This window comes from Klebsiella sp. 141203, from assembly GCF_032601985.1.
Lineage (GTDB): Bacteria > Pseudomonadota > Gammaproteobacteria > Enterobacterales > Enterobacteriaceae > Klebsiella > Klebsiella aerogenes.
This window is the reverse complement of the sequence record NZ_JAQIRL010000003.1, coordinates 169,679-227,349: the sequence shown is the minus strand read 5'-3', so window position 1 is coordinate 227,349 and position 57,671 is coordinate 169,679. Positions and strand designations below refer to the sequence as shown.

45 protein-coding genes and 1 tRNA gene (1 of these 46 cut by a window edge) are annotated in these 57,671 nt (G+C 55.8%); 29 read left to right on the top strand and 17 right to left on the bottom strand.

The features are described from left to right. The first annotated feature begins 71 nt into the window (after positions 1 to 71). Entirely contained in the window at positions 72 to 1,916 is a 1,845-nt protein-coding gene (gene rpoD, locus PGR29_RS13650) for an RNA polymerase sigma factor RpoD (RefSeq protein ID WP_087859835.1), read from the top strand. Between the two features lie 69 nt (positions 1,917 to 1,985). Here the strand turns inward: rpoD and mug are convergent, their stop codons facing one another. Beyond that, positions 1,986 to 2,492: a G/U mismatch-specific DNA glycosylase gene (mug, locus tag PGR29_RS13645; protein WP_047065600.1), complete on the bottom strand. Its 507-nt coding sequence runs from the start codon at positions 2,490 to 2,492 to the stop codon at positions 1,986 to 1,988. Positions 2,493 to 2,617: 125 nt separating this feature from the next. Here mug and PGR29_RS13640 point away from each other — a divergent pair. Next, positions 2,618 to 2,693 (top strand) — tRNA-Ile (locus PGR29_RS13640). Between the two features lie 117 nt (positions 2,694 to 2,810). On the opposite strand, the gene PGR29_RS13635 is transcribed toward PGR29_RS13640, so the two are convergent. The 4 genes from PGR29_RS13635 to PGR29_RS13620 form a co-directional block, all read right to left on the bottom strand. Continuing rightward, entirely contained in the window at positions 2,811 to 3,110 is a 300-nt protein-coding gene (locus PGR29_RS13635; RefSeq protein ID WP_015369626.1) for a DUF1889 family protein, read from the bottom strand. 361 nt (positions 3,111 to 3,471) lie between these two features. Beyond that, positions 3,472 to 4,761, bottom strand: a complete 1,290-nt coding sequence (locus tag PGR29_RS13630; RefSeq protein WP_316424704.1) for an anaerobic C4-dicarboxylate transporter family protein — start codon at positions 4,759 to 4,761, stop codon at positions 3,472 to 3,474. Positions 4,762 to 4,946: 185 nt separating this feature from the next. After that, positions 4,947 to 5,876, bottom strand: coding sequence for a dihydrodipicolinate synthase family protein (locus tag PGR29_RS13625; RefSeq protein ID WP_032709182.1), 930 nt, complete (start codon positions 5,874 to 5,876; stop codon positions 4,947 to 4,949). Between the two features lie 253 nt (positions 5,877 to 6,129). Then, on the bottom strand, positions 6,130 to 7,158 hold the full coding sequence (locus PGR29_RS13620) for a LacI family DNA-binding transcriptional regulator (RefSeq protein ID WP_316424913.1): 1,029 nt from the start codon (positions 7,156 to 7,158) through the stop codon (positions 6,130 to 6,132). 437 nt (positions 7,159 to 7,595) lie between these two features. Here PGR29_RS13620 and PGR29_RS13615 point away from each other — a divergent pair, with 437 nt between their 5' ends. The 5 genes from PGR29_RS13615 to PGR29_RS13595 all read left to right on the top strand — a co-directional run bounded on the left by PGR29_RS13615 (position 7,596) and on the right by PGR29_RS13595 (position 15,808). Further along, on the top strand, positions 7,596 to 8,993 hold the full coding sequence (locus tag PGR29_RS13615; protein ID WP_113373085.1) for an MFS transporter: 1,398 nt from the start codon (positions 7,596 to 7,598) through the stop codon (positions 8,991 to 8,993). 122 nt (positions 8,994 to 9,115) lie between these two features. Then, positions 9,116 to 10,456 carry a carbohydrate porin gene (locus PGR29_RS13610; protein WP_316424703.1) on the top strand — a complete coding sequence of 447 codons (1,341 nt, stop codon included), beginning with the start codon at positions 9,116 to 9,118 and terminating at the stop codon, positions 10,454 to 10,456. 369 nt (positions 10,457 to 10,825) lie between these two features. Next, positions 10,826 to 11,908 carry a glycoside hydrolase family 88/105 protein gene (locus tag PGR29_RS13605; RefSeq protein WP_316424702.1) on the top strand — a complete coding sequence of 361 codons (1,083 nt, stop codon included), beginning with the start codon at positions 10,826 to 10,828 and terminating at the stop codon, positions 11,906 to 11,908. A 33-nt stretch (positions 11,909 to 11,941) separates the two neighbouring features. After that, the gene (locus PGR29_RS13600) at positions 11,942 to 14,425 is read left to right on the top strand and encodes a hypothetical protein (protein ID WP_316424701.1); all 2,484 of its coding nucleotides are present in this window, start codon (positions 11,942 to 11,944) and stop codon (positions 14,423 to 14,425) included. A 36-nt stretch (positions 14,426 to 14,461) separates the two neighbouring features. After that, on the top strand, positions 14,462 to 15,808 hold the full coding sequence (locus PGR29_RS13595; protein WP_316424700.1) for an MFS transporter: 1,347 nt from the start codon (positions 14,462 to 14,464) through the stop codon (positions 15,806 to 15,808). Between the two features lie 26 nt (positions 15,809 to 15,834). Here PGR29_RS13595 and PGR29_RS13590 read toward each other — a convergent pair whose 3' ends face one another. The 4 genes from PGR29_RS13590 to PGR29_RS13575 form a co-directional block, all read right to left on the bottom strand. Next, entirely contained in the window at positions 15,835 to 16,875 is a 1,041-nt protein-coding gene (locus PGR29_RS13590) for a LacI family DNA-binding transcriptional regulator (RefSeq protein WP_316424699.1), read from the bottom strand. 387 nt (positions 16,876 to 17,262) lie between these two features. Then, complete coding sequence (locus PGR29_RS13585; RefSeq protein WP_087859854.1) at positions 17,263 to 17,559, bottom strand: hypothetical protein; 297 nt, start codon at positions 17,557 to 17,559, stop codon at positions 17,263 to 17,265. A gap of 229 nt (positions 17,560 to 17,788) precedes the next feature. After that, positions 17,789 to 18,157 carry a hypothetical protein gene (locus PGR29_RS13580; protein ID WP_316424698.1) on the bottom strand — a complete coding sequence of 123 codons (369 nt, stop codon included), beginning with the start codon at positions 18,155 to 18,157 and terminating at the stop codon, positions 17,789 to 17,791. A 333-nt stretch (positions 18,158 to 18,490) separates the two neighbouring features. After that, positions 18,491 to 19,183, bottom strand: a complete 693-nt coding sequence (locus tag PGR29_RS13575) for a helix-turn-helix domain-containing protein (protein ID WP_113373092.1) — start codon at positions 19,181 to 19,183, stop codon at positions 18,491 to 18,493. Between the two features lie 318 nt (positions 19,184 to 19,501). Between PGR29_RS13575 and PGR29_RS13570 the strand changes: the two genes are divergently transcribed. From PGR29_RS13570 to PGR29_RS13535, 8 genes are all read left to right on the top strand, one after another. After that, positions 19,502 to 21,076 carry an arylsulfatase gene (locus PGR29_RS13570; protein ID WP_113373093.1) on the top strand — a complete coding sequence of 525 codons (1,575 nt, stop codon included), beginning with the start codon at positions 19,502 to 19,504 and terminating at the stop codon, positions 21,074 to 21,076. An 82-nt stretch (positions 21,077 to 21,158) separates the two neighbouring features. Next, entirely contained in the window at positions 21,159 to 22,454 is a 1,296-nt protein-coding gene (locus tag PGR29_RS13565; RefSeq protein WP_316424697.1) for an anaerobic sulfatase maturase, read from the top strand. Continuing rightward, positions 22,451 to 23,449 (top strand): AAA family ATPase, encoded by a 999-nt coding sequence (locus tag PGR29_RS13560; protein ID WP_316424696.1) that lies wholly within the window; start codon positions 22,451 to 22,453, stop codon positions 23,447 to 23,449. The genes PGR29_RS13565 and PGR29_RS13560 overlap by 4 nt, the downstream gene beginning before the upstream one ends. Further along, a complete protein-coding gene (locus tag PGR29_RS13555; protein ID WP_316424695.1) occupies positions 23,449 to 24,351 on the top strand; it encodes a DUF58 domain-containing protein in 903 nt (300 codons plus the stop codon). Before PGR29_RS13560 ends, PGR29_RS13555 begins: the two co-directional genes overlap by 1 nt. Next, positions 24,352 to 24,792: a DUF4381 family protein gene (locus tag PGR29_RS13550; protein WP_316424694.1), complete on the top strand. Its 441-nt coding sequence runs from the start codon at positions 24,352 to 24,354 to the stop codon at positions 24,790 to 24,792. It begins immediately after the preceding gene. Continuing rightward, positions 24,785 to 25,762: a VWA domain-containing protein gene (locus PGR29_RS13545; RefSeq protein ID WP_316424693.1), complete on the top strand. Its 978-nt coding sequence runs from the start codon at positions 24,785 to 24,787 to the stop codon at positions 25,760 to 25,762. Before PGR29_RS13550 ends, PGR29_RS13545 begins: the two co-directional genes overlap by 8 nt. Next, positions 25,759 to 27,282 (top strand): VWA domain-containing protein, encoded by a 1,524-nt coding sequence (locus PGR29_RS13540; protein ID WP_213793631.1) that lies wholly within the window; start codon positions 25,759 to 25,761, stop codon positions 27,280 to 27,282. Before PGR29_RS13545 ends, PGR29_RS13540 begins: the two co-directional genes overlap by 4 nt. Beyond that, entirely contained in the window at positions 27,279 to 28,277 is a 999-nt protein-coding gene (locus tag PGR29_RS13535) for an oxygen tolerance domain protein (RefSeq protein WP_316424692.1), read from the top strand. The genes PGR29_RS13540 and PGR29_RS13535 overlap by 4 nt, the downstream gene beginning before the upstream one ends. A 112-nt stretch (positions 28,278 to 28,389) precedes the next feature. Here the strand turns inward: PGR29_RS13535 and PGR29_RS13530 are convergent, their stop codons facing one another. From PGR29_RS13530 to PGR29_RS13520, 3 genes are all read right to left on the bottom strand, one after another. Then, positions 28,390 to 29,385, bottom strand: coding sequence for an HAD family hydrolase (locus PGR29_RS13530; protein ID WP_087859865.1), 996 nt, complete (start codon positions 29,383 to 29,385; stop codon positions 28,390 to 28,392). A 36-nt stretch (positions 29,386 to 29,421) separates the two neighbouring features. Further along, on the bottom strand, positions 29,422 to 30,684 hold the full coding sequence (locus tag PGR29_RS13525) for an anaerobic sulfatase maturase (protein WP_316424691.1): 1,263 nt from the start codon (positions 30,682 to 30,684) through the stop codon (positions 29,422 to 29,424). A gap of 71 nt (positions 30,685 to 30,755) precedes the next feature. Then, positions 30,756 to 32,444 (bottom strand): arylsulfatase, encoded by a 1,689-nt coding sequence (locus PGR29_RS13520; RefSeq protein ID WP_308958057.1) that lies wholly within the window; start codon positions 32,442 to 32,444, stop codon positions 30,756 to 30,758. Positions 32,445 to 32,960: 516 nt separating this feature from the next. Between PGR29_RS13520 and PGR29_RS13515 the strand changes: the two genes are divergently transcribed. Next, complete coding sequence (locus tag PGR29_RS13515) at positions 32,961 to 33,656, top strand: helix-turn-helix domain-containing protein (protein WP_316424690.1); 696 nt, start codon at positions 32,961 to 32,963, stop codon at positions 33,654 to 33,656. 10 nt (positions 33,657 to 33,666) lie between these two features. Here PGR29_RS13515 and dhaR read toward each other — a convergent pair whose 3' ends face one another. Both dhaR and PGR29_RS13505 read right to left on the bottom strand, forming a co-directional pair. Then, complete coding sequence (dhaR, locus tag PGR29_RS13510) at positions 33,667 to 35,598, bottom strand: dihydroxyacetone kinase operon transcriptional regulator DhaR (RefSeq protein WP_087859867.1); 1,932 nt, start codon at positions 35,596 to 35,598, stop codon at positions 33,667 to 33,669. Between the two features lie 116 nt (positions 35,599 to 35,714). After that, positions 35,715 to 36,812, bottom strand: a complete 1,098-nt coding sequence (locus tag PGR29_RS13505) for a glycerol dehydrogenase (RefSeq protein WP_007372182.1) — start codon at positions 36,810 to 36,812, stop codon at positions 35,715 to 35,717. Positions 36,813 to 37,368: 556 nt separating this feature from the next. On the opposite strand from PGR29_RS13505, the gene dhaK reads away from it, so the two are divergent. The 4 genes from dhaK (at position 37,369) to PGR29_RS13485 (ending at position 42,235) form a co-directional block, all read left to right on the top strand. Continuing rightward, a complete protein-coding gene (gene dhaK, locus PGR29_RS13500) occupies positions 37,369 to 38,439 on the top strand; it encodes a dihydroxyacetone kinase subunit DhaK (protein WP_113373104.1) in 1,071 nt (356 codons plus the stop codon). Between the two features lie 10 nt (positions 38,440 to 38,449). After that, positions 38,450 to 39,082, top strand: a complete 633-nt coding sequence (dhaL, locus tag PGR29_RS13495) for a dihydroxyacetone kinase subunit DhaL (protein WP_007372179.1) — start codon at positions 38,450 to 38,452, stop codon at positions 39,080 to 39,082. 10 nt (positions 39,083 to 39,092) lie between these two features. Further along, a complete protein-coding gene (dhaM, locus tag PGR29_RS13490) occupies positions 39,093 to 40,511 on the top strand; it encodes a dihydroxyacetone kinase phosphoryl donor subunit DhaM (RefSeq protein WP_316424689.1) in 1,419 nt (472 codons plus the stop codon). A gap of 74 nt (positions 40,512 to 40,585) precedes the next feature. After that, complete coding sequence (locus PGR29_RS13485) at positions 40,586 to 42,235, top strand: glycerone kinase (RefSeq protein ID WP_316424688.1); 1,650 nt, start codon at positions 40,586 to 40,588, stop codon at positions 42,233 to 42,235. Positions 42,236 to 42,338: 103 nt separating this feature from the next. Here PGR29_RS13485 and PGR29_RS13480 read toward each other — a convergent pair whose 3' ends face one another. Then, positions 42,339 to 43,112, bottom strand: a complete 774-nt coding sequence (locus PGR29_RS13480; RefSeq protein WP_316424687.1) for a siderophore-interacting protein — start codon at positions 43,110 to 43,112, stop codon at positions 42,339 to 42,341. Between the two features lie 229 nt (positions 43,113 to 43,341). On the opposite strand from PGR29_RS13480, the gene PGR29_RS13475 reads away from it, so the two are divergent. Both PGR29_RS13475 and ygjG read left to right on the top strand, forming a co-directional pair. After that, entirely contained in the window at positions 43,342 to 43,860 is a 519-nt protein-coding gene (locus PGR29_RS13475; protein WP_087859873.1) for a PadR family transcriptional regulator, read from the top strand. A gap of 264 nt (positions 43,861 to 44,124) precedes the next feature. Further along, positions 44,125 to 45,504 carry a putrescine aminotransferase gene (gene ygjG, locus PGR29_RS13470; RefSeq protein WP_113373108.1) on the top strand — a complete coding sequence of 460 codons (1,380 nt, stop codon included), beginning with the start codon at positions 44,125 to 44,127 and terminating at the stop codon, positions 45,502 to 45,504. Between the two features lie 42 nt (positions 45,505 to 45,546). Here the strand turns inward: ygjG and PGR29_RS13465 are convergent, their stop codons facing one another. Continuing rightward, positions 45,547 to 45,879, bottom strand: coding sequence for a tRNA-binding protein (locus tag PGR29_RS13465; protein WP_015369597.1), 333 nt, complete (start codon positions 45,877 to 45,879; stop codon positions 45,547 to 45,549). 207 nt (positions 45,880 to 46,086) lie between these two features. Here PGR29_RS13465 and ebgR point away from each other — a divergent pair, with 207 nt between their 5' ends. The 7 genes from ebgR (at position 46,087) to ygjK (ending at position 57,563) form a co-directional block, all read left to right on the top strand. Next, the gene (gene ebgR, locus PGR29_RS13460; protein WP_009485173.1) at positions 46,087 to 47,070 is read left to right on the top strand and encodes a transcriptional regulator EbgR; all 984 of its coding nucleotides are present in this window, start codon (positions 46,087 to 46,089) and stop codon (positions 47,068 to 47,070) included. A gap of 322 nt (positions 47,071 to 47,392) precedes the next feature. Further along, the gene (ebgA, locus tag PGR29_RS13455) at positions 47,393 to 50,485 is read left to right on the top strand and encodes a beta-galactosidase subunit alpha (protein ID WP_316424686.1); all 3,093 of its coding nucleotides are present in this window, start codon (positions 47,393 to 47,395) and stop codon (positions 50,483 to 50,485) included. Next, positions 50,482 to 50,931, top strand: coding sequence for a beta-galactosidase subunit beta (locus tag PGR29_RS13450; RefSeq protein ID WP_004900777.1), 450 nt, complete (start codon positions 50,482 to 50,484; stop codon positions 50,929 to 50,931). Before ebgA ends, PGR29_RS13450 begins: the two co-directional genes overlap by 4 nt. 94 nt (positions 50,932 to 51,025) lie before the next feature. After that, entirely contained in the window at positions 51,026 to 52,459 is a 1,434-nt protein-coding gene (locus tag PGR29_RS13445; RefSeq protein ID WP_087859875.1) for an amino acid permease, read from the top strand. 229 nt (positions 52,460 to 52,688) lie between these two features. Next, positions 52,689 to 54,122 (top strand): amino acid permease, encoded by a 1,434-nt coding sequence (locus PGR29_RS13440; protein WP_087859876.1) that lies wholly within the window; start codon positions 52,689 to 52,691, stop codon positions 54,120 to 54,122. A gap of 13 nt (positions 54,123 to 54,135) precedes the next feature. Further along, on the top strand, positions 54,136 to 55,194 hold the full coding sequence (gene ygjJ, locus PGR29_RS13435) for a protein YgjJ (protein ID WP_113373112.1): 1,059 nt from the start codon (positions 54,136 to 54,138) through the stop codon (positions 55,192 to 55,194). A 17-nt stretch (positions 55,195 to 55,211) separates the two neighbouring features. Beyond that, positions 55,212 to 57,563, top strand: coding sequence for an alpha-glucosidase (gene ygjK, locus PGR29_RS13430; RefSeq protein ID WP_316424683.1), 2,352 nt, complete (start codon positions 55,212 to 55,214; stop codon positions 57,561 to 57,563). A 44-nt stretch (positions 57,564 to 57,607) separates the two neighbouring features. Here ygjK and lsrG read toward each other — a convergent pair whose 3' ends face one another. Beyond that, on the bottom strand, positions 57,608 to 57,671 hold the final stretch of the coding sequence (gene lsrG, locus PGR29_RS13425; protein WP_004181386.1) for a (4S)-4-hydroxy-5-phosphonooxypentane-2,3-dione isomerase. It continues 233 nt past the right edge of the window; 64 of the gene's 297 nt are visible here — the last part of the coding sequence; the start codon falls outside the window, past its right edge; its stop codon occupies positions 57,608 to 57,610.

The window sequence follows — 57,671 nt, the reverse complement described above, 5'->3', positions numbered from 1 at the left end:
CGCCCTCGCTTTAAATGTTGGCAGTTCGTCTGCCTGCACCAATCAAACGAATTAAGTGTGGATACCGTCTTATGGAGCAAAACCCGCAGTCACAGCTGAAGCTTCTTGTCCAACGTGGTAAGGAGCAAGGCTATCTGACCTATGCCGAGGTCAATGACCATCTGCCGGAAGATATCGTCGACTCCGATCAGATCGAAGACATCATCCAAATGATCAACGACATGGGTATTCAGGTGATGGAAGAAGCACCGGATGCCGATGATCTGCTGCTTGCTGAAACCTCCAATAATACCGATGAAGACGCAGAAGAAGCGGCGGCCCAGGTGCTGTCGAGCGTTGAATCTGAAATTGGCCGTACGACCGACCCGGTGCGCATGTACATGCGCGAAATGGGTACCGTTGAACTGCTGACCCGCGAAGGCGAAATCGACATCGCTAAACGCATCGAAGACGGGATCAACCAGGTCCAGTGCTCCGTTGCGGAATATCCGGAAGCCATCACCTATCTGCTGGAGCAGTACGACCGCGTTGAAGCTGAAGAAGCTCGCCTGTCTGACCTGATCACCGGCTTCGTCGATCCGAACGCTGAAGAAGATATGGCGCCGACCGCCACTCACGTCGGTTCCGAGCTGTCTCAGGAAGAGATGGACGACGACGAAGATGAAGAAGAAGATGACGACGATGACAGCAGCGATGATGACAACAGCATCGACCCGGAGCTGGCCCGCGAGAAATTCGCCGAGCTGCGCACCCAGTATGAGCTGACTCGCGACACCATCAAAGCGAAAGGTCGCAGCCACGCCGCCGCGCAGGAAGAGATCCTCAAGCTGTCCGAGGTCTTCAAACAGTTCCGCCTGGTACCGAAACAGTTCGATTACCTGGTCAACAGCATGCGCAGCATGATGGATCGCGTTCGTACTCAAGAACGTATCATCATGAAGCTGTGCGTTGAACAGTGCAAAATGCCGAAGAAAAACTTCATCACCCTGTTCACCGGCAACGAAACCAGCGAAACCTGGTTCAACGCCGCCGTGGCGATGAACAAGCCGTGGTCCGAGAAGCTGCATGACGTTAAAGAAGACGTTCAGCGCGGCCTGCAGAAACTGCAGCAGATTGAAGAAGAAACCGGTCTGACCATCGAGCAGGTTAAAGATATCAACCGTCGCATGTCCATCGGCGAAGCGAAAGCCCGTCGTGCGAAGAAAGAGATGGTTGAAGCGAACTTACGTCTGGTTATTTCTATCGCCAAGAAATACACCAACCGCGGTCTGCAGTTCCTCGACCTGATTCAGGAAGGCAACATCGGTCTGATGAAAGCGGTAGATAAGTTTGAATACCGTCGTGGTTACAAGTTCTCCACCTATGCGACCTGGTGGATCCGTCAGGCTATCACCCGCTCCATCGCGGATCAGGCGCGCACCATCCGTATTCCGGTGCATATGATTGAGACTATCAACAAGCTCAACCGTATCTCCCGCCAGATGCTGCAGGAAATGGGCCGCGAGCCGACGCCGGAAGAACTAGCCGAGCGCATGCTGATGCCGGAAGACAAAATCCGTAAGGTGCTGAAAATCGCCAAAGAGCCGATCTCCATGGAAACGCCGATCGGCGACGATGAAGATTCGCATCTGGGTGACTTCATCGAGGATACCACCCTCGAGCTGCCGCTGGATTCTGCGACCACCGAGAGCCTGCGTGCGGCAACGCACGACGTGCTGGCGGGCCTTACCGCTCGTGAAGCGAAAGTGCTGCGTATGCGTTTCGGTATCGACATGAACACCGACCACACGCTGGAAGAAGTGGGTAAACAGTTCGACGTTACCCGCGAACGTATTCGTCAGATCGAAGCGAAGGCGCTGCGTAAACTGCGCCACCCAAGCCGTTCTGAAGTGCTGCGTAGCTTCCTCGACGATTAATCGTCGCGCTGCAAAGAGAGTAAAAAGCTCCCCGCGGGGAGCTTTTTTATGCCTGCGATTCGGGCGCCATCACCGCCCTCGTCCCGCCAGCGCCTCATCCAGTTCGCGATAGGCTTCAACCAGCTTGTCCAGCGTCGCCCGGTTTAAACCGCTGGGATTGGGCAGCACCCAGATTTCAGTTTCACCGATGGTCGCTTCCTGACGTCCCCACTTCGCGCCACGCACTCTGAATGCCTGCTCAAAGGCCTGCTTGCCGAGCACCGCCAGCGCCTGCGGCTGATAGTCCTGAATTTTGCTTATTAGCTCCTGCGCGCCATTACGCAGCTCCAGCAGGGCGACTTCGCTGGCCTGTACCGTCGGCCGCTCAACCAGCATGGTGATACCGCAGCCGGTATCCAGCAGATGCTGCTCCTCTTCCGGCTTCAGCTGCCGCTCGGTAAACCCCGCCTGGTGAATGACCTTCCAGAATCGATTGCCGGGATGGGCAAAATGAAACCCCGTATGCGCGGAGGACTTCCCCGGATTGATGCCGCAAAAGACCACCCGTAGCCCCGGCGCCAGGATATCGCTAATCATAATTTCTCCGGCTGAATGACTAAAAAGCTGATTATAAAGGATTGAAAATGCATTGTTTATAAAAACAGCAGCCGAGCGCTTTACGCTGGATTGCAGCGTGCAGTTACATTATAATCCCTCGCCACGGCCCCTTAGCTCAGTGGTTAGAGCAGGCGACTCATAATCGCTTGGTCGTTGGTTCAAACCCAACAGGGGCCACCAAATATCAAGGGCTTACGATTACTCGTAAGCCCTTAGTCTTTTCCAGGATACGGCAAGCAAGTACTGCGGAGTATAAACGCGCCTGTAAAGCCCATGATCAAATTGAGCAGAACTGCCTTATACCAGAGCCCGCAGTTCCTCGCGCATGTATGAAGAAAAGTACTCAGGATTCTTAATAACTATACGCTCGCCGGACTCAATTCGTTCCGCCCATCCAGCTAACGTTTTAGTAAATTCGGGATCCCAGCCCTCTTGAGTGCCCCGGGCATACACATCAGCCGCGCTGGCCGGAGCTCCTAACTCATTAAGATACTTGAAAATGCCTTTAGCCGTACTTTCATCCATGGTGTGCGGTGCTGAAGATGACGTGTTCATGCCATTAATAAAATCCAGTGCTTTATCAATTACTGCTGACATATTCTTATCCTTAAAATATCCACGTTCGGTACAAGGCTTTAATATGGACTATATTTTGCTTAAGTATCAAAAGGTTTATCCATTTAATTGTTCAAATGTGAGCTATGTACAAATGGCTATATTTTTCTGCCGGGCAATCAGCACGGTGGTTAACATTATGCAAAGCGTGATTCTGGATATACATTGCTGGCGATGCCCTTCTGAGGCGACTACGTAAGCCAGCGCCATAAACCCGACAAAGCCAGCCATTTTCATGTCCCCAAAAGGTGATGATGGGGTGACAATTAAAAAAGGAGTTAAATCATCTAACTCCTTTTTGCTCAGTCGTCCGCCTGTATCACTTTGCCACTGCTCATATCATTCACTGAATCAAAAAAGCCAACCCGGCTGCGAAAAGAATAGAAAGCAGCACCGATGCCAGGCCAGGCAGCAGAAAAGGATGATCGATAATATGCCGCCCCAGTTTAGTCGAGCCGGTAACATCCAGTTCCACCGCCGCCAGTAACGTCGGATAGTTTGGTAAAATAAAAAGCGAAGCGGTAGCCGGGAAGCAGGCCACCAGAATACCGGGGGCAACGCCCATACTCAGCGCGGCGGGAAATAAAATTTTTGTTGAAGCCGCCTGAGAATACAGGAAACATGACGCCGCCATAATAATAATGGCCAGCATAATGGGTGACTCCAGGAAGTGTGACGAGAGCGTACTTTGCAACCACTGCTGATTGCTATCCATAAAGGTTGACCCCAGCCAGGCGACGCCGAGTATACAGATACAGGAGGTCATCCCGGTTTTAAATACCGAGCCGGACGGGACCTTTTGTACGTTAACCCGGCAACTCACCAGAATCAGCAACGCAACGCCCAACATCACCCCTACCCGCGCCTGCCCGCTGCTCATGACCGGATCGGTAATCAGCCCTAATTTGGGGCTGGTGACAATCGCATAGCACAGCACCACCACCAGCCCGACGATAAAGATTAGCACCGAACGAGCGGCATAAGTCGGGATCTCCCGCTCAGTCCGTGCCTTCACCTGCACCGGATTGTCATAGAGCCTATCCTGCCGGCGAATTCTGTCCCAGCACAGGTAAAACACGGAGGTGACCAGTAACGCAAGAAAGGTGGAAGGGATGGATACCGCAATAAGCTCAATATAGCCCCAGCCAGAATGGCTCTTTTCCAGAATCCCCGAAAAGAAAATCACCGCTGCGGAAATGGGCGATGCCACAATGCCAAGTAAAGAGGCGCTGACGGAGAGAGCGAGCGCCCGGGTAGGTTTTATATTGTTCTCTTTCGCCACGCCGACAATCACCGGCATACAGGCAAAAGAGACCTGTCCGGTGCTGGCCATCATGGTTAATAGCCAGGTGGAAAGCGGCGCGGTGATGACTAACAATCGCGGATAGCGGCGCAGCAGGCGCTCGGTGAGGTCAACCAGATATTCGATACCGCCGGCCTCCTGCATGGCCGCAATCGCCACAATCACCACCATGATAAACACGATAACCAGCATCGGCATATCCCCCGGCGTGGCGCCGAGCGCGCTGAGGACAATCACGCCAGCGCCGCCGGCAAAACCTACGCCGATACCGCCAACCCGCATGCCGATATAAAGAAACAGCAGCACGACCAGAAACTGAACTAATACCATAATTTGCCTCCACGGCTCCCTGTCCGGCATTAACCCTTTACATAATGAAATGACCTGCTAGTTCTGGTAGCCGGGAGTGCCGATCAGGATGACATCTCCCGGAGAGCTCGCGCTGAACGCGCCGATATCCGCAATACAGCAAGACATCTTTCTGCATTGCGGATTAACAACAGACTCAGCATAAATTAACGAACGAGGCCCAGCTCAGCAGCGCGCATGGCATCGTGGATCTCTTTTTCAGCCCCTTTTTCGAGCGGCAAAAGCGGAGAGCGGACGGTGGCATGCTCAAGGATCCCACGCGCGACTAACGCATGTTTCAGCGCCACGGTACCTTCCATATGAGAACCGCGGTGGTATACGCTTTTGGTCACCGGCAGCAGTCGATCGTGCAGCTCACGCGCTTTCACATAATCACCCGCTTTACCCGCCTTAATCATTTCAATTAACGGTTCAGGCGCGATATTACCGTAGCCAACCAGGAAGCCATCGACATCAAACGCGGTGTGCAGCAGATATTCATCGTGGCAGCTTAAAATTTGCAGATCCGGACGCTCGCGGCGAATAACAGGAATTTCAGTATCCCAGCGGCGCATATTACGCACGCCATTCTTCATGGCGAATACGCCAGGCTGTGCGGAAATATCCAATAACGTTTGCAGATTGTAGGTGGCTTTAGTGACATCCGGATACTGGAAAAGAATCAGCGGCAGGCCGCTTTCTTCATAAACCACGCGGTAACGATCCTGAGGCGCGCCATCCTGATAGCCAAAACGCAACCAGCCGTGAGAAGGATACAGCAAACCAGCGGATGCGCCGGCGGCAACAGCACGCTTGGCCTCCAGCGCAGCGACTTCCGTCCCTTCTCCGGTGATACCGGCAATAATTGGAAGCTTGCCATCTACCGACTTCACAAATGCGCGGATCACATTCGCCTGCTCTTCCTGAGTTAGAAAAGTCCCTTCCCCTGCGTGTCCCAGAACCACCAGACCTTTTACGCCGTCGATGCTGCCCAGCCAGCTACCGAGGCGCTGGATGGCATCATAATCTACCCGCCCCTCGCGAGTGAAGGGTGTAACCGGAGCCGGAGTCAAACCTCTGAGATCGATGTTAATCATAAGTATCCCCTTGATGAGTAAGCGTATATTTGCAGGTTAGCAATCGTTTGAAACGGACATGAAATCGTTTCTGCAATCGTTTTCACGTGGTTGACATTGAACCGCAAAAATAAAACCGTCAACGCCGGATTGGTTAAAAATGCAACGAAGATCACAAACTAAACAGCATTCCGCATCCGGGATGAGATCCGTTATACAAAATTCAATCCTCCCCGCTTTCACCAGGAAAGCCAGGAGGATCACCGACGGATTATTAACGTGGGGACGAGGTAGACTTACGAGGAATAAGGGAAGGCGTGGTAATCCGCATATTATTATTTACTTCTGGATTCAATAACATATCTACCGCATTACTGGCGATATGCTCCAGTGGCGTTCTAACCGAAGTCAGGGCTACGGGCAGCCTGCTCACCAGAGGAATATCATTGTATCCCACCAGAGACAGATCCTCGCCAATCACCAGTCCTAGCTGATGGGCGGCCGCGAGCACGCCAATCGCCAACTCGTCATTGACGGCAAACAGCGCGCTCGGGCGATGAGGCTGGCTGAGAATTTTCATTCCCTGCTGCTCTCCAGAGGCGATATTAAAATCAGAATGGCAGCACCATTCCGCTTCGATCTTGAGCCCGGCCTCCTGCATTGCCCGCTCAAAGCCCTTACGCCGGTTAAGCGCATTGGAGGCAAAATCGGGACCGCCGATCAGGCCAATATCACGGTGGCCTAAATCTATCAGGTGTCGGGTTGCCAGATAACCGCCAAGCTCATCGTCCCCGACCGATGAAGGACTAAACCCATCGGTGCGCAGCGCCAGAACATGGGGCACATCTCGTTCACGTAGGGCTTGCGGCAAAGGATCGTCCAGCCGGCAGGTTGACATAATCAACCCATCCACACGACGATCCAGCAGCGATTCAACGGCGTTCTTCTCCTGCTCCTTGCTATCTCCGCAGGTCGCCACGATCGCGAAATACCCTCTCCTCGCCGCAGCCCTGGCTATCTCTTCGAAAAGCATCGCCGTGACGGCATCGGTCAGCCTCGGAACCAGTACGCCAAGCGTTCCGGTATCGCCACGGCGCAGGCTGGAAGCAACATAGTCCCGACGGTAGCCAAGCTCTCGGGCCACCTGGCGAATTTTATCTGCCGAGGCGCTGCGCGAGGAGGGTAATCTTTCATCGAGTACGCGCGAAACGGTCGAGACGCTCACGCCCGCAGCGCGAGCAACGTCCCGCATTGTCACCAGCTTTTTTTCCGGAAAATCGTTCAGTTCACTTTCTTGATCCATCTGCTGCTCCAACTCATCAATGCGGGTAAAAATCCGTGTTGCCCGTGCAAGGGATACCATCGTGCAAACCGTGGGGTGAAAGGATCTTACGTCAAACCTCGCCCGGACAAAAGGAATGGTACTTAACTTTGCCGGGTTCATTCGACGGGCCGTTAATTCACATTTCTTATTCGTTTTAACCTGTATTCGTCACTTCGCTTTTTTGCTCGTGAGTTTATTCAGATTGTGAACTGCTCGACATTTATACAACGAGCGTAATTGACTTAGCGCCAAATCCAGCAAAGGATTAGCTGAGCGTGAAATCGATTGCAGTAACGTTACCACAAACTAATCAAGACAGCATTATATGCAGCACGTCTATGAATAAGGGTTCGTTGCCCTGTGGTTATTCAGAACCTTACGTGTATGCCCCAGACAACGTTTAACAGGGTAATACTATGTCAACTCAGGCCATTGCTTCAGATTACGCCGTTGCCAGCGGAACGACGTCAACACCAGACGTGCTGCTGGCAAGGCTGGAACGCCTCCCTATCACCCGACGGCTAAAGGCTATCCGCGTTATCGTCGGCTTATCGACCTTTTTCGATGCCTATACCATTATCGCTATCGCTTTTGCGCTCCCGCAGCTTACCCAGGAGTGGGGTTTAACGCCGACGTTTGTCGGTCTTATTATTGCGGCCAGTTATGTGGGCCAACTATGCGGTGCGCTATTTTTTGGTTCGCTGGCGGAAAAAATAGGACGCATTGGCGTATTACGTATCACCATCATTCTGTTTGTACTGATGGATGCGGCCTGTCTTTTTGCGTGGAACGGTTGGTCCATTCTTATTATTCGCTTTTTACAGGGAGTGGGAATCGGCGCGGAGGTTCCCGTTGCCAGCGCCTATATCAATGAATTTGTCGGGGCAAAAAAGCGAGGGCGTTTCTTTTTGTTGTATGAGGTGATTTTCCCCATCGGCATGATGTTTGCCGGGTTAGTGGGGTATTTTCTGGTGCCCATCTATGGATGGAAAGTCATGTTTTTAATTGGCTTAGTTCCTTCCGCATTGACCGTCCCTCTGCGCTGGTTAATGCCGGAATCACCCCGCTGGCTGGCCGCAAAAGGTAGACTAAAGGAAGCGGATAATATCGTATCTACGCTGGAATCAGAGGTCATCAGGCGCGGCATGACGTTACCCGAGCCTGAAATAAAAACCCCTAAGGTGCAAAAATCGGCTCCGGAAGGCGTAAAAGCCCTGTTTGGCGGGATCTATAAATCCCGAACCTTTATGCTGTGGGGACTGTGGCTGACGGTTTATAGCGTCAACAACGGCATGATCACCTGGTTTCCAACCCTTTATAAAACCTGGTTTAACCTCTCTCTCGATACCAGTCTGGCCTACGGCTGGATCACCTCTTCCTGCGGCGTCGTGGCTTCAGTGATTTGCGCCCTGTTGATCGACCGCGTCGGGCGTAAGCGCTGGTACACATGGGCTTTTTTACTGGCGATTGTTCCGCTGATTACGCTTTCTATTCTGGGCGCAAAGTCTGCCGTTGAAATTCTGATTCTGGGAAGCCTGACCTACGCCATTCTGCAAACAATTGCTTTCTCGCTTTATCTATACGCGGCAGAGCTATATCCCACCCGACTACGCGCCATTGGCACTGCCTATTCCAGCGCATGGCTGCGCGCAGGGTCATCCATTGGCCCACTGATGGTGGGTTTTATCGTCGGAGGCTTCGGGATCCGTTTTGTGTTTATCACTTTCGCGGTTATTGCGCTGATTGGCGGCTTAATTACCTGGTTTTTTGCCATTGAAACCAAAGGAAAATCGTTAGAAGAGCTATCGCCATAAATGCTCCGTGGCTCCGGGAGATGCGGGGCCGCCTCTGGCAAGAAAACGACGCACCAGGCTGATTCAACTGCGTCTTATCGAAAAAATTCATAGACCTGGATCATCAACAGGCGGTGAAAAATATGAACAAACTGATTCAAAGCGGCACGATGCTGCTGGCTTTACTACACCCTTTCCTGGCGTTGGCCAACGATACGTTTTTTTCTCCCACAGCAAAAAACATGACCGGAGAGTGGGGCGGCGTGCGCACGGATCTGCGCCATCGTGGTTATGACTTTACGCTGGAATATAGTTCGATGACCGCTACGAATATTTCCGGCGGCTACGATCGCGATAAAACCCTGCGCTACAGCGATCAGTATATTCTCGGCATCGATATGGATCTGGAGAAGATTTTCGGCATTCACGACGGAGAATTTAAAGCGTCGCTAAACGATCGTAACGGGAGAGATTTGACTCAGGATCGTCTCCAGGACCCGCGCGCTCCGGTAATCGGCTCGGGTGTTCAGAGTAACTACGGTCGGGGACAAACATGGCACGCGGCACAGTTCTGGTTTAAAAAAACCTGGCAGGATAAAAAGTGGGATCTCAAGGTCGGTCTCATGCCGCCAGGAGAGGACTTTGATAATAGCGGCTGTTTTTTTCAAAACCTGTCGTTGTGCGGTTCGTTAGCCGGGCACGGTAGCGGCGTCTGGTATAACACTCCCATAGGCCAGTGGGGTGGCCGCATTAAATACGCTCTTAGTTCGGCGCTTTATATCCAGGCTGGCGGATTTCAATATAACCCTAACTACGCTACCCGCCACGGCAGTTTCGAGCTCGATGGCACCGGGCATTTGGGGTACATGTATATTGTTGAACTGGGGCATAGGCCCACTCCAGGCGCCACATTCCTGCCGGACACCTGGAAAATCGGCGGCTGGTACAACACAGCGGACGCCAATGATGTACTGGATGACGACAATGGCGATCCCTATGTCCTCACGCGGCAGGCTGCCCGGCGACACGGCGGCCGTTACGGAGGTTATCTCTATGTCAGCCAGCAGCTGACCCACGCGGGCAGCCAGCGACAAAATGGCCTCAACATTTTCGGGCATCTGGCCATAAATGATAAAAATACGGCGACAATGGACTATCAGATCCAGGCCGGTATCATTTATAAGGGCCCTTTCGCCAGTCGCCCGCAGGACTTTATCAGCTTCGGCGTAAGTAAAATGCATGCCAACGCCAAAGTCGCTCGTCGAGCGCAGCTCCAGAACCAGATGCGGGGGATCGATGATTATGATGATCCCTTGTATGTCCCGGTCCGCAGAAGCGAGTATGCCGCAGAGCTGCATTATAGCTTTCACGTTACGCCATGGCTGACCTTGCGGCCTAATCTCCAGCTACTCGCCCATCCGGGAGGAATAGAGGAGATTAAAGATGCATGGGTTATCGGAAACCAGGTGACCATCAAACTTTAATAAAACAGACCGCGACGTGTGGACCAGAAAGGAAATATACATAACAAAATCATATAATTAAGCCACTCCACTTAGTGGCTTTTTTTCTGGATTAAGTAATGATGGTTCGATGGTTTCCAGCCATTTTGCTGTTCACGCAAAAAATTTTAGCGCTTCCCAAATCAAAAATGAAACACCGTTCCAACAACCTCTTGTTTTATCAACAATTCCTGCCTGTTTTTCGCAAAAAACGACGTCCTCGCAGGGCAATAAAATATCGGCAAGGCTCACAAAATATAAACGCAAAATTTTTTCGTATTGCGCATATGAAATGCGTAGTGATTTAATTCTTATAGCCAAATCATCCTTACAGATAGAATGAGAATAAAAATGGAAAAGCGTCCACTGAATAAAAATATTGATTTACTGCTGCGCGGATTTACTGAATTAAAGGATAACGGGCGGTTTAATGAACCCAATCTTGACGGTAGCGCCGGCGATTATATTTCATTTTCCAGTTGGGAATGGCCGCAGGGCGTAGGGCTATTTGGTCTGGTACGTTTATGGGAAAACACGAAGTCTGATGAGCTATATCAAATTATCGACCAGTGGTTTCAGGGAAATATCGAAAAAGGTCTACCAAGCCTCAACGTCAATACCACCGCGCCGATGCTTCCCCTCTCGCTTTTCTGGTCCCATCATCGGCAACCGCACTACCAGCAGGTGCTGGATAACTGGGCAAACCGCGTGATGACGGAACTACCGCGTACGCCGGAACAAGGCTTCCAGCATGTGGTCTCCGACGGCATTAACGACATGGAGATCTGGGACGACACGCTGTTTATGGTGGTACTGTTCCTCGCGCACTACGGTACGGTTTCCGGGCGTCAGGAACTGGTAGATGAAGCCGTTCGGCAGTTTCTGCTGCATGCGCGCTATCTCAACGATCCGCAGACCGGCCTGTGGTACCACGGCTGGAGCTTTGTCGAGAACAGCAACTTTGCCAAAGCCCGCTGGGCGCGCGGTAATGCGTGGATCACCGTCGGTATACTCGAATTACTGGAACTAGCCGACGTAGGCGCGGGCGTTCGGGAGTACCTGATAGAGTGCCTGAAAAAGCAGGTTAATACGTTAATCGATCTGCAGGCCGCTAATGGCGCCTGGCACACCCTGCTCGACCATCCTGACTCTTACATCGAAATTTCCGCGACTGCTGGTTTTGGCTATGGCTTATTAAAAGGCGCCCGTCTTGGCATTGGCGATGAACGATGGCTACAGGCGGGTATGAAAGCGCTGGCGATTGTTCAGGATAATATTGATGGAGCAGGAACGGTGCACAATGTTTCTTATGGCACGCGAATGGGACACACCCTGCAATTTTATAAAGACATTCCATTACAACCTACCGGTTATGGACAGGCCTTAGCAATATTATTCCTGAGCGAAGGTTTGCGCCTGACTGATAATAAATAAAATAGATTCCTTCTCTATTTGGAGAAAGTAATAATGACTATCGAATATAGTAATTTTAATTTAACGGCGGGTAACGCCGTGCGCTATTGGCAGCTATCCGATATTACCAGTTTACGCTATGACACGGTGGACACGCCGATGGCTGGCGAAATGGACCCGTTTTTCTTTTTAAGCAAACATAAAAACTTCATTCCACATACCTACCCGTGCCGCGACGATTTTCGCCAGCACTTTGCTGAAAAAAAACCGCAGCCTTTCGCCAGCGCAAACTACTCACGCTGGTGGTTCCCTTTTGCTTCCGACAGGGTCGATCTCTCCGGCTTTTGGTTCCGTCCAACTCGGGTCGGCGCCTGGGCCAGAACGCTTCTCGATTGCCCACAGGCGGGCGAGTATCGTTTTCGCCTCTCCACCTGTGGCGGCGCGCTGCTAAAGCTGAACGGCGAAGAAGTGCTCTGGATGGCGGATTATCAGCGCAACCTGGAAAACCAGCGTGAATTCAGCCTGTCGTTACAGGCGGGGAAAAATGAGCTGGAGCTGTGGTTTGAAGACTTAGCCGAACGCGATATTCGCTTCTTTTTCCAACTCGACTACCTCGCCGGCGAGCCGCTGCGTATTGCGCTGGCAACGCCGCTAACCGATGCGCAGGTCAAAGAGATGGAACAGCTCCTGGACGGCGTTTCCTTTGAGCATCCGGTATATAACCGCGGCACCATTCGCCTGGTATTTCCTCAGCCCGCGTCGACGGACTACAGCCTGCGCGTCAACGTGCTGGGGGATTTTATCTCGCTGGATGAACCGGTCACGCTCGATAGCCGACTGTCCGCCGGCGAGTCGCTGGTCGCCATTGCTGAAAGTGAAGCTATTCCGGCGGACTTCCGCAATTTCAACATCACGCTGCAGCGTGAAGGGTTCAAGATAAGCCGCACGCTGGGCGTCGAAATCTGCCACGCCGACCGCCAGACGGCGATCCCGGCAACGCTGGAAGCACGGATTGTGGAAGCGCTGGAGGTGGTCGCTCATGAAGGTGAATACAGCAGCGTCAAAGCGCTGGCGCGTCTGGCCTGCGGCCTGAACGATGAGCAAACCCAGCAGATGCTGGATGGCGTTCTGCCGTCGGTGCTCGACTGCCACGATTGTGCCGACTTTACGCTTGTGCCGCTGTTGTGGTGCCGGACGGTATGGGGCGACAAGATCGACCCGGAGGTTCGCGGGCGCATCGATGACGCGATTCTGCGTTTCCGCTACTGGATGGACGAACCCGGCAACGATGTACAGTGGTACTTCTCTGAGAACCACGCCCTGTTGTTCCACACTGCGGCGCTGCTGGCGGGCAATCTCTTCCCGGACGCGACTTTCACTCGTTCCGGGCGCAGCGGGCGCGAGCAGGCGGCGGCGGGTAAAGCGCGGGTCATCAGTTGGCTGGACCATTTCGAGCAGTGTGAAATGGCCGAATGGAACTCAGCGCCCTACTTCCCCATTGATTTAAAAGGTCTCACCGCACTGGCGGCACTGTCCGGCGACGCGCAAATAAGCCAGCGCGCCATCGCGGCAATCACACGCTTGCTGGCGCAGATTGCCCGCTCCGCCCACCAGGGTTTTCTGACCGCCTCGCAGGGACGTTCTTACGAACACACCCTACGCGCCGGACGCTCTCTGGAACTGGCGGCGATTTCGCGTCTGCTGTGGGGCAAAGGTAACTATGGTTGTCGTTTCCATGCGCTGCCGCAATTAGCCCTGCTGCTGCGTGATGGCCTGCTCACCCTTCCGGCGGAACTAGCAGAAGTTGCCGCCTGGCAAAAAGAGAGCGCCATCGAGTGGTGTTTTGCCCAAGGCGCCAACCGGATCGCCAAACTCTATCACTACAAAAACCGCCATGCGGCGATGGGGTCCATCGCCGGCTATCGCTGGGGAGAATGGGGCTATCAGGAGACGCCGTTCCATTTACGTCTGGGCAACCAACCTGAAGCGCAGATCTGGATCAACCATCCAGGCGAGACCCTGCACGGCGGATTCGGTCGTCCCTCTTACTGGGGCGGGTGCGGCACGCTGCCGCGCGTGCAGCAATATCGCGGACTGGCGGTGCTGACTTTCAATCTGCACGCCGATCAGCCTGGCTTTACTCATGCCTGGCTGCCGCAAAGCCAGTTTGATGAGGTCGTCATTAGCGGCCAGCGCGCGGCGGTACGCAGCGGTAACGGTATGGCGCTACTGGTGGGCAATCAGCCATTTGAAACGGTGAATACGGGGCCAACCCGCGGTTGCGAAATACGCCTTAACGGGCAACAAACCCGCTGGCTGGTTCGCATCAACGATCGGGTCGATAGCTCCCTGGAATCCTTCAGCGCATGTTTCAGCGGCCTGACCCTCATCCAGCACGACGACGGCAGTATTGAAGTAAACGATCCGCTGTACGGTACGGTGCGCTTCCTGACCGATGGACGAGTGAGCGCCGAAAACCGCACGTTGGATCCACAGCAATGGAGCGTCGTGGGCAGCAGCCGTGAACTTCCTCTGTAACCAACGCCCGGCAGAGACCGGGCAAGGAAAATAATAATGGATACGCAAATCGACAAACAGGCTGTGCCCTCCGGGCAGGCCGCTGATGATGTTAATCCGAATACGCTGCACCATCCCGCTCGCGAAATGGCTAAACCAAAAAGCAACTATCGCTGGGTCATCTGTTCCATGCTGGTGTTTGCCACGACGGTTAACTATATGGATCGCCAGATCCTCGGCTTGCTGGCGCCGATGCTGCAAAAAGATATCGGCTGGACGCAAATGGAATATAGCTGGCTGGTTAATGCATTTACCGTCGCGTATGGCGTCGGCACGCTGGTATGCGGGCGAATTATCGACAAACTGGGGACCAAAATCAGCTATGCGGCGGCGATGGTCGTCTGGAGCGTCGCGGCGATGGCGCATGCCGTCGTCGGGTCGGTAGCGGGATTCGCGCTGGTTCGCGTCCTGCTTGGGCTAGGTGAATCCGCTAACTTCCCGGCGGCGATGAAGGTGATTGCCGAGTGGCATCCTAAAAAGGAACGCACGCTGGCGACCGGCATTCTTGGCGTCGCGGTCAATATCGGCGTGGTTATCTCACCTGCGCTGATCCCCCTTATCGCAGTGCATTATGGCTGGCACGGCGCGTTCTTAATTCTCGGCGCCATTGGCTTACTGTGGCTGATTCCCTGGTTCATTGCCTTTGGTCCGGTGAAAGCGAAGGCCAGCGCCGAAGAGCAGGCCTGGATTGCTCAGGATAAAGAAGAAGCCGTCAGCGTTTCGGCCATCAAATGGACACATCTGCTGGGCTATCGCCAACTGTGGGCCGTGGCATTAGGCAAAATGTTGACCGACCCAATCTGGTGGTTCTTTCTCTTCTGGCTACCGAAGTGGCTCAACGAATCCCGCGGTATCAACATGGAAGGCCTGGGTCTACCGCTGATCGTTATTTATCTCTTCGCCATCGTCGGCAGCCTCGGCGCAGGCTGGTTACCCGGCAAATTGATGAGTAAAGGCTTTAGCACCGCCAGCGCACGTAAAATCACGATGCTGATCTGCGCCTGCCTGGTCCTGCCGATTTTCGCCGCCACCCAGGTCGAAAATCTGTGGGCCGCCGTCGCGCTGGTCGGGTTAGCTGCGGCGGCGCACCAGGGGTGGTCTGCCAATATTCTGACCTCGGTATCCGATCTGTTCCCGAGCGCAGCCGTCGGTTCGGTCGTGGGGATTGGCAGTACCTTCGGGATGATCGGCAGCGTGATCTTCTCTACGGTGATTGGCGCCGTGCTTGAAGCCTCTGGTAACTATTGGGCGCTGTTCGCCATCAGCTCGGTGGCTTATCTGCTGGCATGGGCGATTATGTATCTCCTGTTAGTGCCGAAGATGGAGCGGGCTAAATTCGACTAACCCGCTCTCTTTAGCGGTGGCCCGTATCAGGCGATACGGGCCACCGATTGACGTTCGACGATGGCGCACGCCAGCTCAACCCGCCTTGGAATTTCGACACTACCCGCAATCATATCCTGCAGCAGCTCCAGCGCCAGCGTGCCGATTTCGTGCACCGGAAGGTGAACGGTAGTTAACGGCGGTGTAGCAAACTCCGCCTGCGGCAGGTTATTCATACCCACCACCGAGATATCTTCCGGCACGCGCAGTCCTAAGGCCCGCACGCCGTTGATCGCGCCGATCGCCAGCGAATCATTGGCGCACAGTATCGCCGTACACTCGCGCGGATTATCACGGAAACGCGCGATCACCGCCTGCTCCGCCAGCTCCGGTAGCCAGTCGGTTACCGTCAGGATCCGCGAATCGTCGCACAACAGCTGGCGAGCGCGCATCGCTTCCCGCCAGCCATCCTCACGCTGTTCAATGGTTCGCCTGCCAGGGTGGGTTAAAAAAAGAATGTCGCGGTGGCCGCGCTCGAGCAAATATTCACAGGCCATGCGCGTGGCCGAACGGTTGCAGGGCAGCACGCTGGACAAGCGCATTAACGGATCGTCGGTATTCACCAATACCGCCGGTTTTTTCAGGTTCGCCACCGTATTCAGAAAACCGCTGTCGTCCACCGTCAGCGCCAGCACGCCACCTACGTCCGCTTCTTCCAGCAGCGCCTGCAGAGCGCCGTTGTCATTATCGCTGAGCTGATGAGTAATGAGATCAACGCCCAGCACCTTCGCTCGCTCTTTTAACCCTTGCAGAACGTACCAGCTAAACTGATAGCGGTTGTAATCCAGCATCGCCACTTGTGAAATAGCCAGCACAATCCGCGCGCCGCCCAGCTCCTGAGCCGGCGTATATCGCATGGCCCGCGCCACTTCCTGAATACGCGTGCGCAGTTCGTGGCTGACCCCTTTTTCGCCCGATAGCGCCCGCGACACGGTACTGAGCGAGGTACGACAACGGGTAGCGATATCCTCCAGCCGCACGCGGCGATAGCCAGCATCGCGATCTGCCTGATTATCTGATTTACTCATCTCTCATCCTTTATGACACCGCGCGCTACTCGGCGTAAAAATGAAAATCGCCGCGACTGGCGAATAATATGCAGTACTCAGTGTAGCCATTGACGCTGCCCAAACGACTTAGCGCACCACGGCACGATAAGCCATTTTTTACCCGGCATCGATTCAGAATCGCGAATTTGTGATCGTCAGCCGCACTATCCTGCCATTGCTACCGCTCACTCGCTAATCCTGTAACAGCATGAAGATTTTGATATCGATGATTATATTTTTATTCAATTAGGGTGTGGATTATTCTGTTGTTTAAAAATTTGCCATCATATTTATAAATATAATATTTATATTATCAGCCCTAAAGATTATCGAAACACCCGATACTCTATATTCAGCCTCCTTCACTTATAGCGCTTCCCACATATAAAACCAGTGGGTGGCATCCCGACAAACGGTGCGGAACATCGCAGCGGAGACCAGCTGATAGCGGCGGTCCTGAGATTTCGCTGGTGTATAAGCGCACACGTAGCGCCCGCTATTGGCGTCGGGCAGCCCCTCTTTAACCGACATCCAGGGGAGAATCAGTTGCTCCGGCGGAACGCCCGCCGAGATGGTATCGATCACTTCATGCGCCAGCGCCCGGGCGTCGCGGCTATAGGGGCCAACTACAACCTGTTCACAGTGTCTGAGTAAATGTTCCATTAATTATCGCTTCCTTTTATTGAGTCTCTATTTTCCCTTAATTATTGCAAAGATATCATTGGAAATAACTATTATTTAATAGGGTTTAATGGTGCTTATTTACTTAAAAATAAATTTTTAATACGAAACTATAATGACTCGCATTTATATCTTATTGATATAAAAAAGCCATTATCCGCTATCTCCGTATCAACATAGCTGAATAATGGCTAATTTCCACAATAACGTCTTATGCGCAATTGGCCGTGAACTCTACCGGCAAGTCGCCATAAAACCAGCCATCGTCCTGTTGGGTGAGATCGACGCGGATAGTCTTCTTCTCGCCAAACAGAAACTGCTTCACCAGTACCTTACGGGTAAAAACGCCGCCGATGTTAATACGCACGCCGTTGTGCTCAACCTTCTTAACCCGAATGGTTCTGCTGGAATAATCTATTTGAATATCAACATGTTCTCCGTGACGAGCAATAAAAGCCGCGATCCTGACATGCCCCCCATTTTTGGAGAAAGAGATAAACGGCTGACTCTTTCTACCGCGCCTTCCCTTTTCTATATTAATGAAGTTGTTTACGTCAGAGCGCGCTGCACCATTGAACACAAAGAAGCCTCCCTTCTCAGCAAAATCGTATCCCTTAAAACGAAAAAACAATGGTTTATTTCACTAGTGGGATGAATTTATGACAGAATAATTGACTGCATTTTAGAGATTTACACAGACAAAATCAAACCCGCCAAATGCCATTGCAGGGCAACTATCGCTCCATTCTCATCGCGGTAAAAGAAACACGACGGGCAAGATCCCGCACGGTAACTGGCTTCGGCGAGACCTTTTCCCCGCCCAGCGTCCAAGCGTAATGAAGAGTAAAGTAATCCCTGGATCTGTTAGACGGTCTCTGCGACCCTGAAATGAAGTTCGTGCAACAACAGAAGGTTAAAATTTATCCGGCAGCTCGTGCACAATATCGACCAGTTCGCCGTTTTCCATTTTGATATATCCTCCCTCCTTTAGCTCGGCAAGGATTTTAAAAAGGTAGCTGCGCGACATTTTGGTTCTTTTCAGAATAAAGCTAGCCAGGCTTCTATCATGCAATACTCCTTCATCCTGCTGTTTTTTGTAACGGTAGATCATCGATTTAATCGTATCGTAGCGTGAAGGTAAATTCTTTTCGTGATGTGCATCAATAATCAACGATAGCTGAAATGCCATGATTTCCATCAGATAAGCAAACCGTTCGCGTTGAATAAAATAGTGTTCAAACGCTTCTTTATCGCAGGTCACTATTTTGACATTTTTCTTTGCGGTATATTTTAGCGATAGCGCCGGACCATAATTTTCAATAATCCCCAAGATCATACCGCGTATCCCTTTGCCAATCTGCAGCATATCTCGCGTTTTACTCAGGACACCGCGTTTACTCGCGGAGCCAAAGCCCACGTTGTATTCCACTTCTATCGCAATAATGCCTTCCACTACAATGACGACTTCGCCAGGCTCAATTCTGAAAACGCCATTGTCTTTGATGATTCGCGGCTGGTTTGCCGAGATCAGAGGTTGAATCAACTCAAGGTCGCTGGCGACAACATGGTTATATTGATCAATAACGTCGGCATAAGTCGTTTTCATGTTGCCTCATTAATTAGCATTTATTTAATGCATGCAAAAATAGTCTGATAAAGTTAACCCTGTCAATTAAAGATAGCATTTTTAGTTCATCCCGCCATTTATTTCAGTCCGTTTAGAGACTCCTCTCTCGTATCAATCTGGATGCCTGAATAAAATACCAACACCGACGAGAACCCTAACCCGGTTTCGCCCACTGAAGCGTCTAATTTATTTTTAATAATAAACACCCTTGTAATTTAAAAATAAATTAGACGCTTCGTTAACAATCTATTTTTCCAGACCATTTAGAAAGCCGGAAAAATAAAAGGATAGCGAGCTATGTTTAAAAATATTCCCTTTAAGAGAACAATGTTGGCCAGTATGCTGACATTAGCGTCGGGCGCGGTGACCGTTGCTCACGCAGCCGACGCAACAGCGCAGAAGCAGGATGCTAAAAAGCCTAACATCGTAGTTATCTTTGGCGATGATATCGGCTACCTGAACCTGAGCACCTACAATCAGGGTCTGATGGGCTACCAGACGCCAAACATTGACAGCATCGCCGCGCAGGGCGCGAAGTTTACCTCCTACTACGCCGAGCAGAGTTCCACCGCCGGTCGTTCCGCGTTTATTACCGGCCAGATGCCGTTCCGCACCGGGATGAGTAAAGTCGGTATGCCGGGAGCGCCACAGGGTCTGCAGAAAGAAGATCCGACCATCGCCAACGTCCTCAAGCAGCTGGGCTACGCCACCGGCCAGTTCGGTAAAAACCACCTTGGCGATCGCGATGAATTCCTGCCGACCGCGCACGGTTTCGATGAATTCCTCGGTAACCTGTATCACCTGAATGCCGAAGAAGAGCCGGAAAACCCGGATTACCCGAAAGATCCCAACTTCCGCAAACAGTTTGGCCCGCGCGGCGTGATTAAGAGCACCGCTGACGGCAAGATCGAAGATACCGGACCGCTGACCGTGAAGCGTATGGGCACCGTAGATGAAGAGACTCTGGCCGCCAACAACGACTTTATGGCGCGCCAGGTGAAAGCCGGTAAGCCATTCTTTACCTGGTTCAACACCACCCGCATGCACAACAAAACCCACCTCAAAGACGACAGCGTTGGCGTCACCGGGTTGGGAACCTATGCCGACGGCATGGTTGAGCACGATAAAATCGTCGGCCAGGTACTACAGAAGATTAAAGACCTCGGTATCGAAGATAACACTATCGTTATCTACACCACCGACAACGGTCCGATGACCGCCACCTGGCCGGACGCAGGCGAAACTCCGTTCCGCGGTGAGAAAAACACCGGCTGGGAAGGCGGCTTCCGCGTACCGGCGATGATCAAGTGGCCAGGCCACATCAAACCGGGCACCGTGGTGAACGATATGTTCGCCAGCTATGACTGGTTCCCGACGCTGGTTGCCGCCGCCGGCGACAGCAACATCAAACAGGAAATGCTGAAAGGGTATAAAACGCCGTCCATCACCTACAAGGTTCACCTTGATGGCTATAACCAGCTCGACTTCCTGCAGGGCAAAGGAAAAGACCAGCGTAACGAATTCTTCTACTGGAGCGATGACGGCGATCTGCTGGCGATGCGTCAGGGCCGCTGGAAGATCCACTTTATGATCCAGGAACATACCGGTCTCGATCTGTGGCGCTATCCGTTCACCAAACTGCGTACTCCGCTGATCTTCGATCTGAAAGTCGATCCGCTGGAGAAAGGTTCCGACGGCATGGGCTACGACACCTGGTTCTACGATCGTCTGTTCCTGCTGGGCGGCGCGCAGAAGTCGGCAAAAGATATGCTGGCGACGTTTAAAGAATTCCCGCCGCGTCAGAAGCCGGGCTCCTTCACCGTCTCCGATGTCAGCGCAATGCTCGATAAGAGCGCAAGCACCGGTAAGTAACGGTAGTCCATCTCCCAGGGCGGTTCGCCGCCCTGTTTTTCTCCTCGCTTTACCCTCGACCTGACTAACCCGGGAGTTATTTATGAAATACAGCACCACCGTGCCTGTTAACGCATTACCTTCGGCAGAAAAGTACGCGGGTAACGGCCCCGCCTACCAACGTCGCTTTCATGTGATGGCGAAACCCACCGGCTCCGCCTGTAATCTCGATTGTAGCTACTGCTTTTACCTGCACAAAGAACACTTACTCCAGCAGGAAAAACGCCGCTACATGAGCGATGAAACGCTGGAAAACTTTATCCGCCAGTACATCGACGGACAGGATGGCGAACAGGTGGTCTTCTCCTGGCAGGGCGGCGAACCGACCCTGATGGGACTGGAGTTTTTCCACAAAGTGGTGAAATTCCAGCAGCAATATAAAAAGCCCGGCCAGCGGATCGAAAACGATCTGCAAACCAACGGTATCCTGATTAACGATGCCTGGGCTGAATTCCTCAAAGCGAATCAATTCCTTGTCGGCCTGTCGATTGACGGCCCGCGAGAGTTGCACGACCGCTATCGCATCACCCGCAGCGGCAAACCGACATTTGATAAAGTGATGGCCGGCGTCGACGCCCTGAAACGCCACAGCGTTCCATTCAATGCGCTGGTGACCATCAACCGTACCAACGCCCGTTTCCCATTAGAGGTTTACCGCTTTGTTACCCGCGAACTGGGGGCGACCTACGTGCAGTTTAACCCCTGCGTCGAACCGGTGGACTTTACCCAGACCGCGCCTCATTTCTGGCGTGATGACAGCATCCCCACCGTCGGTAGCCGCCGCGCGCGCCCCGGCGATTTAGACGCTATCGTCACCGACTGGTCGGTCGACCCGGACGAATGGGGACGCTTTTTGATAGCAACCTTCGAAGAGTGGGTGAACAACGACCTTGGGCGCGTCCAGGTCAATCTATTCGAAACCGCCGTCGCCCAGATGATGGGTCTTCCGGCGCAAATTTGCACCACCGCGGAGTTTTGCGGCAAAGGGCTCGCGGTCGAGAAAAACGGCGACGTTTTCTCCTGCGACCACTACGTCTATCTGGAGTATCAAATCGGCAATATCGCCGATAACAGCCTGGCGCGAATGGCTTTCTCCGAACGTCAGCAGGCTTTCGGTATGGGTAAATGCGACACGCTGCCCCAGCAGTGCAAGCAGTGCCCTTACCTGAAGCTTTGCCACGGCGAATGCCCGAAAAACCGCCTGGTGCTCACCACCGACGGCGAAGCCGGCTTGAACTATCTCTGCCCGGGCATTAAGGCCTTTTTCAACTATGCCGAGCCGATTCTGGCGGGCATTGTCACTCTGGTGAAACGCGATTTTAAAGGAGTTAGCCGATGAATCTTCGCGATAAAATGCTACGGCTGGAGCAGCGCATGAATGCGCAGGTGCTCGGCCAGGAAAACGTCGTGCGAATGCTGCTCATCGCCCTGCTCTGCGATGGGCATATCCTGCTCGAAGGGCTGCCGGGGCTGGCGAAAACCCGCGCCGTCCGCGAGCTGGCGCGGCATATCGTCGGCGAGTTTCGCCGTATCCAGTTCACTCCGGATCTGCTGCCCTCGGATATTACGGGCAGCGAGATTTATCAGCAAAATGCCAGCCGCGAAGAGGAGCAGTTTCGTTTTCGCCCGGGACCGGTATTCGGCAACGTGATTCTGGCGGACGAAATCAACCGCGCCTCGGCCCGCGTGCAGTCGGCGCTGCTGGAGGCGATGGAAGAGCGCCACGTCACCGTGGCGGGCAAAAGCTGGCCGCTGCCGGGCGTGTTTATGGTGCTGGCGACGCAGAACCCCGTCGACCAGGAAGGAACCTGGCCGCTACCGGAAGCCCAGCTCGACCGCTTTCTGATGAAGGTACAGGTCGACTATCCATCGAAAGAGCATGAGCAGCAGGTGATGCAGCTGGTTCGCGCCGAGCAGCAGACAAAATATGGCGTAGCGGCAAAAACCGCCCCCGCGCCAGAAGCGGAATCACTGCGGTTCAGCCAACAAGAGATCGCCTTCTGCTGGCAGGAGATAAGCGCCATCCACGTCGCGCCGATTATCGAAACCTGGATAGTCGAACTGGTCAACGCCAGCCGCCAGCCGCAGCACATCAGCGAACAATTAGCCAGTTATCTGGCTTACGGCCTGAGCCCGCGCGGCACCTTAGCGCTGGAGCGCTGCGCCCGCGCGCAGGCCTGGCTCGCGGGACGTGACGCGGTTCGCCCGGAAGACGTGCGCTTTATCGCGCCGGCGGTGATGCGCCACCGCTTGATGCTAAGCTATAAGGCCAGCGCCGATGGTTGCAGCGCCGACGATGTGATTACCATGCTGCTCAACGCCGTGGTGATCTGATGAGCGACCTCTGCGTGAATCGCCAGATGCTGCTCGACCTCGCGCCGCAGGCGCGGTTGATGGTTAACCCACCGGGACAGATCCCGCCGGGGGCGTTGTCCGGCGAACGCGCCTCCCGCCAGCAGGGGCGTGGGCTCAACTTCGACAGCCTGCGTCGCTATCAACCCGGCGACGACATACGCATGATCGACTGGCAGACGACCGCCCGTCTACGTACGCCGTGGGTGCGCCAGTACAATGAAGAGCGCGAACGCCCGGTCTTTTTGCTGGTCGACCAGCGATTAGATATGCATTTCGCCACCCGCGGGCAAACTAAAGCCAGCGCCGCGGCCAAAACCGCCGCGCTGCTGGCCTGGCGTAGCCATCACGATGGCGATCGCCTCGGCAGCCTGGTATTTAACGATACCACGTTGGCGCTACACCCGTGCCGCGCCCCGCGTAGCTCTCTACCCGCGCTGCTGGACGATCTGACGCATTACAACCAGTTGCTGGCGCAGCAATATCCTCTCGAGCCGGAGCGTACGCAGACGCTTTCGCAGGCGCTACAGCGCGCGGTCAGCACGATTCCGCGCGGCGCCTGGGTCGCTATCCTCAGCGATTTTCACGATCTCGACGCCCCAGCTCAGGCCATGCTGGCGCATCTGCGCCGTCGCTGCGAGGTCAGCGCATTTGTGCTGTTCGACGACTTACATCTTCGCCTGCCGCGCTCCGGCACGCTGGCCGCCTGCTACGGCGGGCGCAGCGCCAGCGTCACCCTCACCTCCGCGCTCAGCGCCGATATTCGTCAACACATCATCGGTCGGCTGGCGCGTCAGCAGCAGCAACTCAACCAGTTGGGTATTCGGGTTAATCATCTGACGGTAACTCAGGACCTGCTGCGCCAGTTACAAAAAGGGCTTTAAATGTTTGAGAAAGGCTATGCGGTGCCGGAGCTACTAACGCCCGCGCTGCCCCCCGCCCCCAGCTGGTTTCCGCTACCAATCGGCTGGCTGATTCTGCTCGCGATTGCCGTAGGCCTGGCGGGGCTGTTCCTGCTTATCCGCTACGCCCGCTGGCGGCGCAACCGCTGGCGACGAGAAGCGCTGCTGGCGCTCAATCATCCGCATACCGTCGATAGCTGGATGCAGCTGATTAAACGCGTGCAGATGGTCCACCAGCCGCGCCAGATGGTTAGCCAAACGCTGGCACCGGAAGCCGTGCTGGCGTCGTTGACGCTGGATGCTGACCTGCGCGACCAGCTCATCGCCCGCTACTGCCGGGCCGACAACGCCCTGAACGACCAGCAGACGGCGCGGCTTCGCGCTCAGTTGGCGCAGTGGCTAAAGGAGCTTCCACATGTCTGAATGGCTCGCCCACATTGATTTCGCCTGGCCCTGGGCCGCGCTACTGCTGGCGCTGCCGCTGCTCACTCGCTTTCTCCCGCTACCGGCAAAAACCACCGACGAGCGCGTGCGGGTACCGTTTTTACCCTCGCTCATTGACGCGCTACAGCTCGATACCCGGCCAAAACGCGGAAATGGGGCCAGCGCCGTGCTGTTCTGGCTTATCTGGTCGCTGCTGGTTTGCGCGCTGGCGCGGCCGGAATACCTGACGCCGCCACAATATATTACCAGGCCGATGCGCGACATCGTGCTGATCCTCGATGTCTCCGGGTCAATGGCGAAAAATGACGTCCAGGGCGGTAATACGCGTCTGCAGGCGGTACAGCAATCGGTACGCAAGTTTATCACCGCCCGCCAATCCGACCGCATCGGCATGGTCATCTTCGCCAGCAAAGCATGGCCCTTCGCCCCGATAAGCGAAGATAAACAGGCGCTGCAAACGCGCATCAATCAGCTAGCGCCGGGCATGATTGGCCAGCAAACCGCTATCGGCGATGCGCTGGGCGTGGCGGTTAAGGTGCTGGAAAATGGCCCCGATAAGCAGGCCGATAAGCTGGCGATTTTACTCACCGATGGCAATGATACCGCTTCGCAGCTATTGCCTGAACTGGCGGCAAAGCTTGCCGCCGATCACCATGTCCGGGTTCATACCATCGCCTTTGGCGACCTCAGCGATACCAGCAAAGACAAAGTCGATTTGCCGCTACTGCAGCGCATCGCGAAAACCACCGGCGGCCAGAGCTGGACCGCCGCGCATTCCGGCAGCGCGCTGGATAGCGTCTGGCAACAAATCGACGCCCTCACTCCGGCGCAGGTCAAAAGCCTCGGCTGGTCCTGGCATCAGGCGCTCTATCCGTGGCCGCTCGCCGTCGCGCTGCTATTGCTACTGCTGGCCGCCTGCGGCCGTGTCCTCAGGGAGAAAATGGCATGAGCGATTTTCACTTTCTCTATCCGTGGCGCTTAACCGCGCTGCTGCTGTGTCTGCTGGTGGCCTGGCTTCCTGGCTACGGCGCCTCCGCCTGGTCCACGCTAATGGATAAACCCTTTCGCGCGTTGATTATTCAACGCCGTCGCAGGCTAACCCGGCTGCTGCCGTGGCTACTCACACTCGGCGTCGTGGCATTGGCGGGCCCGAGCTGGCAGCGTGAACTACCGGCGGCGCTCACCCCGCAAAGCAACGTGATGGTAATACTGCAGCAGGATCTGGCGATGTATGCCCAGGATCTTCCCCCCTCGCGTCATCAGCGCATGCAGCATAAAATCGCGGCGCTGATGCAACGGCAGCCCGGTTCACATTATGGTCTGGTGGTTTACAGTAGCCAGGCCTTTCTCACCACGCCACTGACGCAGGATCCGCAGTTTTATCAGCTGTTTCTCAACGCCCAGTCGCCCTCTTTGCTGCCGGAAGGTAGCGGTTCCGCCCTGCCGCAGGCCGTCGCACTGGCGTTAAAAAATCTGCCTACAGCCAAAGACAGCCCGCGTAGCCTAATCCTCGTTGCCGATACCCTGTCGCCTGCCGATATCACCTGGCTGAAAGGGCAACATCTACCGCTGCAAATTTGGGTCCCCGGCACCGCCCCGGGCGGCACGCTGCCGGATAAGTACGCTAGCCTCGGCATCGATACCCGACTAAACGTCGATCGTTTCCGTCAGCTGCGCGACGCCGGGATCCCGGTGACGCTGGCTGGCGATGATGGCGACGATCTGCCGATCATCGCCAGCCACATTCAACAATCGGTGACTCAGCAAAATAATGCCCGCCAGGATCTGCACTGGAAAAACAGCGGCTACCTGCTGATCGCGCCGATGCTGTTCCTGCTGCTGTTCTGGCGACGCCAGTTACTGATGGTAGCGCTTCTATTTCCCGCGCTGCTGTGGTCGCCGCACAGCGATGCCGCCTGGCTCGATGCCTGGGTTCGCCCGGATATCCTGGGACAGCACGCCTTTAACCGCGGCGACTACGCCGCTGCCGCCGGGCACTATCGCGATCCGTTATGGCAAGGTATCGCCTGGTATCGGGCAGGCGACTATCCTGCCGCCGCCAGCGCGTTTCGCGCCGCGCCGCCAAGCGCGGAAACCTTGCTGTGGCTGGGTAACAGCTATGCTCAGCAAAAGCAGTGGCAACAGGCGCTCGACAGCTACGATCGCGCCCTTTACCTACACCCTGACTGGCCCATGGCGCTGCAAAATCGCGACAAAATCTCGCAGATCGTCATGCGCATTCGTCAGCAGGAGCGAGAGCGCCAACAGGCGCAGGGCGATGCGATGGACGATGGCCCGGATAAGCTGGTCCACGATCTGCAGAAAAACCAGGGCATCGATCAGCAGCAAATCGGCGCCATCGCCGGGGAGAGTCCGCAGGTTAATCAATGGTTTGATGCACTGGAGGTTTCGCCAACGGGGCTACTGAAAAGCCTGTATCGCAACGGCTCAGGAGATACCACGCCATGAACAAAGCGCTACTTTTTCTGCTGGTTGCCGCGCTTCCCGCGCATGCGGCGATGGACATCACCCGTGAACTGGAAGCGCCGACGCAGATCGTCCCCGGCCAGCCGGTTCGGGTGGCGATCACCTGGTGGACCGATAGCTGGTTTAACCCGCCGCCGCAGTGGCCCGAGTTTGCCGTCAAAAACGGCGAACTCCTGAATACTGCGTTGCCTTCACAGCTGGTGACGCGCAAAAAGAACGGGAGCGTCTGGAGCGGCATTCGCCTTGAACGTCAGGTCAGCGCCTGGCAGCAGGGCGTGCTACGCCTGCCGGCGATCGACATTACCGCGACCTCCGCCAATCAGGCGCCGGTCACGGTGCATCTTCCGGCGCTGGAACGCCCGGTACACTGGCCTGCCAATACCACTCAGGCGGACCATTTTTTACCGGCCAGCCAGCTGACGCTCAGCCAGCAAATTCAACAGTACCACGCGGGGAAAGACGCCACGCTGCGGGTCGGCGATGCCGTTGACCGTATCGTGACCGTCGAGGCGCAGGATGCGCTACCGGGGCAAATTCCACCGCTGCTGTACGCCATTAGCGGTAGCGAGAGCCAGCGTCTGGCGCCGGTCAGTGAACCATTAAAAAGCGAGCGCGGCGATGTTATCGGCGCCCACCGGGTGGAGCGGCTGCGCTATTTGCCCAGCCATAGCGGCACGCTGACGCTACCGCCGATTAGCTTGCGCTGGTGGGATACCATTAATCATCAATGGCGAACGGCGAAGCTGACGGGAGAAACGTTGAACGTCGCCGCGGCGCGACAAGGCGGCGCGGAGCAAGCGCTGCGCGGTACCACGGGAATGGTCTCCTGGCAGAGCCTGATGTGGATAATGATTGCTGCCGCGGCGGCCGGTGGGGGATGGTTTGGCCGCCGCTGGTGTTATCGAATGCTTCTCGGCATTAGCCGACGCTGGCGGCGTTTCTGGCAGCCGCAGCCGTTGCCGCCGCTGGCCCCTTAGGCAAAGCACTTCCCGGCGGTTGACCGGATACTATTCGTAGGCCGGATAAGGCGCAGCCGCCATCCGGCAAAAATACGGTTCCGAACTCACCGCCATTGCCCGGCGGCGTTTTTTATTTCGCCTTACACTGCGCCGGGTCGTATACCGTCTTCCAGTCCTGCTGCATATCGACAACCGTCCAGCCCTTCTGTTTCGCCTCGGCCAATCCTTTCACCAGCTTGCCGCTGGCGGAAGGATGGCTGTCGTAGGCATACTCCCGCGCCGCATCGGTATGGTGGACCAGCAGCTCAAAGGTTTTATAGTTCGGGTTGGCGGCGGTGTATTGCAGCATCGCCAGATCGCCATCGCTGTTGCCGAAAGCCGCAACCGGGCGCTGCCCCATAAACAGGTGGATCGCCACCGGCTTGGCCGCGGCGTCATCATTAAATGCGCCTTTCATCGTTTTGCGAAGCTGGGTGCCATTGTCCGTCAGACTAAACTCGCTGAGCGCGAACGAACCGATAACCTGCTCCGGCGGAATACCGTACATTTTCGCCGACACTACGCGCATGAAGTCAATTCCGCCGCCGGAAACGATCCACGTTTTAAAACCATTGGCGCGCAGATAGTCCAGCAACTGTCGCATCGGCTGATATCCCAACTGGTCGTAGCGACAGCCGGTACGTTTATCCTGATGGCTGTCAAACCATGCGCTGACTCGCTGACTAAACTCTTCGGTGGTCATGCCGCTATGGGTTAACGCCAGCAGCTTGAGTAGCCCTTTTTCACCGCCCGCCGCTACCGTTTTCAAATCATTGTTCAGTACCGCCGCCACCAGCGGATCTTTTTGCCATTGCGGATGTTCCGGCGCCAGTCTTTTCACTTCATCCACCGCGAACTGTAGTTGGAAAGTCAGCGGCGCTTCCGGCCACAGGGTGCCGTCGTTATCGAAAACCACATAGCGCTTATCCAGCGGAATAAAGTCCGCCCCGCCTTCACGCGTCGCCCCCTGCACCCATTGCTCAATCGCCTGTTTAGCAGGGGTATCTTTCCATGCCGGCAGCATATCGGTGGCTGCCGCGCTGGTGAAGCTCAATAGCAGCATGCTGAGCAGTACTGTTTTTTTCATTGTTTTTCCTTCTTATTCCACCGCCAAAAACCAGACCTACTTCAGCATGGCGGCAATCTTCTCAAGCGTCGGTTTAACCGTCGCGTAAAAATGGCGAAAGCCAGGACACAAATAATTGAGCCCCTCTTCGCCGTCCGGGGCGCGCACGATGCGGTTTTTCGGGCATTCGCCCCAGCATAAATTCAGATGCGGGCAGCTTTTGCAGTAGGCGGGCAGCGTCTCTTTCTTGCCCATCCCAAACACTTTCTGCCGCTCGGAAAAGACCATATGCGCCAGCTTATGCGCCTTAATATTGCCAAGCTTATATTCCGGGTAGACGTAGTGATCGCAGGAGTAGACGTCGCCGTTTTTCTCAATCGCCAGCGCCTTGCCGCAAAACGGCGCGGTGATGCATAACTGGGATGGAAGCCCCATAGTCTGTACCACGGCGGTTTCGAACAAATTCACCTGCACGCGGCCCAGATCGTAGGTCACCCACTCATCAAAAGCTTCGGTCAGAAAATGTCCCCAATCGTCCGGATCCACCGACCAGTCGGTGACGATAGAATCCAGATCGCCCGGTTTCGCCCGGCGGCTGCCGGTGATGGGGATCGTCTCTTCGCGCCAGAACTGCGGCGCGGTAGTTTTAAACTCGGCGGCCTCTACGCAGGGCGTAAACTGGATATAGGTGGCGCCGAGTTCGCGGGTAAGAAAACGATATACCTCGCGCGGGAAACGGGCATTCACCCGGTTAACGACTGCCAGCGCGTTGAACGGCACGCCGTGGCGCTTCAGCGCCGCGATCCCTTCCATGACCTTATCGAAGGTCGGCTTGCCGCTTCGCGTCACGCGGAAGCGATCGTGGATCTCGCGCGGGCCATCGATCGATACCCCGACCAGGAAGTTATGCGCCTTTAAGAAGGCCGCCCACTTATCGTTAATCAGCACGCCATTGGTCTGCAGATCGTTCTCAATGCGCTGGTGCTTCGGCTGATATTTCTTTTGCAGCTCAACGACCTTTTCGAAAAACTCCAGCCCCATCAGGGTTGGCTCGCCGCCCTGCCAGGAGAAAATAATCTCTTCGCCGTCCTGGCTTTGGATGTACTGACGAATGAAATTCTCCAGTACCTCGTCGCTCATTCCTTTGTCGTGCGGCTGATGCAGAAGCTGCTCTTTATGCAGATAAAAACAGTATTGACAGTCCAGGTTGCAGGTGGAGCCGCTGGGTTTCGCCATCATGTGATAGCGGCGTTTATAGGCGGGCAGATAGTGCCCCTGGTTCTGTAATGGCGTTAATGGAATGGTGGTGCTTTTTTTCATCGACCAGAACCTATCTCTAGAATGCTCACAACAGCAAAAGGCCCGGACATCTCGCCCGGGCCAACGTCATTTTAATTACCGGTCGGCATCGCCAACTGGAACCCTTCTTTTTGTAACTGCTCGCGGATATTGCTAAAGCGTTGGTACTGCGACAGGGTAATCGGCCCGCTATAGGCTTCGCTCTGCGGCTTACGCGGTGGATACTCGACGTAGGTTTTCATCAACTTAGTGATGGCTTCATTGAAGGTCACCAGCGTCCAGGTATGCTCGGTATAGTTGTTCATAAAGATATCGTAGCGTTCCTGCGGATCCTGCCAGAGGTCGAAAATCTGCGGCACCGTCGCGACATAGGACTCCGGTCCTTTCCAGCCGAGGTTGGAATCCACCGCCAGGCCGCCGGTTTTCGCGCCGTTATCGCCGCGCAGGTTAAACACCGCCTTATAGTGGCCGACGCGCGCCGCCCCCGGGGTCAACTCATTTTCAGTGAAGTAGAACCAGGAGGTACGCGGATCTTTACCCGTGCCAAACAGTACCGGTGAAATATCGTAGCTATCGAAGATAATCGGCTGCCCGGCGCGGTCTTTGGTCGGTAATTTAACGCCGGCCACCGAAGCAAAAGTCGCCATCAGATCGAGGCCGCCAACGATATCGTGGTTACGGCTGTGCTCTTTAATCTTGCCCGGCCACCAGGCGATAGCCGGAACGCGGCTGCCGCCTTCGCGGTCAGTGCCTTTGGTACCGCGGAATGGCGTATAGCCAGCATCCGGATAAACGTCCTGCCAGGCGCCGTTATCGGTGGTCCATACCACAAGGGTGTTTTTATCGATCCCCAACTCGCGCAGCTTATCCATGATATGGCCTACGCGAGCATCCATTTCCACCATCGAGTCGGCGTATTTGCTCTTCGACATCGACTTGCCGACGTAATCCGGATCCGGCATGTTCGGCTGGTGGTTCTTCATAAAGTTGATGCTCATGAAGAACGGTTCGGAAGATTTTGCGTTTGCTTCGAGATAGTCCAGCGAGGCCTTCTCGACGTAGCGGTCGAAGAATGGGATCCCGACCACGCCCTCTTTGCCATCAACGACCGGGGTATTCACATACTGGCCGTTAATTTTGAACTCTTCCTTCGGCGCTTCGCCCGCCTTGCCGGAGAGCGCGCCGCGGGTGACGCGGGCAAACATTTCACGCAGTTGCGGATCCATATCCGGGAACCAGGTCGGGTCGGCATAGGTATAGGCGTTCAGGTGATAGAGGCCGACGTATTTCATTTCGTCGTAGCCCTGCGCGTTTGGTAACGCGTAATCGGCTTCGCCGAGGTGCCACTTACCGGTAAAGAAGGTTTTATAGCCGCCGGTTTTCAGTACCGAGGCCAGCGTCCACTCTTCTTTCGGTAAACCGCCGCCTTGCCCCTGGAAAGCCACGGTGGTCATACCGCTACGGTTGGGAATGCGCCCGGTCTGCATCGCCGCGCGGCCCGGCGTGCTGCTCGGCTGGCCGTAGAAGTCGAAAAAGGTCATCCCCTCATCGGCCATTCTGTCGAGGTTTGGCGTCGGCATACCGCGGCCTTCGCCGCCGCCGTAGACGCCGAGGTCGCCATAGCCGGTATCGTCAGAGACGATCAGGATAATATTGGGCTTCTTTGCCGCACCATCGCTGGAGCCAGCCGCATTTTGATCGGCGGCATTGGCCGTCGCGCCGGGTAATAACGAACCGGCGGCAAATGCCAGCACGCCGATACCCTTGTATTTTTTATTCATCTTCAAACCTCATTGCTCAGAATGCGCCTGATTTAACTTACGATTTAGCTAAAGTCAGGCAGGCGTTGTCAGATTAGATAAGTCTCAATATGAGATGAGCGACATCGGCAAATATTCTTGTCGCTACTGAGGCGATTGCGCTTAAGTGAAGTAGAGAAAGCAATAAAAATCCACAGGTTCTGGTTTTATTTTTTAATTTATGCAAAGCGCATCACTATCACCGTTTCGCTAAAGAAACCCGCCGCAAAAGCAATATTATCATTCAATATTTAAGTGGATTCTTAGTTACTAAAAATAGAAGCCCAACTACCCACTAAAACAGTCTAAGTGAGTGTTTTAAAAAGAGCGATAGATCAGTCCGTTAACGGACTCTAAAAGTGTCGTCTGCTATCTGGCGCCAGCTTTTAAATTTAGATATTTTGTATCAGGCGTAATTCCGCGCCGTTAAAATATAAAGTATCGCCACTGCAAAATAGCAAAGAGTAATTAAGCGGTAGAATTGAGTCTGGAGAGAAGATGAGTCGTATTCAAACGCCCTATTCCCACATCATCGATGAATATAATAAGATGATTTCAAAGAATATAAAGGCGATAGACTCGTTAGCTCTCAGCAATAATATCCGCAAGATTGCCGATGAAACACATTTCACTCTGAGTACAGGCGAGATTATTATTGTTCTTGAAGGCGTTATTGCCATTGAGATGCAGGAGCACAACTTTATTGTCGCCCCAGGAAAAGCAAAAACCCAGCCGAAAAAGTTGTTTCAGATCGGTAAAGGCATCAAAGGGATGTTTTTCGGTATCGTCGAGAATTATGGTCCGGGTATTCAGCTGCACTATACCGCCAAAAAAAATGTCAAAGTGTTCAGCTGTAATCTCGAATACTTTGAGAAACATTTTACTCAGCCCGATAAATTCACCTTCCTGATGAACATGATGGCCATCACGCTGGCGTTTTTGCTCGATGCGCATGACGAAAGAGCTATTGGCACCCGCTATTTTGTCATTCGCTCCATGATTTATCGTTATCTCAAACAGAAAAATGAAGGCGTATTACACGATCCGAGCCTGGCGAACTTTATCCTGCGACGCACCAAAATGTCGCGTAGCTATCTGTTTCAGGTACTTTCCGATCTGAAAAACGGCGGCTATATCACGATGAAAAACGGCGAGCTCGTCGATATTGTCAACGAGCTGCCGGAAAAATATTAACGCCGTTGGCTTAACTCTTATCCTGCCCCCGGCGCTTAAACTGCCCGGCGTCGATGTCGTACTGCTTCATCTTGCGCCACAGTGTGGTACGGCCAATATTCAGCAACTGCGACATCTCCTGTACCCGGCCGCTGGTCACTCGCGCCGCCTGGATAATCGCCTCTTTCTCGATGGCGCTGAAAGACAGGCTTGATGGTAGTAATGAGGACGCCGTTTCGCTGCCCGGCCGGGTAGAGAAGAGATGCTCGGGGAGATTGCTTAAGCGGATATGACCGTTATCGCTACTCATCGCGATATTCTCAATAATGCTATTAAGCTCAAAATCGTTGCCTGGCCACGGGTAGGCCACCAGTTGCGCCAGCGCGTCGTCATCCACCTTCAGGCGCGATGAAAAGCGTTTTTCCAGCCGACGCAGACGGCTATGCACTAACGAAGGAATACTGCCGCGCCGCGCCCGCAGCGGCGGAATGACGATTTCAAACGAATGTAGCGCATAGTAAAGCTGGCGGCTAAAGCGGTTCTGCTCCACCAGATTGGCGAGGTCGACGGTGGTGGTGGCGATCACTTTCACATCCACCGGAATCAGCCGCCGGGCATCAAGACGCGTCAGCACGCCCTGTTTTATCACCTGCAGCAGCGCTGACTGCAACTCGGGGGCCAGATACTCTATTTTTTCCAGGAAAAGCGTGCCGCCGTTGGCCAGTTCGAGTCGGCTGAGGCGGCCATTTTCATCGTCGGTTGGCGCGCTGCCCATAAAATCCTGGCCCAGTACGCTGTCGGCGTACAGCTGGCAGTTAACCGAAATATACGGGCCCGGCGCCCGTTCGCTTTCGTTATGGATCGCCTGGCTCAGTAATTCTTTACCCACCCCTTCCTCGCCGCACAGCAGCACCGGGAAAGCGCCGCGCGCCGCCTGGCGGCCAAAGTGGATCAGCCTGCGGGTTTCCGGATCATCCGCCGACATCTGTTCGAAGGTATGGCTCACTTTGCCCAATTGGCTGGTCATTAATTGACGCATCTGCTCCACCGGGTGGAGCAGTAAAATAAAGCTATTGCCCTGCTCCTCCACGATAGGCTTCAGGGTGATCACCGCGTCGATAAATTGATGCTGGCTCTCAAAGGTCACTTCCACATGATTAAGGCCGCGGGCCTGTTTAATCGCGCGGCGCAGCAACGCCGGCAGGGTCAGCAGCTCATTGATATTTCGCCCCTGGCTGGCCTGGGTATCGAGATGGAGCAGCGTGGCCGCCTGCACGTTGAGAAACTGCAGCACTCCCTGCTCGTTCCACGCCATCACCCCGTCGTCCATACTTTCCAGCAGGCCGTACATTTGATTAAGGTGGCGGTTAGATTCCGCCAGCAGGCTGTCGGTAAGCAGCGAGTTACCCACTTCGCGGGCGATGGCCAACGTCAGCGACAGATCCGCCGGGGCCCACTCTTCGCGCAGGCAGCATAGCGAAATCGATCCAAACAGACGGCCATGGTTATCGAACACCGGCGTCGAACTAAACGACCAGCGCCGCAGCGCCTGCTTAAAGTGCTCGTCCCCCGCGGTGTTGACCGGCTGTCCGAGCATCGAAGCCAGCGACAGCGCGCAGGTGCCGATAATGCTTTCCGCACAGTAGCTGCCGTCGCGAAATCCCAGCTCCGCCAGTTGTTCCAGGGTCTGAGGATTGCCACAGCGGCTCAGAATACAGGCCGACTCATCAAGGATGAACAGCGCGCAGGGGCGGTTGGCCATAAACTCCCACGCATCTTCCAGCGCTGCCTGGCCGATGGTAAGCAGCGCGGTTTTGCGACGGCAGATCGATTCAAAGGTCAGCCCCTGTGCCTGATGCGGCGCCTGCCAGGTTTCCCGCTGCATAAATTTGCTGCAGCGATGCCACGACTGGCTGATAACGGCTGAAACTTCATTTTCCGCGCCCTGAGTCTGAGCTGTCATATCCCTTTTCCGCTGGAGTTAACACAGTTAAAACGACAAAACCCTCCGGCAGCGGGTGCCGGAGGGGAAAGTTCATGCCGCATTATGCTGCGGCGTCTCGGTCAGGCGAAAACGAATTAACGAGCCAGCCACTGCTGCCCAAGCAGGTCAGCGGTAAGGATGGCGGCATAGACGCTATCCGCGGTGACCGGGAACGGCATATTGTGGATGGTTTCGCCTTCCGCGCAGGTGGCTTTCGCGACCGCGTGGATTTTGCTTTCGATACCCTCTTTCACGCCCATCTGCGCAAGGGTGATCGGCAGGCCGACTTTTTCACAGAAGCCCATCACGGTTTCGATCTCTTCCAGCGGGCTGTTTTGTAGTACCAGCTGCGCCAGGGTGCCGAAGGCGACTTTTTCGCCGTGATACAAATGGTGGCACTCTTCAAGAATGGTGAAACCGTTGTGAATCGCGTGCGCGCCGGCCAGGCCGCTGCTCTCAAAGCCGATACCGCTCAGATAGGTGTTGGCTTCGACAATGCGCTCCAGCGCATCGGTCACCACTCCAGCCTGAGCCGCCAGACGTGCTTTTTCGCCTTCCGCCAGCAGCGTATCATAGCACAGGCGCGCCAGGCTCAAGGCCGCCGCCGTGGACTGCCCGCCCGCCATGCTGGTGGCTCGCGCATCGAAGCAGGCCTTGGCTTCAAACCAGGTGGAGAGCGCATCGCCCATCCCTGCCACCAGCAAGCGTACCGGCGCTTTGGCGATAATCGCCGTGTCCATCACCACCATATCCGGGTTTTTCGGGTAGATCAGATACTCTTCAAACTCGCCCGCCTCGGTGTAGATAACCGACAGCGCGCTGGTCGGCGCATCGGTTGAGGCAATTGTCGGGATCACCACCACCGGCAGCTTCTGGTAATAGCCGATAGCCTTCGCGGTATCGAGGGTTTTCCCGCCGCCGATACCCACCACGCCGCGGCAGCCGTGCTGCTTAAGAATGGCGATCAGACGGTTGATTTCCGCATGGCTGCACTCGCCGTTAAACCGTTCCGCATGGCAGCTAATATTGTGGCTATGCAGGCCGTTCAATACTTTGTCGCCCGCCAGCTTCATCACGAAGTCATCGGCGATAACAAAAAAGCTGTCGGCCAGGTTTTTAGCGTATTCGCCAAACAGCATGGCGGCATCAGGTCCCTGGAGATATTTGGCTGGAGATTGAATAACTTTTAGCATTCCTTTCACCCTCAAATAAGTGCGTATGTTGACACGTGAGCCCAGGCCGTCATGCCGCGGCGCCTGATATCAATGGCGCTTACAGCCACGCTGCCGGAGCGATGCAACCACTGTAGGGCGAGCCACGGCGAAAAAAATTTTTCCCTTTTTTGTTCTCTTCTGAAACAGATAAAAAAATAATACGTTTCATATTGAAACGTCATTACTGAGAAAGCGATCGGATTGCGATCGCGATCGGCTCATTTTGGCTAAAAGCCGCTATCGTCCCCTCCTCTTTAACGCACAAAATCGGCTCAACGCGGCACAATGGCGAAAAAAATCATCATTTTCCCCGCTCTGATAGCAGAAAAAAACGGACAAATTATTAGCGCTGGCTCGCATTTCTGGTGTTTATCGGTGAATAACGTTCCATAAAGGAACAAAAATCATTTTCTACGTTCCGTTATGGAACCCATTTTGACGGCATTTTATTTTGCGCCCGCTCAGCCAGAATCACTACATCGCCGGGCTACCCTTATAGACAGGCGACCTCCCCCTACCCTACGGAGCATAAACAATGAAAAAACTGATTAACCGTGTGGAAGATGTACTGAGTGAACAGCTTATCGGCCTGGCGAAGGCGCATCCTGAATTGACGCTGCACCAGGACCCGGTCTATGTCACCCGCGCCGATGCGCCGGTCGCCGGCAAAGTGGCGCTGCTCTCCGGCGGTGGCAGCGGACACGAACCGATGCACTGCGGCTACATCGGCCAGGGCATGCTTTCCGGCGCCTGCCCGGGGGAAATTTTCACCTCGCCGACGCCGGACAAAATGTTCGAATGCGCGATGCAGATTGACGGCGGCGAAGGCGTCCTGCTGATTATCAAAAACTATACCGGCGACATCCTGAATTTTGAGACCGCTACCGAGCTGCTGCACGAAAGCGGCGTTAAGGTCACCACCGTCGTGGTGGATGACGACGTGGCGGTAAAAGATAGTCTCTATACCGCCGGACGCCGCGGCGTCGCCAATACCGTGCTGATTGAAAAACTGGTCGGCGCCGCCGCCGAACGCGGCGACTCGCTGGAAGCCTGCGCTGAACTGGGCCGCCGTTTAAATAACCTTGGCCACTCGATTGGCATCGCGCTGGGCGCCTGCACCGTACCGGCCGCCGGACAGCCCTCCTTTACCCTGAAAGACGATGAGATGGAGTTCGGCGTCGGCATCCATGGCGAGCCAGGTATCGACCGCCGCCGCTTCAGCTCGCTCGACCAAACCGTCGATGAGATGTTCGATACCCTGCTGGAAAACGGCGTATACAGCCGCACGCTGCGCCAGTGGGATAACGTCAAGGGAGCGTGGCAGGAAGTGAAACAGAGCAAAACCGCGCTGCAAAACGGCGATCGGGTTATCGCGCTGGTCAATAACCTCGGCGCCACCCCGCTTTCTGAACTGTACGGCGTTTACAACCGCCTCGCCCAGCGCTGCGAAGCCTCCGGCATTGTGATTGAACGCAACCTCATCGGCAGCTACTGCACCTCGCTGGATATGGCGGGTTTCTCCATCACCCTGCTGAAAGCGGATGATGACACGCTGGCGTTATGGGACGCCCCGGTCCATACCCCGGCGCTGAACTGGGGAAAATAAGGAGCACGACATGTCACTGAACAGAACGCAAATCGTCGACTGGCTGTACCGCTGCGGCGACATTTTCACCAAACAGAGCGATTTTCTCACCGGCCTTGATAAAGAGATCGGTGATGCCGACCACGGCCTCAATATGCACCGCGGCTTCAGCAAAGTGGTCGAAAAGCTGCCGTCGATCGCCGATAAAGACATCGGTTTTATTCTCAAGAATACCGGGATGACGCTGCTTTCCAACGTCGGCGGCGCCAGCGGTCCGCTGTTCGGCACCTTCTTTATCCGCGCCGCCCAGGTCACCCAGGCGCATCAAAGCCTGACCCTCGACGAACTTTATCAGATGATCCGCGAAGGCGCGGACGGCGTCGTCAACCGTGGTAAAGCGGAGCCGGGCGATAAGACGATGTGCGACGTCTGGCTGCCGGTAGTGGAATCCCTGCGTCATTCCAGCGAGCAGCATTTGTCTATCCCTGCCGCGCTGGATGCCGCCTGTGAAGTGGCCGAGCGCGCCGCCCACGCCACCATCACCATGCAGGCGCGTAAAGGCCGCGCCAGCTATCTCGGCGAGCGCAGCATCGGGCATCAGGATCCCGGCGCGACCTCGGTGCTGTTTATGGTTCAGATGCTGGCTGCCGCCGCCAAAGAGTAAGGAAATCGCGATGGTAAACCTGGTTATTGTTTCTCATAGCGCCCGGCTGGGCGAAGGTGTCGGAGAACTGGCCCGGCAGATGTTAATGAACGATGGCTGTAAGCTTGCGATCGCCGCCGGGATCGACGATCCCGACAGCCCCATCGGCACCGATCCGATTAAAGTCATGGAGGCGATCGAGTCCGTCGCCGACACCGACCATGTACTGGTGATGATGGATATCGGCAGCGCCCTGCTCAGCGCCGAAACCGCCCTCGATCTACTCGATCCGGCGATTGCGGCAAAAGTGCGGCTGTGCGCCGCGCCGCTGGTCGAAGGGACGCTGGCGGCCACCGTCAGCGCCGCCTCCGGCGCCGGAATCGACAAAGTTATCGCCGATGCCATGAACGCCCTGGAAGCCAAGCGGGTTCAGCTGGGTTTACCTTCGCACACGCCTGACGCCGCCGCCCCAACGTTTGCTGACGACGGCGACGCTAAATCGGTTTCAGTCATTATTAACAATCACAACGGCCTGCACGTGCGTCCGGCATCAAAGCTGGTCGCCGCGCTGGCGGGTTTTAACGCCGACCTGGTACTGGAGAAAAACGGCAAATGCGTTACCCCGGACAGTCTGAATCAAATCGCTCTGCTGCAGGTGCGCCGCCACGATAAGCTGCGCCTGCTGGCTCGTGGTCCGGACGCCGATGCCGCGCTGGCGGCGTTTCAGGCGCTGGCCGCCGATAACTTCGGCGAGTCGCCGGAGGCGCAACCGACAGCGGAACCCGCCATACCTGCGCGTGTTGAAGGCGCCGCCCTGCTTTATCCGCTGGCGGCGATCCAACCGGCGCTCCCCACCGCCGCCGACATCGCCCGCGAGCAGCAGCGCCTGCGCCAGGCGATCGACCAGACGCTGGCCGATCTCAATGCGCTCACCGAGCTGGCGGAAAACAAATTTAACGCCGATATCGCGGCGATCTTCGCCGGCCATCACACCTTGCTCGACGATGAAGATCTGTTTGATGCCGCCAACGATCGCCTGCTCACCGAACAGTGCTCGGCGGAATGGGCGTGGCATCAGGTGCTGATGGAGCTCAGCCAACAGTATCGCCAGCTGGATGACGCCTACCTGCAGGCGCGCTATATCGATATCGAAGATATTCTGCAGCGCACGCTACGCCATCTGCAGGGTATTAAGGAAATACTGCCAACTCCCAGTGAGCCGACGATTATTATCGCCGACAATATTTATCCCTCGACCGTACTCCAACTGGATGCCAGCAAGATCACCGGCCTGTGCCTGCGCGACGGCAGCGAACAGGCCCACGGCGCGATTATCGCCCGCGCGGCGGGGATCGCCTGGCTATGCCAGCAGGGCGAAGCGCTGAATGATATTGAGCCTGGCGAAGCCATCACGCTCGATATGCGTCAGCAACGTCTTATTCGTCGCTAAATCCACTTTGACCGTTACCACTCCGGAGGCCCGCCTCCGGAGGGTGAGTTTTCGCTTACTGATCAGGAACCACTATGTCTCAATTCTTTTTTAACCAGCGCGCCAGCCTCGTTAACGACGTGATCGAGGGTACCATTATTGCCAGCCCGTGGAACAACCTCGCCCGCCTGGAGAGCGACCCGGCGATCCGTGTAGTGGTGCGCCGCGATCTGAATAAAAACAACGTGGCGGTGATTTCCGGCGGCGGCTCCGGCCATGAACCGGCGCACGTCGGCTTTATTGGTAAAGGCATGCTGACCGCCGCGGTCTGCGGCGATCTGTTCGCCTCGCCGAGCGTCGACGCGGTACTCACCGCGATTCAGGCGGTGACCGGCGAGGCGGGCTGTCTGCTGATCGTTAAAAACTACACCGGCGATCGGCTTAACTTCGGCCTCGCGGCGGAGAAAGCGCGCCGTCTTGGCTATAACGTAGAGATGCTGATCGTCGGCGACGATATTTCGCTGCCGGATAACAAACAGCCGCGCGGCATCGCCGGGACCATTCTGGTGCATAAAGTGGCGGGCTATTTCGCCGAGCGCGGCTTCAACCTCGCCACCGTCCTGCGTGAAGCGCAATATGCCGCCAACCATACCGCCAGCATCGGGGTGGCGCTGGCCAGCTGTCACCTGCCGCAGGAAGCGGAAAGCGCGCCGCGCCATCAGCCCGGCCACGCCGAGCTGGGAATGGGCATCCACGGCGAGCCGGGAGCTTCGACGATCGCGACCCATAACAGCGCGGAAATCATGCAGATTTTGGTAGAGAAGCTGACCGCCGCCCTACCTGAAACCGGCCGCCTGGCGGTGATGCTCAATAATCTCGGCGGCGTGTCGGTGGCCGAGATGGCGATTCTGACCCGCGAGCTGGCCAATACCCCACTCCATGCGCGCATTGACTGGTTGATTGGTCCGGCTTCGCTGGTAACGGCGCTGGATATGAAAGGCTTTTCGCTGACCACTATCGTGCTGGAAGAGAGCATTGAAAAGGCGCTGCTGTCGGATGTCGAAACCGCCAGTTGGCAGAAGCCGGTGCAGCCGCGGGCCGTTAACATTATGCCGTCCGCGCTCGCCAGCGCACGCGTCGCCTTTACGCCATCGGCCAACCCGCAGGTGGGCGATTACGTGGCGCAGGTGACCAGCACGCTCTCCGGCCTCGAAACCCATCTCAACGCGCTGGACGCCAAAGTGGGCGACGGCGATACCGGCTCCACCTTCGCCGCCGGCGCGCGCGAGATTGCCGCTCTGCTGCAACGCCAGCAACTGCCGCTCAATGATTTACCCACGCTGTTCGCGCTAATCGGCGAACGCCTGACGGTGGTAATGGGCGGCTCCAGCGGCGTATTGATGTCGATTTTCTTCACCGCCGCCGGGCAGAAACTGGAGCAAGGCGCCAGCGTGGCCGAAGCGCTGAATGCGGGTCTGGGGCAGATGAAATTTTACGGCGGCGCCGATGAGGGCGACCGGACGATGATTGATGCTCTACAGCCGGCGCTGGCGGCGCTGCTGGCCGAACCGGATAATCTGCAGGCCGCTTTTGCCGCGGCGCAGGCCGGCGCGGATCGCACCTGCCAGTCGAGCAAAGCCGGCGCCGGGCGTGCATCCTATCTCAATAGCGAGAGCCTGCTCGGCAATATGGACCCCGGCGCCCACGCGGTAGCGATGGTGTTTAAGACGCTGGCTGAACGCTAAGCCTCACCCGGTAGCGCTGCGCTTACCGGGGCGACATAACACCACTGAAAGGTAGCCCGGATAAGGCGCAACGCGCCGCTATCCGGGTTTACCACACTGCCGATTATTTGCTATGCCAGTACGCCTGCGAGCGCACCAGTTGCTGATCGATACTCGGCTCCTCAAAGCGCGCCAGCAGTGATTTCACCACGCCGCCTTCTCCGGTCAGCCAGATAAAATAATCGTCTGACGGCACCTTAACCTGTGCCAGACGCTCGGCAACGAACCCCGGGTTGTGGCCCACCACCCATTCGATATTAAAGCCGTCGAGATCCGCCAGATAATCTTTATACGAAGCATCCGCGACGGTGACGATGGCCGTCACCTGCGGCGTCACCGGCAGCTGGCGTAATCCCAGCAGGCGACGGCGCAGCGCCGGCATGCCGGACTCGTCACAGACATAAAGCTGCCAGGCGTAATCTTCCGGCACCACCAGCGAGCCGCGCGGCCCGCCGATCACCAGCTTATCGCCGACGTTGGTTTCCAGCGCCCAGCGGCTGGCAATACCGCCATCGTGGATATAAAAATCGTAGGCCAGCTCGTGGCGTTCGGCATCGTACAGCGGCGTGTAGTCGCGGGTCGCCGGGCGCACGCCCTCGCCCCAGTTAATGCCTTCGTCGGTCACTTCCGGCGGTGTAAATACGCTGCCCGCCTGCGGGAAAAACAGTTTGGTGTGGTCGTCAAAACCTTGTGAAACAAAGCCATCCAGCGCCTCGCCCCCCAGCACGATCCGCTGGAACGCTTGGCCGATACGCTCAACGCGCAGCACGGTTAATTCGCGAAAACGTAGTTCGTTACGCACGCGTTGCGGGTATTTAGTTTGTTTGATTATTGTCATCCGTCATCGCCTTGGTGAAGGGTAAATAGATATATCTAAACTCAGTGCAAATGATAATGATTGCCATTAATGAAAATGGCAAGTTTTTTTTGATATAAATTACAGGAAAGCTTCATCAAAGCTAAAAACAACAATAAACCAATTAATATCAACCAATTATAAATTATACATTGTCTTTTTTTACTATTTAGATATAAATTAGATATATCAAAAATATGCAGGAGAACTGATGCGACATCATCATGAAGAAGGCCACGGCGAACAGGGCCGTCGCGGCGGCGGACGCCGCCAGCGTTTCTTTGGCCACGGCGAATTGCGCCTGGTGATCCTCGATATCCTTTCGCGCAACGCCAGCCACGGCTATGAGCTGATTAAAGAGATTGAGGCGCTGACGCAGGGCAATTACAGCCCCAGCCCCGGCGTTATCTATCCGACGCTCGACCTGCTGCAGGATCAGGGATTGATTAGCGTAGAAGAGGAAAATGGGCGTAAAAAAATCGCTATCACCGAAGAGGGACGCCGCCTGTGCGCCGAAAGCGGCGCACAGTTAAGCCAAATTCAGACGCGCCTGCAGGAACGCATGGTCGGCTGCGAATTGCGCAAAAATCCGCAGATGAAACGCGCGCTGGAAAACTTTAAAGCGGTGCTGGACCTGAAGGTCAACCAGCAGAGCATCAGCGACGCGCAGTTGAAACAGATTATCGGCGTGATTGACCGCGCGGCGATGGAAATTTCCCAGCTCGATTAACCTCTCGCACCACAATAGTTCCCAGGCTGCTCCAACACGCGGCAGCCTGCACCACCCCAATTCATACCGCTTCACACCCCAACGGCAGTTTATCTTGCGGCCTCAGGAATAAAACGTGCCAATAATTAAGTTATGAGATTAAATTTTGCACATTTGCGCCTTAACTTTGCGTTTATCCCGATTTTCATCGTCGCTGCCAGGCTGGCGTAATCCCTGCAATACTTAATTCAGTATCATGTGATACGCCCCCCCCAGGAGCACATTTTGAACAGGTTACCTTCCAGCGCATCGGCTCTGGCCTGCAGCGCGCACGCACTGAATCTCATTGAGAAGCAATCGCTCTCCCATGACGAAATGAAAGCACTGAACCAGGAGGTGAGAGAATACTTTAAAGAACATGTGAACCCGGGGTTTCTGGAGTATAGAAAATCGGTCACAGCCGGCGGGGATTACGGAGCCGTAGAGTGGCAAGCGGGAGGGTTAAATACGCTTGTCGACACCCAGGGACAGGAGTTTATCGACTGCCTTGGTGGGTTTGGCATCTTCAATGTAGGGCACCGTAATCCAGTTGTGGTATCCGCCGTCGAAAATCAACTCGCGAAACAACCGCTTCACAGCCAGGAGCTGCTGGACCCGCTGCGGGCGATGCTGGCGAAAACGCTGGCGGCCTTAACGCCCGGTAAGCTCAAATACAGTTTCTTCTGCAACAGCGGCACGGAATCCGTGGAAGCGGCGCTGAAGCTGGCAAAAGCCTATCAGTCTCCGCGCGGCAAATTTACCTTCGTCGCCACCAGCGGCGCGTTCCACGGTAAATCGCTCGGCGCGCTGTCGGCCACCGCGAAATCGACCTTCCGTAAACCGTTTATGCCGCTACTGCCGGGCTTCCGTCACGTGCCGTTCGGCGATATTAACGCCATGCGTTCCATTCTGAGCGAATGCAAGAAAACCGGTGATGACGTCGCGGCGGTGATCCTTGAGCCTATCCAGGGCGAAGGCGGCGTGATCCTGCCGCCGACGGGTTACTTACCGGCGGTCCGTAAACTGTGCGACGAGTTTGGCGCGTTGCTGATCCTCGACGAAGTACAGACCGGCATGGGCCGCACCGGCAAGATGTTCGCCTGCGAGCATGAAAACGTGCAGCCGGATATTCTGTGTCTGGCTAAAGCGCTCGGCGGCGGCGTAATGCCGATCGGCGCGACGGTAGCGACGGAAGAGGTCTTCTCGGTGCTGTTCGATAACCCATTCCTGCACACCACCACCTTCGGCGGCAACCCGCTGGCCTGCGCGGCGGCGCTGGCGACGATCAACGTCTTGCTCTCGCAGAACCTGCCGGCGCAGGCGGAGCAAAAAGGCGATCTGTTGCTGGACGGCTTCCGTCAACTGGCGCGCGAATATCCGGATCTGGTGAATGAAGTCCGCGGGAAAGGCATGTTGATGGCTATTGAGTTTGTCGATAACGAGATTGGCTACAACTTTGCCAGCGAGATGTTCAGACAGCGGGTGCTGGTCGCCGGGACGTTAAACAACGCCAAGACGATCCGCGTTGAACCGCCGCTGACGCTCACCCTCGAGCAGTGCGAGCAGGTACTGAAGGCGGCGCGCAAGGCGCTGGCGGCACTGCGCGTTTCGGTCGAAGAGACATAATTCACCCCCGACCCTCTCCCGTCGGGAGAGGGTATTTTCGCATTATACCACCCGCACGCCCGCCGGCATGACGCGCTCCGGCGTCAACAGCACGCTTTCGCTTTCATCCTCGGTTTCCGCGCATAACAGCATGCACTCAGAAGTTTCGCCACGCATTTTGGCTTTCGCCAGATTACACAGCACCACCACCGTTTTCCCCAGCAGCTCCTCTTCGCTGTAGTAGGGCACCAGGCTAGTGACCGTCTGCAGCGTGCGGTCGCCGACATCAATTCGCGCGATGTACAGTTTGTCAGCATTGTCATGGCGCTTCACCTCGACAATCTTGCCGACGCGCATCTCCAGTTTGGCAAAATCAGCGTAAGCTACGGTATCCATCTCTCACCTCCAGTAAATTTTTACTAAAAGATAGCAAGTTTTTGCCGTTCGTCTGCATAATGCTGATAATAATGCTACTTCTGTCACGCTATCGCCGGGGAAAACGGCCCTCGCGCGCTGGCGTTTTTTACTGAAATAAGGTGCAGGACGCGACGCTTGCTTTACAATAGATGGGCAAACATGGGCAACGTCCGATAAAGGAAAAAGATGGCAACGCTAAAAGACATTGCGACCGAAGCGGGTGTTTCGCTGGCGACGGTTTCCCGGGTGTTAAACGACGATCCCACCCTGAACGTAAAAGAAGAGACCAAGCATCGCATTCTCGAGATTGCGGAGAAGCTGGAGTATAAAAGCAGCAGCGCGCGTAAAACGCAGGTCCTACCCGTCGGCCATCATCATATCCTGGCGCTGTATAGCTACCAGCAAGAGCTGGAAATTAACGACCCTTACTATCTCGCCATTCGCCACGGTATTGAAACACAGTGCGAAAAGCTCGCTATCGAACTCACCAACTGCTATCTCAATAACACCCTGCCAGAGCTGAAAAAGGTCACTGGCGTATTGATTATCGGCCAGCCGACGCGCGAGCTCCGCGAGACCGCCAGCGCGCTGACCGACAATATCTGCTTTATTGATTTCCACGAAGCCGGCAGCCCGTACGATGCGGTGGATATCGACCTGGTACGTATCGCTAAAGAGGTGGTCGACTTCTTTATCCAGCAGGGCGCGTCGCGTATTGGATTTATCGGCGGCCAGGACCAGCCCGGCAAGGCCGATATTCGCGAAGTGGCGTTTGTGGAGTACGGTCAGTTGAAGGGCGTGGTTTCAGCCGATGATATCTGGCGCGGCGGTTTTTCCAGTTCTTCCGGTTATGAGCTGGCGAAGCAGATGCTGGCGCAAGCGGAGTTTCCGCGGGCGCTGTTTGTCGCCTCGGACTCCATCGCCATCGGCGTGCTGCGCGCCATTCACGAACGCGGGCTGGCGATCCCGGAAGATATTTCGCTGATTAGCGTCAACGATATCCCCACCGCGCGCTTTACCTTCCCGCCGCTGTCAACGGTGCGGATCCACTCCGAAATGATGGGCAGCCAGGGGGTGAACCTGCTGATCGAGAAGGCCCGCGATGGCCGCGCCCTGCCGCTTAACGTTTTTGTTCCCAGCGTGTTGAAGCTGCGCGGCACCACCCGTTAATCCAACCCCATCCCGGCGGCGCTACGCTTGGCCGGGCTACCGCTCCTGCCCGGAACGCCATTCTGTAGGTCGGGTAAGGCGAAGCCGCCACCCGGCACAAAACGGCCTCATCCCCCATCCAGTTCCCCGGCGGCGCTGCGCTTGGCCGGGCTACCGGTCCTGGCCGGAACGCCATTCTGTAGGTCGGGTAAGGCGCAGCCGCCACCCGGCACAAAGCGGCTCATTTTGTGATCGAGTTAAAGTAAATCATCCCTGGCGATTTTATTTAGTAAAAGTTTTACTAAAATGAGTTTTATCTTATTAAGCCGTTCAGGGAGGCGATATGAATCGCTGGGAAAACCTTCAACTCACTCATGAAAACAGGCTGCCGCCGCGGGCGTATTTCTTCTCTTACGACTCACTGGCCCAGGCGCGGACCTTCGCCCGCGAAACCAGCAGCCGCTTCCTGTCCCTCAGCGGGCAGTGGAACTTCCGCTTTTTCACCAACCCGCTGCTGGTACCGGAGAGCTTTACCTCATGCTATCAGAACGAGTGGGGGCCAATTACCGTACCGGGTATGTGGCAGATGGAAGGCCACGGCCAGCTGCAGTACACCGACGAAGGTTTTCCCTTCCCCATCGACGTGCCCTATGTCCCGACCGATAACCCGACCGGCGCCTACCAGCGCCTGTTCACCCTCGGCGACGGCTGGCAGGGCAAACAAACCATCATCAAATTCGATGGCGTCGAAACCTATTTCGAAGTCTACGTTAACGGTCAGTACATCGGCTTTAGCAAAGGCAGCCGCCTGACCGCCGAGTTCGATATCAGCGCGGCGGTGCAAACCGGCGACAACCTACTGTGCGTGCGCGTGATGCAGTGGGCGGACTCCACCTATATTGAAGATCAGGACATGTGGTGGTCGGCGGGCATTTTCCGCGACGTCTATCTGGTGGGGAAAAATCCGCTGCACGTACAGGATTTCACCGTGCGCACCGATTTTAACGATGACTACATCGACGCGACCCTTTCCTGTCAGCTGACGCTGGAAAACCTGGCTCCGCAGACGGCGGCGGCGACGCTGGAATATACTCTGTTCGACGGCGAAAAGGCGCTTTATTCGGGCAACGTTGGTCAACTGCAGGTCAGCCAGCAGCTAAACACCGGCTTCACGATTGATGTGAGCGCGCCGCAGCAGTGGTCGGCGGAAAGCCCGTATCTCTATCATCTGGTGCTGACGTTAAAGAACGCCGCCGGCGAGGTGCTGGAAATCATTCCGCAGCGCGTCGGTTTCCGCGATATCAAAGTGCGTGACGGCTTGTTCTACATCAACAACCGCTACGTAATGCTGCACGGCGTAAACCGCCACGATAACGACCATCTGAAAGGCCGCGCGGTCGGCATGGATCGCGTGGAAAAAGATCTGCTGTTGATGAAGCAGCACAACATCAACTCGGTGCGCACCGCTCACTATCCGAACGACCCGCGTTTCTATGAAATGTGCGACATTTATGGGTTGTTCGTGATGGCGGAAACCGATGTGGAATCCCATGGTTTCGCCAACGTCGGCAACCTCAGCGCCATCACCGACGATCCGGCCTGGGAACATATCTACGTTGAGCGCATCGTGCGCCACGTTCACGCACAGAAAAACCATCCGTCTATCATCATCTGGTCACTGGGTAATGAATCCGGCTACGGCTGCAACATCCGCGCTATGTACCACGCCACCAAAGCGCTGGATGATACCCGGCTGGTGCACTACGAAGAGGACCGCGATGCCGAAGTAGTGGATATCATCTCCACCATGTATACCCGCGTACCGCTGATGAACGAATTCGGCGAGCATCCGCATGAAAAACCACGCATTATTTGCGAATACGCCCATGCGATGGGCAATGGTCCCGGCGGATTAACTGAATATCAGAACGTTTTTTACCAGCACGACTGTATCCAGGGCCACTACGTGTGGGAATGGTGCGACCACGGGATTCAGGCCACCGACGATAACGGCGCGGTGTGGTACAAATTCGGCGGCGATTACGGCGACTACCCGAACAACTACAACTTCTGCCTTGATGGGCTGATTTTCTCCGACCAAACGCCGGGGCCGGGCCTGCGCGAATATAAACAGGTCATCGCCCCGGTAAAAGTACAGGCGCGGGATATCTGCGGCGGCGAATTGCGGGTGGAAAACAAACTGTGGTTCTCCACTCTCGATGACTACACCCTGCGCGTAGAAGTCCGCGCCGAGGGCGAAACGCTCTCCAGCCAGTTGCTGAAAGTGAAAGACCTGGCGCCGAACAGCGGCCGCGACCTGCAAATCGCCCTGCCGCAACTCGACGAGCGTGAAGCTTTCGTCAACATCATGGTGACCAAAGATTCGCGCACCCCGTATAGCGAAGCCAATCACGATATCGCCGTCTATCAGTTCCCGCTTAAGGCGCGGACCGCCGCGCGAACTCCGCTGTTAAACGCCAGCGCCACCCCGCTGCAGATTGCCGATGAACGCCTGAACTACACCATCAGCGGCCATAACTTCCGCGTGGTATTCAGCAAGGTCAGCGGCAAACTCAGTGAATGGCAGGTCAACGGCGTCGATCAGGTAACCCGCGAGCCGAAGATTAACTTCTTCAAGCCAATGATTGACAACCATAAACAGGAATACGAAGGGCTGTGGCAGCCGGCCCACCTGCAGATAATGCAGGAGCATCTTCGCGAATTCAGCGCTGAAATAGAGGGTGAAACGGTGGTGATCACCACCCGCAGCGTGATTGCGCCGCCGGTGTTCGACTTCGGTATGCGCTGCACCTATCGCTGGCAGATTACGCCACAGGGCCACATCAACGTTGAGCTGGCCGGCGAGCGCTACGGCGACTATCCACACATTGTCCCGTGCATCGGCTTTATGCTGGGCATTAACGGTGAGTTCGACCAGGTGAACTACTATGGCCGCGGGCCGGGCGAGAACTACGCCGACAGCCAGCAAAGCAACATCATTGATATCTGGCATACCACCGTCGACGATATGTTCGTCAATTATCCGTTCCCACAGAATAACGGTAACCGTCAGCACGTGCGCTGGGCATCGTTCAGCGACCGCCACGGCAGCGGCCTGCTGGTCGTTCCGCGCAATCCGCTCAACGTCAGCGCCTGGCACTTTACGGCAGAAAACCTGCACGCCGCCCAGCACTGCAACGAACTGCAGCGCAGTGATGACATCACCCTGAATATCGATGCGCAACTGCTCGGCCTCGGCTCCAACTCCTGGGGCAGCGAAGTGCTGGATAGCTGGCGCGTCTGGCTCAACACCTTCAACTATGGCTTTACGCTGCTGCCGCTGGAGGGCGGATGCGGCACCTCGCAGGTACTGGCGAACCATAGCTTCGGCGCCGGTTTCTTTTCCCCCGTTGCACACAGCGAGGCTGAACAATGAGAATTCTCGATAATTTAGAACAGTTTAAGCAGGTTTATCATAGCGGCCGCAAATGGCAGCGCTGCGTGGAAGCCATCAATAACATCGACAACATCCGCCCGGGCGTGGCGCATTCCATTGGCGATTCGCTCTCCTATCGGGTGGAAACCGATAGTACGACCGACGCGCTATTTGTCGGCAATCGCCGCTACTTTGAGGTGCACTATTACCTGCAGGGGCAGCAGAAAATCGAGTTTGCCGCCAAAGAAAATCTGCAAACCGTCGCCTGCTACCGCGACGAAACCGATCGCGAATACCTGAAAGGGATCGGTGAAACGGTGAAGGTTCATGAAGGGCAGATGGTGATTTGCGATATCGACGAAGCCTACCGCTTTATCTGCGATGCGCCGGTAAAAAAAGTGGTGCTGCGAGTCACGGTTGAAGACGGCTACTTCCTCAATAAGTAAACCCGCGTTAAGCGACAAGGGAGGTCAACGGGTACGCCCGTTGGCCTTTCGGTTCCAGCCCGCTGCGGCGGGTAGATGAATGATTGGAGGACGTATGTCCGAATCTGTACGTGCCAAAATCGGCAAGTTCGCGCTGCTATCGATGGCCTTTACCGCCGTCTTTAACGTGCGAAATATCGTCAATAATAACATTGAGTTAGGGCTCAGTTCCGCGCCTATCTTCTTATTTGCCACTATCGTTTATTTTATCCCGTTCGTGTTTATCATCGCCGAATTCGTCTCGGCCAATAAACACTCTGAATCCGGGATGTACGCGTGGCTGAAGCAGCCGCTGGGCACCCGCGCCGCCTATCTTGGTTCCTTCCTCTACTGGTTTGTGAACCTGTTCTTTTTCCTCTCGCTATTGCCGAACGTGGTGGCCTACGCCTCGTATGCGATCACCGGGTACGCGATCCCCTTCTCGCCGATGGTGACCTCGCTTATCTCCATCGTGCTGTTCGCCATGGCCACCCATATATCCACCAAAGGGGCGACCTGGCTGGGGAAAATTTCTGAATGTGTGGCCTACGGCGTGTTCGCTTTGTTCGCGATTTACGTCGTCGGCGCGCTGACCGCGCTGGGTTCCGGTCACGTCCCGGCGCAGCCGATTACCCTGGCGGCGATGGAGCCGACCATCAACTGGGCGACGCTCGGTATCATGTGCTGGATTTTCCAGGCCGCAGGCGGCGCGGAAACCGTTGCCGCCTACCTCAACGACACCAAGGGCGGGCAGAAATCCTTTATTAAAGTCATCATCACCGCCGGGGTGCTGATTGGCGGTATGTACGCCTTAGGTTCGCTGCTGGTTAACGTCTTTGTCGCCCGTGAAAACCTGACCTACGCCGGCGGAATGGTGGAAATCTTTACCGGTCTCGGCGCCTACTTCCACATTTCTGAAGCGCTGATGGGCCGCTTCGTCGGCATCATCCTGTTTATCGCTATCTTCGGCAGCATGATGATGTGGACCGCCGCGCCGGTCAAAATCCACTTCTCGGAAATCCCGAAGGGTATCTACGGCCAGAAAACCACCGAGCTGAATGCCCACGGCGTGCCGGTACGCGCCGCCTGGTGGCAGTTCCTGTTCGTTTTCCTGATGTTGATTGTTAACGGCTTCGGCTCCGCCAGCGTGCAGCAGATGATGAACACCGCCATTAATCTCACCGCCGGTACCGCCATGCTGCCGCCGCTGTTCATCATGGCCGCCTACTTCGTCTTCCGCTGGAAACACGATGACACGCCGCGCGACTTCCGTATGGGCTCAAGAAAAGTGGGCATGAGCATAGTCACCATGTTGATGGTCATTTTCGTCATCAGCATGACTGCTTCGGCCTTCCCGCCGGGCGTCGATCTGGTTAACGCTTTCTTTATCAACGTCTTTATGACCGCGGTCTTCTCCGGCCTGGCGTGGTGGTGGATCACCCGCTTTGAAAAAAAGCAGCAACGTCTGCGCGCCGCGGCGCCGGTTAACGCTGCCGCTGCCGGTAAATAACGTTCCTGTCGTCCCGTCAGCCCCTCGTCGGCTGGCGGGATTTTTTTATCCCTCGCCTGATTACGTATTACTCAACCTTTTTCGTGATCGAGTTAAAGCTATTCGGTTTCTTTACTTCTATTTACTAAAACTTTTACTAAAATCGACATTAATTCTTAACTACCTCTACCCTACAAACAACACAACCCCCTTCAGCGACCCTCTGAAGGACAATGTGTGGAGATGTGTTATGTCTGATACTAAACGTAATACCATCGGCAAGTTCGGCCTGTTATCGCTGACCTTTGCCGCCGTTTACAGTTTCAATAACGTCATCAACAACAATATCGAACTGGGGCTGGCGTCGGCGCCGATGTTCTTCCTCGCCACCCTGTTCTACTTCATTCCGTTTTGCCTGATTATCGCCGAGTTCGTATCACTGAATAAAAACTCCGAGGCCGGAGTTTACGCCTGGGTGAAAAGTTCGCTCGGCGGCCGTTGGGCGTTTATCACCGCCTATACCTACTGGTTCGTAAACCTGTTTTTCTTCACCTCGCTGCTGCCGCGCGTAATCGCCTATGCCTCTTACGCCTTCCTCGGCTACGAATACATTCTGACGCCGTTCGCCACCACCGTGTTGAGCATGGCGCTGTTCGCTTTCTCCACCTGGATCTCCACCAACGGCGCGAAAATGCTGGGGCCTATCACCTCCGTCACCTCATCGCTGATGCTGCTGCTGACGCTCTCTTATATTCTGCTGGCCGGTACCGCGCTGGTGGGCGGCGTACAGCCAGCGGATCCGATCACCGTCGAGGCGATGATCCCTAACTTCAACTGGGCGTTCCTCGGTATTACCACGTGGATCTTTATGGCGGCGGGCGGCGCGGAATCGGTGGCGGTGTACGTCAACGATGTGAAAGGCGGCTCTAAATCCTTCGTCAAAGTGATCATTCTTGCCGGGATCTTCATCGGCGTGCTGTACTCGATCTCCTCCGTACTGATCAACGTCTTCGTCAGCAGCAAAGAGCTGAAGTTTACCGGCGGATCGGTGCAGGTGTTCCACGGCCTGGCGGCTTATTTTGGCCTGCCGGAAATTCTGATGAACCGCTTCGTCGGCCTCGTTTCGTTTACCGCGATGTTTGGCTCGCTGCTGATGTGGACCGCCACCCCGGTTAAAATTTTCTTCTCGGAAATTCCCTCCGGCATCTTTGGTAAAAAAACCGTCGAGCTCAATGAGAACGGCGTCCCGGCGCGCGCGGCCTGGCTCCAGTATCTGATCGTCATTCCGCTGATGATCATCCCGACGCTGGGATCCAACACCGTGCAGGATCTGATGAACACCATCATCAACATGACCGCCGCCGCTTCCATGCTGCCGCCGCTGTTCATCATGCTGGCCTACCTCAACCTGCGCCGCAAGCTCGACCATCTGCCGCGCGATTTCCGCATGGGCTCGCGTACTACCGGCATCGTGGTGGTATCCATGCTGATTGTGATTTTCGCCATCGGTTTCGTCGCCTCAACCTTCCCAACCGGCGGCAACATCCTGACCATTATTTTCTACAACGTCGGCGGGATCGTGATTTTCCTTGGCTTCGCGTGGTGGAAATACAGCAAATACGTCAAAGGATTAACCCAGGAACAACAACAAATAGAAGCGGCTCCGGCTTCCCATACCTCTTAAATACCTTAAAAAAATGAAAACTCACACTTACTTATACGGGGCACTCGTTGCCCTGGCTTTTTGCGCCCCTGCGGCGGCCGCTGAGACCGTCCATCCGGCCGAGCACGACGATACCAAAACGCCGGAATTAACCACCACCTCCTACCGCTTTTACGGCGAATTGGGGGTTGGCGGTTACATGGATTTAGAAGGCGAGGATAAACATAAATACAGCGATGGCACCTATATCGAGGGCGGGCTGGAGGTCAAAAACGGCCACTGGTTCGGGCTGATCTACGGCGAAGCCTGGACGGTACAGGCCGATAGCCAGGGCAATGCCTGGACGCCCGGCCACAGCTGGGGCGGCGTGGAAGGCGGCCTTAACCGCCTCTATGGCGGCTATAAAACCGATAACAACACCGAGATCATGCTCAGCCTGCGCCAGGACTCGTCGCTGGACGACCTGCAGTGGTGGGGCGACTTTACCCCCGATCTGGGTTATGTGATCCCCAATACCCGCGACATCATGTACGCGCTGAAGGTACAAAACCGCAGCGGCGATTTCCGCTATAGCGTCACCGCCACGCCGGCCGGACATCACGATGAAAGCAAGGCCTGGCTGCACTTCGGCAAATATGATCGCTATGACGATAAGTACACCTACCCGGCAATGGTCAACGGCTACGTGCAGTACGACATCGTCAAAGATGTCACCTGGATGAACGGCCTTGAAGTGACCGACGGCACCGGACAGCTATTCCTGACCGGCGTTCTGTCGCCCAATCTGGCCTTCCGCGCCTGGCACCATACCGGCCGCGCCAAAGGGCGGGATGTTCCCGGCAGCGAAACCGGCTTTATGGCCAGCGCCATGTATGAAGCATTAAGCGGGCTCTACTTCTCCACCGCATACAGCTACGCCAAACACCGCCCGGACCACGCCGCTGATGAAACCACCGCGTTTATGCAATTTGGCATCTGGTACGAATATGGCGGCGGGCGTTTCGCCACCGCCGCCGACAGCCGTTTCTATACCAGCAACGCCAGCGGCGACCCGAGCGACAAAATTTTCCTGATGCAATACTTCTACTGGTAACAAGGAGCCGAGATACCATGAACTTCACCACTACGCTGACGCCGCTGGCCTGCGCGCTGATGCTGAGTTTTTCCGCCCATGCCGTCACCGCGCAGGCGTTTAAAAACGTCATCGACCGCAGCGGCGCGCCGCAGTATATGCAGGATTTCGACGCCGACGACCACCAGCGCTTCAACCCCTTTTTCGACCTCGGGGCGTGGCACGGCCACCTGCTGCCCGACGGCCCGGCGACCATGGGCGGCTTCCCCGGCCCGGCGCTGCTGACCGAAGAGTACATCAACTTTATGGCCACCAACTTCGATCGCCTGACGGTGTATCAGAACGGCAAAAAGGTCGATTTCACCCTGCAGGCCTGGAGCCTGCCGGGCGCGCTGAAACAAACCCTCACCGCCCCCGGCGTGAAGGTGGAGATGACGCTGCGCTTCGCCAGCGCCCACACTTCGCTAGTGGAGACCAAAATCACCAGCAACACTCCGCTGAAGCTGGTGTGGGATGGCGAACTACTGGAAAAACTGGCCGCCAAAGAGGGTAAAGCGCTATCGGGCAAAACCATTGATCAAGCCTTCCCGGACTATCAGCGCCGTCTGAGCGCCACGCCCGACGGCCTGACGGTCAGCTTTGGCAAAGTTCGCGCCGCCTCTGACCTGATGACTTCCGGCGAATCGCAGTATCAGATCCACCGTTCTCTGGCAACCGAGACCCGTATCGACGGTCACCGCTTCACCAGCAGCGTGGAGATCCGCGGCTCCACCACCCTCTACACCACTTATTCGCACCTGCTCACCGCGGAGCAAGCGCGGCGGGAAAAAGCGCAGATCCGCGATATTCTGGCGCGGCCGGCTTACTATCTCACCGCCTCCGAACAGCGCTGGGGCGGTTATCTGCAAAAAGGGCTCAGCAACCCCGACGCTACCGCCGAACAGACCCGCGTGGCGGTGAAAGCTATTGAGACGCTCAACGGCAACTGGCGCGCGCCGGGCGGCGCGGTGCATTACCATACCGTCACCCCATCCGTGACCGGCCGCTGGTTCTCCGGCAACCAGACCTGGCCGTGGGATACCTGGAAACAGGCCTACGCCATGGCCCACTTCAACCCGGATATCGCCAAAGAGAATATCCGCGCCGTCTTCTCCTGGCAGATTAAAGCCAATGATAAGGTACGCCCGCAGGATGCCGGATTTGTGCCCGATCTGATCGCCTGGAACCTGAGCCCCGAGCGCGGCGGCGACGGCGGCAACTGGAACGAACGCAACACCAAGCCAAGCCTCGCGGCCTGGTCGGTGATGGAGGTGTATAACGTCACCAAAGATAAAGCGTGGCTGGAAGAGATGTATCCGAAGCTGGTGGCCTATCACGACTGGTGGCTACGCAACCGCGACCATAACGGTAACGGCGTGCCGGAATATGGCGCGACCCGCGATAAGGCGCACAACACCGCCGACGGCGCCATGCTGTTCACGGTGAAAAAAGGGCAAACCGAGCAGACGCTTTCCGGCCTTCGCGCCTACGAACAGGTGACGGCCAAAGGCGATTACGACAGCCTCGAAATTCCGGCGCAGGTAGCGGCGTCGTGGGAGTCCGGGCGCGACGATGCGGCGGTATTTGGTTTTATCGATAAAGAACAGCTGGATAAATACGTCGCCAACGGCGGCAAACGCAGCGACTGGACGGTGAAATTCGCCGAAAACCGCGACCGTGACGGCAACCTGCTGGGGTATTCGCTGCTCCAGGAATCGGTCGATCAGGCCAGCTATATGTACAGCGATAACCGCTATCTGGCGCAGATGGCGACGATTCTTGGCAAAGCGGAGGAAGCAAAGCGCTATCAGGCGCTGGCGGCGAAGCTGGCGGATTATATCAATACCTGCATGTTCGACCCGCAGACTCGCTTCTATTACGACATTCGTATCGAAGAACAACCGCTGGCTAACGGCTGCGCCGGTAAACCTATCGTCGAGCGCGGCAAAGGGCCGGAAGGCTGGTCGCCGCTGTTTAATGGCGCGGCGACGCAACAACATGCTGACGATGTGGTTTCGGTGATGCTCGACCCGAAAGAGTTCAACACCTTTGTGCCGCTGGGTACCGCCGCGCTGACCAACCCGGCCTTTGGCGCCGATATTTACTGGCGCGGACGGGTGTGGGTGGATCAGTTCTGGTTCGGCCTGAAGGGAATGGAGCGCTACGGTCATCGCGATGAGGCGCTGAAGCTGGCGGACGCCTTCTTCCAGCACGCCAAAGGCTTAACCGCCGATGGCCCGATTCAGGAGAACTACAATCCGCTGACTGGCGCCCAGCAGGGGGCGCCTAACTTCTCGTGGAGCGCGGCGCATTTATATATGTTGTATAACGAGTTTTTCCGTAAGCCGTAGCGTTTTCCCCTCACCCTACCCCTCTCCCACAGGGAGAGGGAACCTCACACCTGCGGTAACAGGCCGATAAAGCTGCGCTTCTGCCGCGGCTGCGACATCATCTCCTCC

Coding starts and splice junctions, on each gene's coding strand:
- PGR29_RS13555 (WP_316424695.1), top strand. CDS start 23,449: ATGAGCGACCTCTGCGTGAATCGCCAGATGCTGCTCGACCTCGCGCCG.
- PGR29_RS13505 (WP_007372182.1), bottom strand. CDS start 36,812: ATGCTAAAAGTTATTCAATCTCCAGCCAAATATCTCCAGGGACCTGAT.
- ebgR (WP_009485173.1), top strand. CDS start 46,087: ATGGCAACGCTAAAAGACATTGCGACCGAAGCGGGTGTTTCGCTGGCG.
- PGR29_RS13535 (WP_316424692.1), top strand. CDS start 27,279: ATGAACAAAGCGCTACTTTTTCTGCTGGTTGCCGCGCTTCCCGCGCAT.
- ygjK (WP_316424683.1), top strand. CDS start 55,212: ATGAACTTCACCACTACGCTGACGCCGCTGGCCTGCGCGCTGATGCTG.
- PGR29_RS13525 (WP_316424691.1), bottom strand. CDS start 30,684: ATGAAAAAAAGCACCACCATTCCATTAACGCCATTACAGAACCAGGGG.
- PGR29_RS13575 (WP_113373092.1), bottom strand. CDS start 19,183: ATGAAAACGACTTATGCCGACGTTATTGATCAATATAACCATGTTGTC.
- PGR29_RS13615 (WP_113373085.1), top strand. CDS start 7,596: ATGTCAACTCAGGCCATTGCTTCAGATTACGCCGTTGCCAGCGGAACG.
- ebgA (WP_316424686.1), top strand. CDS start 47,393: ATGAATCGCTGGGAAAACCTTCAACTCACTCATGAAAACAGGCTGCCG.
- PGR29_RS13520 (WP_308958057.1), bottom strand. CDS start 32,444: ATGAATAAAAAATACAAGGGTATCGGCGTGCTGGCATTTGCCGCCGGT.
- PGR29_RS13560 (WP_316424696.1), top strand. CDS start 22,451: ATGAATCTTCGCGATAAAATGCTACGGCTGGAGCAGCGCATGAATGCG.
- PGR29_RS13475 (WP_087859873.1), top strand. CDS start 43,342: ATGCGACATCATCATGAAGAAGGCCACGGCGAACAGGGCCGTCGCGGC.
- PGR29_RS13625 (WP_032709182.1), bottom strand. CDS start 5,876: ATGATTAACATCGATCTCAGAGGTTTGACTCCGGCTCCGGTTACACCC.
- PGR29_RS13450 (WP_004900777.1), top strand. CDS start 50,482: ATGAGAATTCTCGATAATTTAGAACAGTTTAAGCAGGTTTATCATAGC.
- PGR29_RS13570 (WP_113373093.1), top strand. CDS start 19,502: ATGTTTAAAAATATTCCCTTTAAGAGAACAATGTTGGCCAGTATGCTG.
- mug (WP_047065600.1), bottom strand. CDS start 2,492: ATGATTAGCGATATCCTGGCGCCGGGGCTACGGGTGGTCTTTTGCGGC.
- PGR29_RS13620 (WP_316424913.1), bottom strand. CDS start 7,158: ATGGATCAAGAAAGTGAACTGAACGATTTTCCGGAAAAAAAGCTGGTG.
- PGR29_RS13485 (WP_316424688.1), top strand. CDS start 40,586: ATGTCTCAATTCTTTTTTAACCAGCGCGCCAGCCTCGTTAACGACGTG.
- PGR29_RS13530 (WP_087859865.1), bottom strand. CDS start 29,385: ATGAAAAAAACAGTACTGCTCAGCATGCTGCTATTGAGCTTCACCAGC.
- PGR29_RS13465 (WP_015369597.1), bottom strand. CDS start 45,879: ATGGATACCGTAGCTTACGCTGATTTTGCCAAACTGGAGATGCGCGTC.
- PGR29_RS13600 (WP_316424701.1), top strand. CDS start 11,942: ATGACTATCGAATATAGTAATTTTAATTTAACGGCGGGTAACGCCGTG.
- PGR29_RS13610 (WP_316424703.1), top strand. CDS start 9,116: ATGAACAAACTGATTCAAAGCGGCACGATGCTGCTGGCTTTACTACAC.
- dhaL (WP_007372179.1), top strand. CDS start 38,450: ATGTCACTGAACAGAACGCAAATCGTCGACTGGCTGTACCGCTGCGGC.
- dhaR (WP_087859867.1), bottom strand. CDS start 35,598: ATGACAGCTCAGACTCAGGGCGCGGAAAATGAAGTTTCAGCCGTTATC.
- PGR29_RS13545 (WP_316424693.1), top strand. CDS start 24,785: ATGTCTGAATGGCTCGCCCACATTGATTTCGCCTGGCCCTGGGCCGCG.
- PGR29_RS13480 (WP_316424687.1), bottom strand. CDS start 43,112: ATGACAATAATCAAACAAACTAAATACCCGCAACGCGTGCGTAACGAA.
- PGR29_RS13440 (WP_087859876.1), top strand. CDS start 52,689: ATGTCTGATACTAAACGTAATACCATCGGCAAGTTCGGCCTGTTATCG.
- PGR29_RS13590 (WP_316424699.1), bottom strand. CDS start 16,875: ATGAGTAAATCAGATAATCAGGCAGATCGCGATGCTGGCTATCGCCGC.
- PGR29_RS13550 (WP_316424694.1), top strand. CDS start 24,352: ATGTTTGAGAAAGGCTATGCGGTGCCGGAGCTACTAACGCCCGCGCTG.
- PGR29_RS13540 (WP_213793631.1), top strand. CDS start 25,759: ATGAGCGATTTTCACTTTCTCTATCCGTGGCGCTTAACCGCGCTGCTG.
- PGR29_RS13585 (WP_087859854.1), bottom strand. CDS start 17,559: ATGGAACATTTACTCAGACACTGTGAACAGGTTGTAGTTGGCCCCTAT.
- ygjJ (WP_113373112.1), top strand. CDS start 54,136: ATGAAAACTCACACTTACTTATACGGGGCACTCGTTGCCCTGGCTTTT.
- PGR29_RS13605 (WP_316424702.1), top strand. CDS start 10,826: ATGGAAAAGCGTCCACTGAATAAAAATATTGATTTACTGCTGCGCGGA.
- PGR29_RS13595 (WP_316424700.1), top strand. CDS start 14,462: ATGGATACGCAAATCGACAAACAGGCTGTGCCCTCCGGGCAGGCCGCT.
- PGR29_RS13635 (WP_015369626.1), bottom strand. CDS start 3,110: ATGTCAGCAGTAATTGATAAAGCACTGGATTTTATTAATGGCATGAAC.
- PGR29_RS13630 (WP_316424704.1), bottom strand. CDS start 4,761: ATGGTATTAGTTCAGTTTCTGGTCGTGCTGCTGTTTCTTTATATCGGC.
- PGR29_RS13445 (WP_087859875.1), top strand. CDS start 51,026: ATGTCCGAATCTGTACGTGCCAAAATCGGCAAGTTCGCGCTGCTATCG.
- PGR29_RS13515 (WP_316424690.1), top strand. CDS start 32,961: ATGAGTCGTATTCAAACGCCCTATTCCCACATCATCGATGAATATAAT.
- PGR29_RS13565 (WP_316424697.1), top strand. CDS start 21,159: ATGAAATACAGCACCACCGTGCCTGTTAACGCATTACCTTCGGCAGAA.
- dhaM (WP_316424689.1), top strand. CDS start 39,093: ATGGTAAACCTGGTTATTGTTTCTCATAGCGCCCGGCTGGGCGAAGGT.
- rpoD (WP_087859835.1), top strand. CDS start 72: ATGGAGCAAAACCCGCAGTCACAGCTGAAGCTTCTTGTCCAACGTGGT.
- dhaK (WP_113373104.1), top strand. CDS start 37,369: ATGAAAAAACTGATTAACCGTGTGGAAGATGTACTGAGTGAACAGCTT.